The sequence below is a fragment of the Desulfovibrio sp. An276 genome (genome assembly GCF_002159665.1).
GTDB classification, from domain to species: Bacteria; Desulfobacterota; Desulfovibrionia; order Desulfovibrionales; family Desulfovibrionaceae; genus Desulfovibrio; species Desulfovibrio faecigallinarum.
In genome coordinates this window covers 1-57671 of the sequence record NZ_NFJC01000007.1, presented here as the reverse complement: position 1 = coordinate 57671, position 57671 = coordinate 1, and the positions used below count along the sequence as shown (strand labels likewise).

General features: G+C 58.8%; 47 protein-coding genes (1 of these 47 running past the window's edge). 25 read left to right on the top strand and 22 right to left on the bottom strand.

Annotated features, from left to right (window positions below; genetic code table 11):
• Positions 1-426 carry the 3' portion of an XRE family transcriptional regulator gene (locus B5F76_RS05060; protein ID WP_087351934.1) on the top strand. 288 nt of this gene lie to the left of the window's left edge, so 426 of the gene's 714 nt are visible here — the last part of the coding sequence; its start codon lies beyond the left edge, outside the window; its stop codon occupies positions 424-426.
• A gap of 92 nt (positions 427-518) precedes the next feature.
• Here B5F76_RS05060 and B5F76_RS05055 read toward each other — a convergent pair whose 3' ends face one another.
• Positions 519-2414, bottom strand: coding sequence for a hypothetical protein (locus B5F76_RS05055; RefSeq protein WP_204218329.1), 1896 nt, complete (start codon positions 2412-2414; stop codon positions 519-521).
• A gap of 378 nt (positions 2415-2792) precedes the next feature.
• Here B5F76_RS05055 and B5F76_RS05050 point away from each other — a divergent pair, with 378 nt between their 5' ends.
• The 5 genes from B5F76_RS05050 (at position 2793) to secG (ending at position 6770) form a co-directional block, all read left to right on the top strand.
• Positions 2793-3869 (top strand): GAF domain-containing protein, encoded by a 1077-nt coding sequence (locus B5F76_RS05050; RefSeq protein WP_087351932.1) that lies wholly within the window; start codon positions 2793-2795, stop codon positions 3867-3869.
• Between the two features lie 3 nt (positions 3870-3872).
• A complete protein-coding gene (mreB, locus tag B5F76_RS05045) occupies positions 3873-4901 on the top strand; it encodes a rod shape-determining protein (protein WP_087351930.1) in 1029 nt (342 codons plus the stop codon).
• Positions 4885-5394, top strand: coding sequence for a ribosomal protein S18-alanine N-acetyltransferase (gene rimI, locus B5F76_RS05040; protein WP_162608690.1), 510 nt, complete (start codon positions 4885-4887; stop codon positions 5392-5394). Before mreB ends, rimI begins: the two co-directional genes overlap by 17 nt.
• Before the next feature lie 64 nt (positions 5395-5458).
• Positions 5459-6208, top strand: coding sequence for a triose-phosphate isomerase (gene tpiA, locus B5F76_RS05035; RefSeq protein ID WP_087351926.1), 750 nt, complete (start codon positions 5459-5461; stop codon positions 6206-6208).
• Between the two features lie 97 nt (positions 6209-6305).
• On the top strand, positions 6306-6770 hold the full coding sequence (secG, locus tag B5F76_RS05030; protein ID WP_087351924.1) for a preprotein translocase subunit SecG: 465 nt from the start codon (positions 6306-6308) through the stop codon (positions 6768-6770).
• Positions 6771-6827: 57 nt separating this feature from the next.
• On the opposite strand, the gene B5F76_RS05025 is transcribed toward secG, so the two are convergent.
• On the bottom strand, positions 6828-7787 hold the full coding sequence (locus B5F76_RS05025; RefSeq protein ID WP_087351922.1) for a GGDEF domain-containing protein: 960 nt from the start codon (positions 7785-7787) through the stop codon (positions 6828-6830).
• Positions 7788-8126: 339 nt separating this feature from the next.
• On the opposite strand from B5F76_RS05025, the gene B5F76_RS05020 reads away from it, so the two are divergent.
• Positions 8127-9218 (top strand): Smr/MutS family protein, encoded by a 1092-nt coding sequence (locus B5F76_RS05020; protein ID WP_087351921.1) that lies wholly within the window; start codon positions 8127-8129, stop codon positions 9216-9218.
• A 137-nt stretch (positions 9219-9355) separates the two neighbouring features.
• On the opposite strand, the gene B5F76_RS05015 is transcribed toward B5F76_RS05020, so the two are convergent.
• The gene (locus B5F76_RS05015; protein WP_087351919.1) at positions 9356-9937 is read right to left on the bottom strand and encodes a nitroreductase family protein; all 582 of its coding nucleotides are present in this window, start codon (positions 9935-9937) and stop codon (positions 9356-9358) included.
• 350 nt (positions 9938-10287) lie between these two features.
• Here B5F76_RS05015 and trpS point away from each other — a divergent pair, with 350 nt between their 5' ends.
• Positions 10288-11343 (top strand): tryptophan--tRNA ligase, encoded by a 1056-nt coding sequence (gene trpS, locus B5F76_RS05010; protein ID WP_087351918.1) that lies wholly within the window; start codon positions 10288-10290, stop codon positions 11341-11343.
• A gap of 12 nt (positions 11344-11355) precedes the next feature.
• A complete protein-coding gene (locus B5F76_RS05005; RefSeq protein ID WP_087351916.1) occupies positions 11356-11868 on the top strand; it encodes a YbaK/EbsC family protein in 513 nt (170 codons plus the stop codon).
• Positions 11869-11953: 85 nt separating this feature from the next.
• On the opposite strand, the gene B5F76_RS05000 is transcribed toward B5F76_RS05005, so the two are convergent.
• Positions 11954-12376: a DnaJ family domain-containing protein gene (locus B5F76_RS05000; protein WP_087351914.1), complete on the bottom strand. Its 423-nt coding sequence runs from the start codon at positions 12374-12376 to the stop codon at positions 11954-11956.
• Between the two features lie 336 nt (positions 12377-12712).
• Between B5F76_RS05000 and B5F76_RS04995 the strand changes: the two genes are divergently transcribed.
• Positions 12713-13750 carry an alpha/beta hydrolase gene (locus tag B5F76_RS04995; RefSeq protein WP_204218327.1) on the top strand — a complete coding sequence of 346 codons (1038 nt, stop codon included), beginning with the start codon at positions 12713-12715 and terminating at the stop codon, positions 13748-13750.
• Positions 13751-13858: 108 nt separating this feature from the next.
• On the opposite strand, the gene B5F76_RS04990 is transcribed toward B5F76_RS04995, so the two are convergent.
• From B5F76_RS04990 to B5F76_RS04950, 9 genes are all read right to left on the bottom strand, one after another.
• A complete protein-coding gene (locus B5F76_RS04990; RefSeq protein WP_087351910.1) occupies positions 13859-14311 on the bottom strand; it encodes a Spy/CpxP family protein refolding chaperone in 453 nt (150 codons plus the stop codon).
• A gap of 291 nt (positions 14312-14602) precedes the next feature.
• Complete coding sequence (mutS, locus tag B5F76_RS04985; protein ID WP_087351979.1) at positions 14603-17326, bottom strand: DNA mismatch repair protein MutS; 2724 nt, start codon at positions 17324-17326, stop codon at positions 14603-14605.
• Between the two features lie 236 nt (positions 17327-17562).
• Positions 17563-18099, bottom strand: coding sequence for a lipopolysaccharide assembly protein LapA domain-containing protein (locus tag B5F76_RS04980; protein WP_087351907.1), 537 nt, complete (start codon positions 18097-18099; stop codon positions 17563-17565).
• 13 nt (positions 18100-18112) lie between these two features.
• Positions 18113-18607: an HIT family protein gene (locus B5F76_RS04975; RefSeq protein WP_087351905.1), complete on the bottom strand. Its 495-nt coding sequence runs from the start codon at positions 18605-18607 to the stop codon at positions 18113-18115.
• A 363-nt stretch (positions 18608-18970) separates the two neighbouring features.
• Entirely contained in the window at positions 18971-21733 is a 2763-nt protein-coding gene (locus B5F76_RS04970) for a CBS domain-containing protein (protein WP_087351903.1), read from the bottom strand.
• On the bottom strand, positions 21730-22764 hold the full coding sequence (locus B5F76_RS04965) for a tyrosine recombinase (protein ID WP_087351977.1): 1035 nt from the start codon (positions 22762-22764) through the stop codon (positions 21730-21732). The genes B5F76_RS04970 and B5F76_RS04965 overlap by 4 nt, the downstream gene beginning before the upstream one ends.
• A gap of 186 nt (positions 22765-22950) precedes the next feature.
• Positions 22951-23262: a YHS domain-containing protein gene (locus tag B5F76_RS04960; protein ID WP_087351901.1), complete on the bottom strand. Its 312-nt coding sequence runs from the start codon at positions 23260-23262 to the stop codon at positions 22951-22953.
• Positions 23263-23352: 90 nt separating this feature from the next.
• Positions 23353-23916: a 2-amino-4-hydroxy-6-hydroxymethyldihydropteridine diphosphokinase gene (folK, locus tag B5F76_RS04955; RefSeq protein ID WP_239406966.1), complete on the bottom strand. Its 564-nt coding sequence runs from the start codon at positions 23914-23916 to the stop codon at positions 23353-23355.
• Positions 23917-23977: 61 nt separating this feature from the next.
• On the bottom strand, positions 23978-25297 hold the full coding sequence (locus tag B5F76_RS04950) for a M23 family metallopeptidase (protein ID WP_087351897.1): 1320 nt from the start codon (positions 25295-25297) through the stop codon (positions 23978-23980).
• Between the two features lie 387 nt (positions 25298-25684).
• On the opposite strand from B5F76_RS04950, the gene B5F76_RS04945 reads away from it, so the two are divergent.
• The 12 genes from B5F76_RS04945 to B5F76_RS04890 all read left to right on the top strand — a co-directional run bounded on the left by B5F76_RS04945 (position 25685) and on the right by B5F76_RS04890 (position 37288).
• Positions 25685-26296, top strand: a complete 612-nt coding sequence (locus tag B5F76_RS04945; RefSeq protein ID WP_275074534.1) for a protein-L-isoaspartate(D-aspartate) O-methyltransferase — start codon at positions 25685-25687, stop codon at positions 26294-26296.
• Positions 26297-26336: 40 nt separating this feature from the next.
• A complete protein-coding gene (locus tag B5F76_RS04940) occupies positions 26337-27221 on the top strand; it encodes an Mrp/NBP35 family ATP-binding protein (protein WP_087351895.1) in 885 nt (294 codons plus the stop codon).
• A gap of 240 nt (positions 27222-27461) precedes the next feature.
• On the top strand, positions 27462-28016 hold the full coding sequence (gene pgsA / locus B5F76_RS04935; protein ID WP_087351893.1) for a CDP-diacylglycerol--glycerol-3-phosphate 3-phosphatidyltransferase: 555 nt from the start codon (positions 27462-27464) through the stop codon (positions 28014-28016).
• 55 nt (positions 28017-28071) lie between these two features.
• Entirely contained in the window at positions 28072-28377 is a 306-nt protein-coding gene (locus B5F76_RS04930) for an FtsB family cell division protein (RefSeq protein WP_087351891.1), read from the top strand.
• Positions 28374-29498: a tetratricopeptide repeat protein gene (locus tag B5F76_RS04925; RefSeq protein WP_087351889.1), complete on the top strand. Its 1125-nt coding sequence runs from the start codon at positions 28374-28376 to the stop codon at positions 29496-29498. Before B5F76_RS04930 ends, B5F76_RS04925 begins: the two co-directional genes overlap by 4 nt.
• An 80-nt stretch (positions 29499-29578) precedes the next feature.
• Entirely contained in the window at positions 29579-31177 is a 1599-nt protein-coding gene (locus tag B5F76_RS04920) for a hypothetical protein (RefSeq protein ID WP_239406965.1), read from the top strand.
• A 105-nt stretch (positions 31178-31282) separates the two neighbouring features.
• Complete coding sequence (gene fbp, locus B5F76_RS04915) at positions 31283-32284, top strand: class 1 fructose-bisphosphatase (protein WP_087351887.1); 1002 nt, start codon at positions 31283-31285, stop codon at positions 32282-32284.
• Positions 32285-32320: 36 nt separating this feature from the next.
• Positions 32321-33391, top strand: a complete 1071-nt coding sequence (tsaD, locus tag B5F76_RS04910; protein ID WP_087351885.1) for a tRNA (adenosine(37)-N6)-threonylcarbamoyltransferase complex transferase subunit TsaD — start codon at positions 32321-32323, stop codon at positions 33389-33391.
• Positions 33392-33587: 196 nt separating this feature from the next.
• Positions 33588-33905 carry a thioredoxin gene (gene trxA, locus B5F76_RS04905; RefSeq protein ID WP_087351883.1) on the top strand — a complete coding sequence of 106 codons (318 nt, stop codon included), beginning with the start codon at positions 33588-33590 and terminating at the stop codon, positions 33903-33905.
• An 11-nt stretch (positions 33906-33916) separates the two neighbouring features.
• Positions 33917-34837 (top strand): thioredoxin-disulfide reductase, encoded by a 921-nt coding sequence (gene trxB / locus B5F76_RS04900; RefSeq protein WP_087351880.1) that lies wholly within the window; start codon positions 33917-33919, stop codon positions 34835-34837.
• Complete coding sequence (locus tag B5F76_RS04895; RefSeq protein ID WP_087351878.1) at positions 34830-35561, top strand: outer membrane protein assembly factor BamD; 732 nt, start codon at positions 34830-34832, stop codon at positions 35559-35561. The genes trxB and B5F76_RS04895 overlap by 8 nt, the downstream gene beginning before the upstream one ends.
• A 251-nt stretch (positions 35562-35812) precedes the next feature.
• The gene (locus B5F76_RS04890) at positions 35813-37288 is read left to right on the top strand and encodes a cation-efflux pump (RefSeq protein ID WP_087351877.1); all 1476 of its coding nucleotides are present in this window, start codon (positions 35813-35815) and stop codon (positions 37286-37288) included.
• 80 nt (positions 37289-37368) lie between these two features.
• Here B5F76_RS04890 and yihA read toward each other — a convergent pair whose 3' ends face one another.
• Positions 37369-38067, bottom strand: coding sequence for a ribosome biogenesis GTP-binding protein YihA/YsxC (yihA, locus tag B5F76_RS04885; RefSeq protein ID WP_087351875.1), 699 nt, complete (start codon positions 38065-38067; stop codon positions 37369-37371).
• Between the two features lie 298 nt (positions 38068-38365).
• Here yihA and efp point away from each other — a divergent pair, with 298 nt between their 5' ends.
• Genes efp through B5F76_RS04870 form a run of 3 tightly spaced genes read left to right on the top strand, consistent with a single transcriptional unit; the run spans position 38366 to position 42894 of the window.
• The gene (gene efp, locus B5F76_RS04880; RefSeq protein WP_087351873.1) at positions 38366-38923 is read left to right on the top strand and encodes an elongation factor P; all 558 of its coding nucleotides are present in this window, start codon (positions 38366-38368) and stop codon (positions 38921-38923) included.
• The gene (locus B5F76_RS04875) at positions 38924-42169 is read left to right on the top strand and encodes a DNA translocase FtsK (protein WP_087351871.1); all 3246 of its coding nucleotides are present in this window, start codon (positions 38924-38926) and stop codon (positions 42167-42169) included.
• A gap of 35 nt (positions 42170-42204) precedes the next feature.
• Complete coding sequence (locus tag B5F76_RS04870) at positions 42205-42894, top strand: LolA family protein (protein WP_239406964.1); 690 nt, start codon at positions 42205-42207, stop codon at positions 42892-42894.
• 516 nt (positions 42895-43410) lie between these two features.
• Here B5F76_RS04870 and B5F76_RS04865 read toward each other — a convergent pair.
• From B5F76_RS04865 to B5F76_RS04830, 8 genes are all read right to left on the bottom strand, one after another.
• A complete protein-coding gene (locus tag B5F76_RS04865) occupies positions 43411-44511 on the bottom strand; it encodes an NAD(P)H-dependent flavin oxidoreductase (RefSeq protein ID WP_087351869.1) in 1101 nt (366 codons plus the stop codon).
• A gap of 265 nt (positions 44512-44776) precedes the next feature.
• Positions 44777-45751: an HD domain-containing protein gene (locus B5F76_RS04860; RefSeq protein WP_087351867.1), complete on the bottom strand. Its 975-nt coding sequence runs from the start codon at positions 45749-45751 to the stop codon at positions 44777-44779.
• 93 nt (positions 45752-45844) lie between these two features.
• Entirely contained in the window at positions 45845-48895 is a 3051-nt protein-coding gene (locus B5F76_RS04855; protein ID WP_087351865.1) for a PD-(D/E)XK nuclease family protein, read from the bottom strand.
• Positions 48896-48899: 4 nt separating this feature from the next.
• Positions 48900-52661, bottom strand: coding sequence for a UvrD-helicase domain-containing protein (locus B5F76_RS04850; protein WP_162608689.1), 3762 nt, complete (start codon positions 52659-52661; stop codon positions 48900-48902).
• Between the two features lie 260 nt (positions 52662-52921).
• Positions 52922-54229, bottom strand: a complete 1308-nt coding sequence (locus tag B5F76_RS04845; RefSeq protein WP_087351862.1) for an ATP-dependent 6-phosphofructokinase — start codon at positions 54227-54229, stop codon at positions 52922-52924.
• A gap of 173 nt (positions 54230-54402) precedes the next feature.
• Positions 54403-55728 carry a DVU_1553 family AMP-dependent CoA ligase gene (locus tag B5F76_RS04840; protein ID WP_087351860.1) on the bottom strand — a complete coding sequence of 442 codons (1326 nt, stop codon included), beginning with the start codon at positions 55726-55728 and terminating at the stop codon, positions 54403-54405.
• Entirely contained in the window at positions 55725-57119 is a 1395-nt protein-coding gene (trsS, locus tag B5F76_RS04835) for a radical SAM (seleno)protein TrsS (protein WP_087351857.1), read from the bottom strand. Before trsS ends, B5F76_RS04840 begins: the two co-directional genes overlap by 4 nt.
• Positions 57119-57433 (bottom strand): hypothetical protein, encoded by a 315-nt coding sequence (locus B5F76_RS04830; protein WP_087351854.1) that lies wholly within the window; start codon positions 57431-57433, stop codon positions 57119-57121. Before B5F76_RS04830 ends, trsS begins: the two co-directional genes overlap by 1 nt.
• Positions 57434-57671: the final 238 nt, after the last annotated feature.

Genomic DNA, 57671 nt, shown 5'->3' with positions numbered 1-57671 from the left:
ATTCCTCAGCTTGAGGAGTTCTGCAAGCGGGACAGGAACCATGTCTACGGCGACGTGAAGGACTGGTTCTATCTGCGTTGCGACCATCCTGTTGTGCGCACACGCAAGAATCTTGTTGCTGTGCGTATCACAAGGGATGAGCTTGAGCCCGAGTACAACGCAGGCGACATTCTCGTCGTCGATTTGGACGACAGGCAACCAGACAACGCATGCTACATGCTTGTGGCTTCCCCGGATGGCGTGTGCAGTATTCGCCGTGTTTCCCTGCAGGTGACCAGGGACGATACGCGCATAGCCTTCAGCGAAAACGTGGGCAAGCGCTTTCCCGAGAGCTTCAGTCTCAGGAAGAACTACGGGAACGTCTGGGAGCGAGCCGTTGTGGGGAAGGTCGTGGCAGCCTTCGCCTGCGGGCAAAGGTCTCTTTAGGCCTGACAGGATCTTAGGTGCGTAAGCTCTGACGATCCCTTGCGAAAAGGGCGGGATTCTCAGGTTTTTCCTGGAATCCCGCCCGAAAGTGTCTATGTGGCCGACTGTCCCGCCTGGGCCTTTGGGGGAGTGGCTTGCGCTCCTGCCGGTATGGCCTGCACCACAGGCTGTCCCAGGTTGTCCCACAAGAGGGGCTTCACCACAGTGTCCGTTGCGCTGCTTGGCAGGGGGGCTTCCTGTGGGCGTTCCTTGACCTGTTTGGGACTCGGTGTCGCCTTTGGGGGCTGCCAGTTCTTGCGGTTGCGCAGCATCTTCTTGAGATCGTCCGTGGCGGAGACCAGGGCGCCGTAGCCCTTGCGGATCTCAAGGGCGTTTTTCGAGGGTGTTCTGCCATCCTGATGCTGGATGTAGCGGCGGATAAGGTATCTGTCGCTCGTGATGCGCTCGAGACAGGCGATGACGTTTTCCACTATGTCCGGGAAGAAGTGCACGAGCTCGAACTTCAGATTTGTCACTGCCTCCAGGGCCAGCTGTATCATCTGCCTGTAGGTGATGCGATCTCCGTGGAAGGTGCGCGTCCTCAGTTCCTCGAGAAGGCGCACACGCCTTGCCTGCTGGATGTAGCCAAGGCGCGAGCAGACCTCGATGTGCAGTTCGCGCAGATTCCCGAACTCCTCGTCCTTCTCCGGGGAGAAGAGGTAGCCCGTGAGCACGCGGTTGATCTTGGCAAAAAACTCCTCGCTGTAGTCTATCATGCGGCGCTGGTTCTTGGTGAGCCAGTAGTAGAGCACCTTGAGGCGCTTTTCGTCCGATTCCGTGGATTCGATAATCTCGGTTCTCTTGTAGACCACATGGCCCGTGTACTCGCCGTGCACGATGTCGTTCAGGCGCAGGTACATGTTGGTGGCGTCGCGGATGATGTTGAGCCCCTTGAGCACCTGTCCTGTGAGGGGATGGATGATCTCCTGGGATGCCACGGAGAGAGCCCTGTCCTGGCGGATGTTGGCCTGATCGTAGCGATGCTGCCTGTAGGTCACGCGCAGGATGATGACGCGGTTTTCCTGATCCAGGAAAAAGCCCTTGCTGGCAATGGCCTGGATGGCATCTTCCTGATCTGCGTCCACGGCTATGAGGGCAATCTTTTCCACCTTTGGGAAATGGTGAGAGCCCTCCTGGCTTGTGTAGGTGGTGATGGTCCTGTCCGTTTGTCCGAGCACACGCAGCATGAATCGCTCGTTTGTAAGCGTGAGCTTGCGTGCGAACATGGCAGCCGAGGTCCTGCGTTCGCTCACAATGGGAAAGCCGTAGAGTTCCATGAGGAACTGGTAGACAAACTGCCTGTTGCGCGCGTAGCGCTCGTCGTCGTTGCGGGTAAACTTTCCTATGCTCAGTCCAAAGCGCTTCAGGACAGAGTCTATGTCATTGGGGAAGGAGGCGAAGATGCCGGCCAGGACAAAGTTGTCTGCCGGATCGCGGGACAAAACGTGGGCCCTGTCCATATTGAGCAGATAGGGCATGAGCGCAGGGTAGTTGCGAATGTCCGTCAGATCCTTTTTTGCAAACTGCTGTCTGAACACGTCCTGATGCACACGTGGCAGGCGCGAGAGAAAGGTTTGCATGTTGCGGGCAAGGACCTGCTTTTCCAGAAGACAGGCGTTGGGCGAGACAGCTGTGGAGTGCAGGATATCGTACTGGAAGCGTTCCCTGAAAAAGGAAAGCTTCCTGTCGATGGCGAGCATCGAGAATCCCGGCAGCTCCTTGTATTCGAACATGGCGTTATCGAAGGAGGGCAGAAGCTCGCGTGGCTCGACCAGGGGATAGTTGGCAAGGTTCTGGTAGGGACGCACAAGACACATGCGAATGTGCACGGCGTCAAGAAAGGCCTTGAGGTCTTCAAGGCTTTCCATGCCGTAGCCATCGGCAAGGCCGAATCCCCCGGCCTCCCAGGGCATGCCGTTTTGCGAAAGTGTATCCTGCCAGCGTATCATTTCCCTGCCCCAATCCTTCTCCTGTTGTTGATGTGAATGCCAATGTGAAAAAATTGCCCTGCGGATCGTGTCACAAAACGTTTTCGGGAAAAAATCCTGTCCGTCCCGGACCCGTATGGAAATAGTCCAAATTATATAGGTCCGCAGGTGAAAAAGGCAAGGGTTGTGGTTCAGATTTTTGTACGTGCCGCGACATGTCTGGTATGGGAATTGCTGCTTTTTTTCGGGCGAATTGTGCTTGCAGGGCGCCCATGGCTCTGCTAGACTCGCACGAGCAGGTTGGTACGCGTGTGTCCGCGATTTCTTTCGGCTCCGGGAACCTTGTATTTCCGCGATCCGCTCCTGTTTTCCCCGCCACACAAACTGGAAACTTGCCGCATGAACATACAGATTTCCACTTCCGAACAGCAGATGCTGTCGCTCATTTGCAACGTCTTTGACGCCTATACGGTCACGCTCTTTCTGCCTGCCGGGGCAGACGGGACAGGCGGGGACGCGTCCGAGGAGGAAGGCTACGTCCTTGCCGCCTGGTTCAGCCTGGGCGACAACGTTGTCGCAGAGACACGCATCCGCAACGGACAGGGCCTGGTCGGCTGGATAGTGGACAAGAAGAAGTTCATAGAGATCCCTGCCTTCGATCAGCACGAAGGCGGCCTGCTCTACTACGGCCCAGAGGGCGATCAGTCCATCAAGGCCTTCATGGGCTGTCCCCTGCCGTCAGGCGGTGCCCTGTGCGTGGACACAAAGCGCCAGTACGGCTTTACGGAAAAGGAGCACAGGCATTTGCAGATGTTCGCCACCATTCTGGACGGCGTGCACACCCAGAGCTCCTTTGACAGATCCATAAGCGAAATCCCCCTCTATTTTTCCAAGCTTCGCGCCATAACCGAACTTGTGAGCGGCTACAAGCGCTGGGATGTCTTCATTTCCGGATTTCTGAACTGCGTTGCTGCCGCGACAGGCTTCGACTACTGCGCCTTTGCCAGCGTGGAGGTTCCGGGCGAGTCCTACTGCATAGCTGCCGAAAACCAGCCTGTGCTTGTGCACAACGGCGAGCCCTTCTTCCAGTCCATTTCCTACGGCCTTGCCGGCTGGGTCTTCCGCAACGGCCAGGACGTGGTCCAGGACGGCGAGGAGGGCAGGACAGTAGCACTGTTCGGCACAAGCGAGAACCTGCCTGCCTTTACTTCCGTGGCCTGCCTGCCTGTCTTCATAAACCGTTCCCCCAGGGCCTGCCTCTGCCTTGGCCATACCCAGCCCCATGTGGTGAGCACAAGCATGCGCGCCTTCCTGCGCGAGGCCGTGACCCTTCTTTCCATGCACGCGGAGATTCTCTATCTGCGCAACAGGCTGCGCTCCTTCATGCAAAGCGCCACTGTCTACCACAGCGGACCGCGCAGCCACGACCCGGACAGGGATCCCTACCAGCCTGTGAACACCAGCGCGGACGAATAGACAATGCGTTTGCTGCAGCGTCTTCTCCAGTACTTTTCCCGGGACATTGCCATGGATCTCGGGACTGCCAACACTCTTCTCTACACAAGGCGCGACGGCATAGTGGTCAACGAACCATCGGTGGTGGACATCGACACCCGCACGGGCGCTGTCATCTCGGTGGGTGCCAGGGCCAAGATATCCCGCGGTCGTACACCGGATCGCATACGCAATGTGCGCCCCCTGCGCGACGGCGTCATTGCCGACTTCGACGTGACCTCGCAGATGATAGTGTACTTCATCCGCAAGGCCATTGGTGTCTCGCGCCTTTTCAGACCGTCCATGGTCATTGGCGTGCCTGCCTGTATCACCCAGGTGGAGAAGAAGGCGGTCATTGACGCAGCCCATCTGGCAGGCGCAGGCCAGGTTTTGCTCGTTGACGAACCCATGGCTGCGGCCATAGGGGCGGATCTTCCCATAGCCGAACCCAGGGGCACAATGCTTCTCGACGTGGGCGGAGGCACGAGCGAGGTGGTGGTTATCACAATGTCTGCCATTGCCGTTTCCCAGTCCCTGCGCATGGCAGGCGACGCCATGAACGAGGCCATACAGGCTGCCCTGCGCCACGAGTACCGCCTTGAGGTTGGGGAAAACACGGCCGAGAGCCTCAAGATAGGCACAGGATCCGCCTGCGAGGTGCCCAATCTTTCTCCCATGCATGTTTCCGGCAAGGATCTTGCCATGGGCCGCCCCCTCACGGTGGAGGTCAGTCCCGAATTCGTGCGCCAGGCCCTGAGGCCCACGGTCGAGGCCATAGGGCTTGCAGTCATGAAGACCCTGGAGCGCACGCCACCGGCCCTGGCTGCGGACATTTACGACACAGGGATAACCCTTGCCGGCGGTGGCTCGCTTCTGCGCGGCCTGGACAGGTATCTGGCAGACTGCACGGGCCTTGAGGTGCGTCTCGACAGCGATCCCCTGACAACCATACTGCGCGGGGCAGCCAGGGCCATGCTCGACAGGAAGGCCTATGCCGATGTGTTCATCAACTAGCGAAGGATGCACGGGCATTGTCCTGCGCCGCTTGCTGCCCGCAGACGCAGGCCTTGTGTCTGCACTCGAGAAAAGGACCTTTCCCACGTTCTGGACAGAGGAACAGTATGCGCGAAAGCTGGGCCTTGGCCTTGAAGGCCTGGGTGGCACTGTCGGTTTCGGGGCCTTTGCGGGCAGTGAGGAAGAGTGCTTTTTGGTGGGCTATGTTGCGCTTGGCTGCGCTGCAGGCGAATGCGAGGTGGAGAACATAGCAGTGGATAAGGCCTTCAGGGGCAGGGGAATAGCCACAGCCCTTCTTCGGCATGCCTTGCAAGAGGTCCGCAAAATGCATACCATGGTTTGCTATCTGGAGGTTGCTGTAGGCAATGCTCCGGCCCGCGCCCTGTATGCCGGGGCCGGCTTCAGACAGACAGGCCTGCGCAGGAAGTACTACCGGGAAACCGGCGAGGACGCCCTGGTCATGATGCTGGAATTCCAACACTGGAACTCTTGATGAAAGGAGTCCGGTTCACCGCAATTGGCAAGGCATGTGCCTTTCGCCAAGGAGTAATGAACGTATGAAAACCATTATCGCTGCCAACTGGAAAATGAACAAGACGCGTCCTCAGGCTGAGGCAGTTGCCGGCGACGTGGCCGCTTCCCTGAAGGAAAGCCCGGCTGCGGGAAGGGACGTCATCATCTTCCCCCCGGCAACCTGCCTTGATTGCGTGTCCGCTGTTGCCCAGGGTGCCTTCGAGACCGGCATCCAGAACCTCTATCCCGCGGAGGAGGGGGCATTCACAGGCGAGATTGCTCCTGCCATGGTCCACGACGCAGGCGGCACATGGGCGCTTGTGGGGCATTCCGAGCGCCGTCACATCTTCAAGGAAGCAGACGATTTCATCTCCACCAAGGTAAACTTTGCCCTGGCTCATGACCTCAAGGTCATGCTCTGCGTGGGCGAGACCCTGGAAGAGCGCGAGGCGGACCAGCTGCGCACTGTGCTCTTGCGCCAGATCACAAGCGGCCTTTCCGGCCAGGCTGCGGGAACCGTTGATCGCATAGCCATTGCCTACGAGCCCGTGTGGGCCATTGGCACAGGCAAGACGGCAGGACCAAGGGAAATACTCGAGGCCCATGAAATCATCCGCGACATCCTGCGCATTGTCTTCACGAGCGGCGATGAGGTGCCGATTCTCTACGGTGGTTCCGTCAAGCCTGCCAACGCCGCAGACATCCTGGCCCTTGACAATGTCAATGGTCTTTTGGTAGGAGGCGCTTCCTTGGAGGCCAAGTCTTTCCTCGACATCGTGCGTGCGGGCCTCTAGCAGGACAGGAACAAAATCTTTCTGTCTTTTTTTCTGTTTTCCCCTTCAACTGACTTCCCCTGGAAGAGCAAATAGATACGCCGGAGGCTTTGGTACCGTGGAGTCGCTCATCTTGGTTCTGCATATTGTTGTCTGTGTCCTGTTGGTCATACTTGTCCTGTTGCAGTCGGGCAAGGAGGGCATGGGCGTCATCTTCGGCGGAGGCAATACCTCCGTGTTCGGCAGCACTGGTGCTGGCGGTCTTTTGGCCAAGCTGACGGCCTTCGTGGCAGTCATTTTCGTGGGCACATCCCTGGCCTACACCTACACCACGAGCGAACACGTGACGGATGAATCCGCTGTCCTGAACGTGCGCATCGAGGAGCCCGCTCCGGCCATGCCCGCAAGCCCGGTTCCCGCAACCAACGAGCTCATCCCCACGGCTCCCGTGCCGCAGACAGAAGTGACCGAGCCCAAGGCTTCCGCTTCCGAGAGTGCTGCGGCTGCCACAGAGCCCAAGGCGGCTTCCGAAGCCCAAAAGCCTGCAGCTCCGGCCACAGACAAGCCCGCAGCAGCCCATTAGACAATACCCCGCAGGGGACAATATACAGTGCCGCAGTTTACGCTGTGGCACTTTTTTTTACCCCCGGCGTTTTCTGCGATCGTGTTCCCTTTGCGTGTAGAAGTTGCGCTTGTTCTCGTACATGTCGTTGTCCGCTTCGTTGAGCTGAGCATCAAAGTCGGGCACATCGCGCCAGGAAATGCCTATGGAAATGCTGTCGCCAGACTCCTCGATACCTGTGCGCAAAAGTTCGAGGGCAGCGCGAAAGCCTTCCTCGCTGCCATATTTTTCCACAACCACAAACTCGTCTCCGCCAACGCGGAAGCACTTGTTCTCGAAACGCTCCCTGATGCGAGAGGATACGCGGACAATGAGCTTGTCTCCAGTCTCGTGGCCAAACCTGTCGTTCACTTCCTTCAGGCCGTTGATATCCAGAACAGCCAGGCCAAGGGGCCCCGGATATTCGTCCTTTCGGATCCTGTTGAACTTGTTCCTGTTGTACATGCCAGTCAGAAGATCCTCATACCCAAGCTTCTCCAGCTGCACGGCCTGGCGATTGAGCTGTTCCAGCATGTATTTGCGGGTCTCGTTGGAGACAGCAGTGGGAAAGCCCACGTCCTCTACCGTCATTTCCGTGTAGGGATTGGAAATGTGCAGGTGGCAGCATTTCGGCACGCCTTCTTCCCAGCGCACAACGGTCGTGATGCGCTGATGCACGCGAAGGTAGATATTGGTGCTCGGATCCGTGAAGATGTAGAGCATGCCTGTGCACACATAGACGTCTTCGGCAACCCTGATGACGTCATAATGCTCGTCCGTGATGTGACAGAGCGGCACCTTGCCGGCAAATTGCCTGAACATGTCCACGATCTTCTCGTAGCCGACAAGGTATTCCTGCTCGGCAGCGCCAAACCAGCTCATGGTGCGCGAAAAGCAGGGGATTATGGCCTCCACGTTGTTTTCGCAATAGTGGCGGTGCAAGATGTTGCTTGTGAGGTCCTTGACCGCCTGTATTCTCTGTTCTTCCTTGTTCGGCATGCAAAACCTGATTGAACCGGAAAAGTGAAAAATTCAAGGAGGATGGTCGCGCACAGGGGCTGTTTTTCTGCCTGCCCACACAGCGTGAAGTCCGGGTATATGTTGCCACGAGACAGGATAGGGGATTCCATTGATCAGAGTACCTTTTGCACAAAATCGTGTAAAGGAAAAAATTCTTTTTGCAGGAAGGACACTGCCATGCCTTGATGGCAGGATCAATGTGCCTCTTCCCGTCCCTGCAAGCCATGCCCCCATTCCACTGCTTGCAGGCGCCCGGCTTTGGACGTACCCTTTTGCCGGAATGAAAAAACGCCACTGGCGCGTGCAGGAGATATGGTCATGTCCGACACAAAATTCGACGATCACCTTTTTGCCAACAATCCCTTCAGGGACAATCTGCGCTCCCTGAAGAAATCCGGGCTTGCCCAGCAGGGAAGCAGCGGCAGGGACGCCATGCTGAAGGCAAAGGAGCTGAAACGGCGCAAAAAGCACGGGGATCCGGCCTTTGATGCGGAGTGCGACATCTTTTTGCAGGCCATGGAAGGCATGACTGTGGTACACAAGGACAAGGCTGAGGACGATGCCTTCTTTGTAGAGCAGATGAGCCAGGGCCTTGCGGAAGGCAGAAGAAAGGCTGCCACAAGGGACGACAGGGCAGTGACGAAGGCTCAGGCCAAACCTGCGCCCCAAAAGTCCAGGGAACAGAATCGGGCCCAGGTCAGCGCAGGGAAGAGCGGGGGCGAAACCCGGAAGCAGGTTGTGCGCGACAGCAGGGCTGCCAGCCTGTCTGCCGGCACGCCCGCTTCTCCAAAGGCGGACATGAGTGCGGATATGAGCATGGAGGAACTCCTGCAGCAGGGCATGCATGCGGACGAGTTTGCAAAGGCCATGGCAGGCGTCACCCCCCTGACCAAGGCCGGCAGGGACGTTGTGCCCCCTGTCGAACCCAAGCCCTTTGCCGGAACGTCGGGCAATGCCCTGCAGGACTTCATGGATGGCAAGCTCGAATTTGCCATCTCCTTCACGGACGAATACATGGAGGGCTTTGTGGTGGGGCTTGATCCTGTCATGATGCAGAAGCTGCGCCAGGGAAGCTTCAGCCCCGAGGCCCACGTAGACCTGCACGGTCTGAACACGCAGCAGGCCTTCGAGACCCTGCGGGGATTTTTCAAGGGCTCGTGGTACAGGGGCCTGCGCTGCGTCATCGTGGTCTGCGGCAGGGGCAAGAATTCGCCGGACGGCATAGGTATCTTGCGGGAAAAGCTGCAGCTGTGGTTTACCCAGGAGCCCTTCAAGAGGGTTATCCTCGCCTTTTGTACTGCAAAGTCCCATGACGGTGGAGCCGGCGCAGTCTACGTCTTGATGCGCAAGTACAAGAAAAAGGGGCACATAGCCTGGGAGCGCATGCCTGCAGACGAGGATTTGCTCTAGGGGCATCCCTGTTTGGGACAGGAAAAATGGCAGTGTCTGCGGGACGGACACTGCCATTTTTCTGAAGGTGGAAGCCCAGCGGGCCTTTGCCTGAACATGCGGGAAAAGTGCTTGTCCCCGCACACGCTCAATGCCGATTACTTTTTGATCAGGACAAGGGTTTCCAGGGGGAGCTTTGGCACATGATGCACGCCCTTGTCGTCGCGCCAGTAGGCAAGATCCTCGGGACCCTTGGCAGTGTCTGCCACGCGCACTTCCTTTTGCAGACCAAGGGCAACCACAAGCAGGGGCTCCATGGTATCCGGGATGTCCAGAGCCTTCGCCACAGCGTCGTGGTTGAAGGAAAGCAGGATGCAGGAGCCAATATCCCTGGTCTGGGCTGCGAGCTGCATGGTCTGGGCTGCTATGCCGGCATCAATGCCGTTCAGCTGCGCGCGCTTGCCCCTTTCCCCCACGATCACGATGTAGCCCGTGGGGCGCTCGCCCTCTGCGGGGCCGTCCCAGTCCTTGAACAGGGCTGCCCACTTGAGAGCCGGATACACGGCCTTGCAGGCCTCGGCGGATTCGGCCAGCGCAAAGCGTAAAGCCTGGGCATTGCCTGCGCAGGAGGCAAGCCTCGCGCATTCCACAAGCCAGGTCAGGGTGCCTTCGGGAAGCCCTTCGGCCTGCCTGAATTTGCGGCAGGTACGGGTGGCACGCACAAGTTCAAGAAAATCCATGGCAATTCTCCTGTATGTTCGCTTGGGGTTTGGGACGGGATGCCCCAAACCATTGAACCCCAATTTCGGACCTTCGTCAAAGATTTTCGCAAAAAGAACTGTCCCTGTGTTGTCATGTGCCGGACAGAACAAAAAGAATCTTTGATTTCAGTAAGTTGCGCAACGAACATCTTGACAGTGCAAACACACTCATGTATTCAATTCAATTGCGTTTTTTTAGGGGGAGACCTTTTCCAGTGTGGAAACAGGGACATGCCCCCAAGGGACGCCAACCTTACAACACTGTAACAAGAAAACTGCAAGGCGGATGCCGGTCATTCGGATAGTCCGACCAACGCAAGGGGCATGACATGTCAAAGATTATACTGACTGGAGACAGACCCACAGGACGACTGCATGTGGGCCATTACGTGGGCTCGCTCAAGGAACGCGTTGCCCTGCAAAACAGCGGCGAGTTCGACAAGGTCTTCATCATGATTGCCGATGCCCAGGCGCTGACGGACAATGCGGAGCATCCGGAGAAGGTCAAGAACAACCTCTTGCAGGTGGCCATGGACTACCTTTCCGTGGGCATTGATCCGGCCAAAACCACCATTTTCATCCAGTCCTGCATCCCTCAGCTGCACGAGCTCACAATGTACTACATGAACCTCGTGACAGTGGCCCGCGTGCAGCGCAACCCCACGGTCAAGTCCGAGATCGCCATGCGCGGCTTTGACGCCAGCGTGCCCGTTGGTTTCTTCTGCTATCCCATCAGCCAGGCTGCGGACATCACGGCCTTCAGGGCAACGGCAGTGCCCGCTGGCGAAGATCAGGCGCCCATGATCGAACAGTGCCGCGAGATCGTGCAGAAATTCAACGCCACCTATGGCGAGACCCTGACCATGCCGGAAATCGTCCTGCCCAGCAACGCGGCCTGCCTGCGCCTGCCCGGAACGGACGGCAAGGCCAAGATGAGCAAATCCCTCGGCAACTGCATCTATCTCTCAGAGGAACCCAAGGACATCCAGACCAAGGTCATGTCCATGTATACGGACCCCAACCATCTGCGTGTGTCCGACCCCGGCCAGATCGAGGGCAACACTGTCTTCCTCTATCTCGACGCCTTCTCCAGACCCGAGCATTTTGCGGAATTCCTCCCGGACTACGAAAATTTGGATGCCCTGAAGGATCACTACCGCAGGGGCGGCCTTGGCGACGTCAAGGTCAAGAAGTTCCTGAACAACGTCCTGCAGGCAGAGCTTGCGCCCATTCGCGAGAAGAGAAAGTACTGGGAGGCAAGGCCCGCGGACGTGCTCGATATCCTGAAGGCAGGCACGGCAGTGGCAGAAGAGGCCGCAGCCTCCACCCTGCACGATGTGCGCAGGGCCATGCAGATAGACTACTTCGAGAGCCTTTTGAAGTAGCAAGTGCCCGCTATGAATCTCGAGGAGCGCATATCAGGCCTTTTGCACGAGCTTGGCATACACTACGATATGCTGGAGCACAGGGCTGTGTACACCGTGGCAGAGGCAAGGGCCTGCGGCATTCACGAATTTGCGGGCAAAAGCTGCAAGAACCTCTTTTTGCGCAGCGGAAGCCCTGCCAGGAAGGAGTACTACCTTGTGCTCGTCCCGGACACGAAGAGGGTGGATCTGAAGGCCCTGACCCATGTGCTTGGTGCGAGCGCTAGGCTCAATTTCGCAAAGGAAGACGAGCTCATGGAAAGACTCTCGCTGCACCCGGGAGCAGTCACTCCGCTTGCCATCGTCGCGGACGGGGAGGGCTGTGTGGAACTTGTGGTGGACAGTGAACTTTCCGGAGAGATTGTTCAGGCTCACCCGGGGGTGAACACCAGGACCCTGGCCCTTGCCCTGGACGACGTTCTCCTCATGGCAAGGCACACGGGACACAGGGCGCGCCTTGTGGATATTCCGGGAACGGAAGAATAGAAAATCACGAGGCCCCTTCAGGGGCTGAAAGGCACAAACGGGACAGATTCCATATGGAGCCTGTCCCGTTTTGCAAATCTGTGGACTATTTCGTACCCATGCCTTTCCTGAACTGCGCGATCTTGTCCAGGATTTTGTCCAGATAGGCGTCTTCGTCCGCGTGCAGGGCTATGTTTCTTCCAGTGCGCAGCCTGGCATGCAGGATCAATGCCTCAAGCCTGCGCATGCCTGTGACCTTCGTGTGCTCGTCGCAGTCCTTTTCAAGCATGTCCGCGAGGTTTGAAATTTCCTTGCGCTCCTGTACTTCCCTGGGAACCATGCCCGCATTCTTGAGGACATGGTAGGCCATGCGCAGTTCCTCGGGAATGCCGCTCTCGTCCTCAAGGTGCAATGGCCCCCCCTTGCCGGGCAGATCGTCAAAGACTCCGTCGCGCTGGGCTTCGCGAATGCGTTCCTCGGCAATGCTTTGCAGAACCGAAAAGGCGTTGGCGCTGTATTCTGTTGGCATGGACTTCCCGTGTTTGGGATTTTGGGACAGTGACAGTCTGTTTTGGCCTTGCAGGCACCCTGGGCACAGTCTGTCCGGACAGTGTGTAGTTCACGAAAAACTCCCGCAAGCGACGTCAGGGCCATGCAGGAGCAATCCTCAAAAAGGCAGTCTATCATGCAGACCCTGGCCTACGCAAACGGGATTTTTGCTCCATGCCTGCGCGATCTGCCCGGAAAACAAGGAATTTTTTGGCTGTAGCCTTTTGAGCGCAGTTGTGAAAATATGTCCCGCAAGGCGAGGGTGCCGGGCAGGATCTGTCTTGGGGCAGACCCGGGCCCTCCTTGTGGAGAGCGTATGAAAGCAAGAAAAATGGCCGCAGGCCTTGTCCTGGCAGGCCTTGCCCTATTGGCCTCAAACCCATCCCTGGCGCTTACCCTGCACGAGAGGGAAATCCCGGTTCCTTCCACTGTAAGCGACAGGATGCGGGAGAATGTCGCAAGACCGTACCCTGCGGACTGGCTTGTGAAGCCCATGTCCCTGGAAGAGTACGCAAGGGCACTGAGCGAGGCGAACAGTGGAAGTGACGAGAAGATTCTTGCGCTTGCCAAAAGCGCTGACGTCACCATGGAGGAAAGAACCATGGCAGGTGTCAGGGTCTACATGGTCACCCCAAAAAACATTCTTCCCCAAAACCGCGACCGTCTGCTCATCCATGTGCACGGAGGGGGCTATGTCTTCTTTCCCGGCCTGATAGGGGCAGGGGAGGCCATCTATATGGCGCACTACGGGGGGATACGCTGTCTTTCCGTGGACTACCGTCTGGCACCCCAATATCCCTATCCTGCTGCCCTGGACGACTGCATGGCCGTATACAGGGAGGTTTTGAAAAGCACACCTCCAGAGAAGGTGGGCCTTTTCGGGACATCTGCGGGCGGAAGCCTTGTGCTCTCCATGGTGCTGCGGGCGAAGATGGAGAAGTTGCCAATGCCTGGTGCCATTTGCCCTGCGACGCCCTGGGCGGACCTTGACAAGATTGGCGACAGCTACTTTGCCAACGAAGGTGTGGACAACGCGCTTGTGCGCTACGAGGGCTGGGTCGGGGATGCGGTGAAGGTCTACGCCCCGGGCATGGATTTGAAGGATCCCCTGCTTTCACCTGTCTACGGCGACTTTGCTGGCTTTCCCCCGACATTGCTTGTGGCAGGCACGCGAGACCTCTTTTTGAGCAATACCGTGCGCGTGCACGCAAGGATGCTGGAAGCCAATGTGGATGCGAGGCTCATTGTCCACGAAGCCCTGTCCCATGCCCAGTATCTCGAATCCTTTTCCGCTCCGGAAACAGTCTTCCATTTCAGGGAGCTTGGGAAGTTTTTCGAACAAAACCTGCGCTAAAGGCGTGTCACACATGCCACAGGTCCTTGTGTGGCAACAAAAAGGGAAGATCGTCGGATCTTCCCTTTTTGTTGCCGCCCCGTTTTTGGGGATCTTGCGGCAATGGCCCTACCGTATGCCTTCTTTTTTCATGTCGCGCTCAAGCTGCTCTTCGAGAGCTCGCAACTTGTTGTCAAGATCCCTGTATTCCCTGGAGAGCTTCTCCACTTCGGCCCTGCTGGCCCTGGGGGAATTTTCCAGGGCGCGCAGCTGGGATCTTTTCACGAACATCTGGTCACGCAAGGGTTCTGCCTTGGCATTGAACTTGTCCATGAGCCTCGTGTAGGCCTTGCGCTGCTTTGGGGTGAGATTCGTCGGCTCCCCGGCGCGGTAGTTTCCCCTCTCGTCCTGGTAGCTATCGGGAGCATTGTAGCCTTGCTGGTAGCCGCGATGGTGTCCGTATCCGCCTCCCGGACCGTCGCAGTAGCCGTGGGCATGCGCGCTTGTGACTGTGCCAAACGTGCCAGCTCCGAGAAGAGCTGCAGCGAGTGCGGGAACAAGAAGGTATTTTTTGCTGGGCATGGTTTGTCTCCTGTTCTGTATCCGATCCATGATGGTCTGATTCGTATGATCTGATTCGAGTGCAGTCCTGATATCCGGGCATTGGGCCCGCATGATGAGCACAGGTCACCCAAGCACAAACCGTGCCATTTTTGCAAAAACAGAACATCCACAGGATTGCGGAGGATTTTCGGGAGAACGTTTGCCGACCTGTACTGTTCAATAGCTGAACTATTGCTGAACAGAAGCTGAGCAACCAGACGGGCATGTGGCCGAAAACTGAACACCGCAAGCCCCGTCTTCTCTCCTGTCCTACGGGAGATTCTGTTCTTCGGAAGAGTCCGGGGTTTGATCCGGTTCCTGCCGGACCGGCATGCCCCAGATCTTCTTCCACTCGCTCAAAAGCTTGAGGGCAGCCAGGGGCGAGAGGCTGTCGGGATCGAGATCCCTCAATATGCTCACAAGAGGATGTGTTTCCGTCTGCTGCTGGCCCTGAACAGCCGGATCCGCCTGTTTCTTGCCACTGGGCTCTGCGCTGCCCTTCTGTTCCTGACCGGCCTGCACGCCGGGAAGGCATCCTGGCAGGAGCCCCGGGCCAAGAGCCTGGGAGACAGCCTTCTGGCCTGCCTCGCGCAAGGTCTCCAGACGTTCGAGCAGATCCCTGGCCCTGCTGACAACGGAATGTGGCACGCCTGCGAGCCGTGCCACCTCGACGCCATAGCTCTTGTCCGTGGGGCCAGGCAAAAGCTTGTGCAGGAAGACGATGTTCCTGTTGAATTCGCGTATGGCAACGTTCATGGTGAACACGCCGGGAATCTGGCCTTCCAGGCGGGTGAGCTCGTGGTAGTGGGTGGCAAAGAGGGTGCGCAGGGAGCCGCCGAAGCGCTGGGCCAGATCCTCGGCCACGGCCCAGGCGAGTGCAAGGCCGTCAAAGGTGCTGGTGCCCCTGCCGATCTCGTCGAGGATGATAAGGCTGTGGCGCGTTGCCTGGCGCAGGATGCGGGAAGTCTCCATCATTTCCACCATGAAGGTGCTCTGCCCCTGGGCCAGGTTGTCGGAAGCGCCCACGCGGGAAAAGAGCCTGTCCACAATCCCTATGGTGGCAGACTGGGCAGGCACAAAGGAGCCCATCTGGGCCATGAGGCAGATGAGGGCCACCTGACGCAGGATGGTGGACTTGCCGGCCATGTTCGGGCCTGTGAGAAGACAAAGCCTGCGCTTTTCGTCCAGGACAAGGCTGTTGGGCACGAAGTTTGCCTGGCCTACCATCTCCTCGATAACGGGATGGCGCCCTTCCTGGATGCGCAGGACAGGGTCTTCGCACAAAACGGGGCGGACCCAGGCGCGCTCGCGGGCACTTGTCGCAAGGCTTTGCCAGTAGTCCACCCGGGCCAGGGTAGACGATACGGCAAAGAGCCTTGGGCGAAGTTCGGCCACATGGGCGCGCAGCTTTTGGAAAAGCCTGTATTCGAGGGAGCTGCGCCGCTCAGCGGCCTGCACGATATTGTCTTCCAGGGTCTTGAGTTTTTCTGTCGTGAAGCGTTCTGCGTTGGCAAGGGTCTGCCTGCGCTCGAAGTCCGGTGGCAGCTCCCCACGCGCCTGGAGCCTTGAAATCTCGTAGTAGTAGCCAAAGACGCGGTTGTTGCCGAGTTTCAGGCGGATCTGGCCCACACGCGCCTGATCCTCTTCCAGCTGTCTTTGCAAAAGCTGCTCGCCGTGCTCGCAAAACTCAAGGATCTCGTCCAGTTCGCTGTCATACCCCTTGCGAAAGATGCCGCCCTCGGTGATGGCTGTGGGCATGATGTCCGCAAGGGCCCTTTCCAGAATACTGGCGCAGTCCGCAAGGTCGTCGAAGGAGGAAAGAAGGCTTGCAAGAAGGCGGGGTGTGTTTGTATTGTCCCCCTGAATGGCAAGCAGGGCCGTGTGCACTGCCGGCAGGCAGAGCAGGGTGTTTTTGAGGCTTGCAAAATCCCTGGGGAGTGCGCGGTTCAGGCAGATGCGGGTTGTGAGGCGTTCGAGATCGTGGACCTCGTCGAGAGCCTTTCGCAGATCCTGCAGGGCCTTGGGGGAGCGCATGAAGGCCTCGACGCAGTCCTGAATGTCGCTGATGCGTGACCTGTCGCGCAGGGGGGCCTTGAGCATGTCCTCCAGCATACGGCCGCCCATGGGGGTAATGGTCGCATCCATGGCATGGCGCAGGGTGCCCTTGCCTCGAGTGCCGTTCAGGCAGGAGAAGATCTCGAGATTGCGCTCCGTGACCTCGTCCACGATGAGGTATTTGCCCATGTCCATGGGGCGGAAGGGCAAGAGGTGATCGGGATCGCGCTTTTGCGTCTGCTCAAGGTAGGCCAGCAGGGCCCCCGCAGCCCTGGGCATGGGGGATCCCTCGTGCATGCCAAGGCTTGCCAGATCACTGACCTTCTGGCTGCGCAAGACCCTTTGCGTACACTGTCTTGCATCAAAGGCATTCTTGCCCCTGCGCACAAGGCGCATGGAGTCTGTCACAGCCTCCGGGGGAAGCTCCAGGGTGTCCTGCACGATGAGCTCGCGCGGGGCGTATTTTCCCACGTACTGCCAGATGCCGGCGAGGTTTTGCTCAAGCCCGCTCCACTGGCCGGTGGAGATGTCGGCCCACACGAAGGCAGCCCTGTCCTTGTCCACAACAAGGCAGCCGAGGTAGTTGTGCAGCTTTGCGTTGAGCTGCTCGTCCTCGATGACTGTACCAGGGGTGAGGATGCGGGTCACCTCGCGCCGGACAAGGCCCCTGGCAGTCTTGGGATCCTCGACCTGGTCGCAGATGACAATGTTGTAGCCCTTGTCGAGAAGCTGGCTTGTATAGGCATCTACTGCGTGCCAGGGCACGCCGCACATGGGAACGGAGTTGGGGGAATTCTTGTTGCGGCAGGTAAGGGCAAGCTGCAGCTCGCGGGCTGCAATGGGCGCGTCCTCGAAGAAGAGTTCGTAGAAGTCGCCCATGCGGTAGAAGAGGAGGGCGTCCGGATAGTCCTTTTTGATGGCAAGGTACTGTTCGAACATGGGGGTGATACGGTAGCCGTCTCCCCTCTCGATTTTTTTGTCCCTGCCTTGATTGCAGTCGCAGTCGGGGCTTTGGTGCTGGGTTTCCGTGCTTTCGGGCATGGGGTCTTCCTGTTTATGTGGATGTGCACAGCTTTCGGGGGCAAAGAAAACAAGCATGGCGGCGGAGAATTCTCCGCCGCCACAAAATTTGCCGGATGTGGGGTCAGCTTGCCCTTGCCGCCCCGAAGACTAGGCTAGGCGTTGGCCTTCTGGGCAGGGCTGGTTGCCTGCGCAGCGTCCATATCGTCCGGAGTCGTTTCGGTGAAAAACTCGTTGACCTCGGCCTTGTCCTTGGGTGTCGCGGCTTCCTTTTCGGCCTGCTTCTCTGCCTTGGGGGCTTCGGCTGCGGGCTTTTCTTCCTCGGCCTTCTTCTCGCGCTTGAAGAAGAGCTTCAGACGGCCTTCCTTTGGCTGTTCGGCGAGCTTTTCCATCTGGGCCACAAGCTTGCGCTCCTCGTTTTGCATGGCCTGAACGCGGAAATTGGCGCGCACGATTCTGGCGGAAAGACGCATCCTGTCCCAGAGCAGGGTGAGCAGGCAAAGAATTGCGCCAAGCAGGAAGGCTGCCAGAAGAACAAAGTAGAAGGGCAGTTCAATGCTTGTCATGGCAGGCATGAACAGAAGGTCCAGCCTGAAGGACAGGGTTTGTGAGAGCGAGGCCTGGTTCTGAAAAAGAAAGATCATCGCGACAAAGAAGATGAGAACCAGCACAAGCGCCTTGATATACCGCATGAATTATCCCTCCTCAGCAGTGTGTTGGCGCGGACGCAAAATAGGGTTTGAGGGCTTTGTAGGTGGAAGCGAGGCTTTCCGGCATGGTCCGCACCTCGTCCATGACTGCCATGAAGGAGGAGTCGCCGTTCCAGCGCGGAACCAGATGGAAGTGCAGGTGTTCGCGTATGCCCGCTCCAGCCGCCTGCCCAAGATTGAGACCGATGTTGATGCCCTCGCAGTGGAAATGCTCCTTGAGGACAGAAGAACAGAACTGGAGATAGTCCATGATTTCGTGGGCTGTCTCCGGGGGGAGGGCTGTAAGCTGCATGACGTGCTCGTAGGGACAGACCATGATATGCCCGTTGTTGTAGGGAAACTTGTTCATGATCACGAAGCAGTGCTTCGCCCTGTGCAGAACAAGGCGCGCCTCGTCCTCGTTCGTGTCCTTAGGCAGGCAAAAGACACATTCGTCCGGCTTGGGACCGAGAATGTAGTCAATGCGCCATGGTGCCCACAAGTGTTTCATAAAACCTCCCGCTGCCCAAAACCGCATGCATGGCATCCGGTACAGGCAACTTTCGAGAACATACTAAGTTTGCACCTGAACGGCAAGCACGTTTTTTCGCCATGGGCACGCATTTTTGGGCAATTTCCGGGAGACTAGGGGCCTTAAGGATCCTGCCCCGGGCATGGGCTGCGCAAAAGTGAGCAAAAGGGGACAGGGCAGGGAAAGAGGGCATACGGAAAGAGCAGATTTGCACCCGAGATGCGATGTTGTCCTGCAGGGCCGTTTGCAAGGGGAAATACTTTATGAAGAGCTTTAGGAATATTGAAGCAGTGCTTCAAATATAGTCTCTCTGGTACGGCTCTTTTCCCAGGAAGTGCCCAGTCAGGCTTGTGCCTGTGCCTGCGCCTTTCCCTGATCCTGTTCGGGTCTTGTCGCAGCTTTCTCTTCCTGCCTTGCAAGCTCTTCCTGCACCAGTCTTTTGGCCAGTTCGTACTGCTTTGAGGGGGAGTCCGCCTCGTGATCGAGCTTGGCCTGCAAAAGCCTGCGCAAAATTGCCGCAAAGGCAGGTCCGGGAGGAAGGCCCATTTTTCTCAGATCGCTTCCGCCTATGTCCGGCGTCATGCTGCGCCAGGTGGTGATGTAGCGGGAGAGAGTGCGCCTGATTTCGGACCTGTTGTCCACGGCCATGATATAGAGCACGCATTCGAGCGGCAGCTTTGCCAAAAGGGCGCAGACCTCGCTTGGCCTTGGCTCGCGCGAGGCAAAGAGCTTCTTCAATGGGCTCTTCAGGGAGCGCATGTATTCGCGGCCCTGCATGACAGTGTTCTTGGCAGTGGCAGGAAGTCCCAGGCGCCTGAAGCAGGTCAGGGTGTCGTTGTAGCTCATGGAACTTGTGAGTACGAGGAAGTAGACAAACCAGGGGCGTATCTCCACGTCGAGATAGAGCAGTCTGAACCAGCCGAGTACCCTGGCCATTTTGGGCAGATCCCTGGTCCTTGCCGGATTGAGGGCAAGCTGCGGGTGCAGGCTTTGCAGAATGCCGAGTTCCTGCAGGCGATTGATGGCAGACAGGGCCCGCTCCTCACTGCAGATATGCTCGAATTCGTGGAAGACGCGCGCAGGGGAGAGCTTGTCCAAAAGGCCCATGGCAAGAGCGTTGCGCACAAGCTTTTCCGTGGCAGGCCCGAGGCGGAAGTGGTAGCGCTGCTCGAAGCGCACGGCCCTCAGGATACGGGTCGGATCCTCCACGAAGCTCAGGGCGTGGAGCACGCGTATGACCCTGTCCTTCAGATCGCGCTGGCCGCCAAAAAAGTCCACCACCTGGCCCATGGGCTCGCAGTCCAGCCGTATGGCCAGGGCGTTGATGGTAAAGTCCCTGCGGTAGAGGTCCATCTTGATGCTGCTGTGCTCGACAGTGGGCATGGCAGCCGGGGACTCGTAGTATTCGAGCCTGGCCGTAGCCACGTCCACGCGCTGTTCCCTGCCCTTTTCGTCAGGGTAGAGCACAACACTCGTGAGAAACTTCCTGTGTTCGCGCACCCTGCCGTTCAGACGCTTGGCAAGGGCAGCCGCAAAGCCAAGGCCGTCGCCCTCGACAACAAGGTCTATGTCCTGGTTCGGGGTCTTGAGCATGAGGTCGCGAACAAAGCCCCCCACCACATACACAGGTGTGGCAAGCTCGCGCCCGAGCTCGGAAGCAAGGGTCAGAAGATGCAGGATATTGGCTGGCAGCTGGTCGCGCAGGGTCTTGCCCATATTCCGACTCTTGGGCTCGCCCTTCTTGTTCTTGTCCATGCGGCCAGGCTCTGCAGCGAAGATGCTGATGAGATCCGTACGGGTGACAACGCCAAGGACGATGTTTTCCTCCCTGTCCAGGATGGGCACAAGGCGCTGGTGCGAGCCCACGATGACCGTGGTGAGATCCTTCAGGGTGGCGTCCACGGTAAGGGTCTGCACGGGTTTCATCATGTAGTCGTCGATCTTTTCCTCGCTCAGGCCATGGGCCATGGCGCGCTGCGTCGTGACACTGTCTATGAGCCCCACGCACTTCCGTGTTCCCCGTGCAAAGATGGGGATGCTTTTGAGCGAGAAGTGGAACATGAGCTCGTCCGCCTCGGCTATGGTACGTCCTTCCTCCATGCCCACTGCAGGCGAGGTCATGTAGTCGCTGGCCTTGTTCTCGCCTGTCTGCTGCAGATAGAGGGCGTTCAGGATGGCGTCGTGCACCTCGGCAAGGCTCTTGTCGCGTATGCTGGCAGAGGCCGCGTTGATATGGCCGCCGCCGCCAAGGCTGGAGCACACGGCTCCCACGTTGATGGACGGCGCACGGGACCTTGCCACCACCTGGATGCGGTCGTCCATGCGGCCTATGGCAAAGAGCACAGTGAACTTTTCCATCTCCATGAGCTTGTGCGCAAGATAGGCAAAGTCCCCGAGATAGTGCTCGAGCGTCGTGTGCGCCAGCACCACCTCCTCGTCGTTGATCTTGTAGGATTCCAGGGACTCTATCATGCTGTTGAGCGCCTGCACGTGGGTGCGGGTCATCTCGAAGGCCAGGGTGTCGTTGATGATATTTACGTCCATGCCCTGGCGCATGAGCCAGGCTGCAGCCTCGTAGTCCTCGGCCGTAGTGGAGGAATAGGCAAAGGAACCGGTGTCGGAGTAGAGGCCCATGCCGAGCACGGAGGCTGTCCAGGGCGTTATCTGCACCATCTTGTCCTTCATGCGGGTGATGAGCAGGGTGACAGAGGCACCGGTGTTTGCAAAGTGTGTGAGGTGCGGGTGAATGTCGTCGCTTGTGTCCGGATGGTGGTCCCAGACCTCCACGCGGATGCCGGGATTGTCCAGAAGGGACCAGACGTGGTGCAGGCGCGAGCGCTGCCTTGTGTCCACCACTATGAGGAAGCCGTAACGGGAGAAGTCCGTGTCGCTGTCCACAAAGCGGCAGCCCTCGAGCAGATCGGGGTTCTTGCCTATCTCCTCGTAGAGCTTGTTGAGATTCTTTTCCTGGCTTCCCGGGTAGAGCAGATCGCAGGGCGCGTAGAGCCTGCCTGCAGCCAGCATGGCCGCGAAGGCATCAAAGTCCGCGTTGGAGTGGCAGGTTACCAGGGTCTCGGTGCGAAATTCTGGGTGTGGCAAGCTCATGTCCTGGTCCTCGGGTGGTAGAGTCTGTGCAGGCCCATGAGACGCGAGGTCTGCACGTGGGTGTAGATTTCCGTTGCCGCTATGTCCGCGTGTCCCAAAAGTGTCTGTACGCTGCGCAAATCCGCGCCGCCTTCCAGAAGATGGGTCGCAAAGCTGTGGCGCAGGGTGTGGGGGGAAACGGGGCGGGTGATGCCGCAGGCCCTTGCACAGTCGCGCACAAGGGTGAAGACGTACTGCCTTGTGAGCTCCTTGCCAAAACGGTTCACAAAGACATGGGGCGTTTGGGGCGCAAACAATGGCCTTGTGTGTTCGAGATAGTCGAGAAGTACCCCCTGAGCCCTTCCGTGTATGGGAACAAGGCGTTCCTTTGCTCCCTTGCCAAAAATGCGCAGCATGCCTGTCTGCAGATCGCAGGCATGCAGGGTAAGCTCCACAAGCTCGCTAACACGCAGGCCGGCAGCGTAGAGAAGCTCAAGCATGCAGGCGTCACGCCTGCCCCTGGGGCCTGAAGTGTCCGGAAAGGCTAGCATGGCCTGCACCTCGCTGACGCTCAAAAAGGTGGGAAGGTGCCTTGGGAGCTTGGGGTTCCTGTTCTTTTCTGTGGGATTTTCTCCTGCAAGCCCCTGCTCCACGAGATAGCCAAAGAAGGAACGCAGGGCAGCAAGGCGCCTTGCCTGTGTCCTGGCCTCGAGGCCCCTGCTGTAGCCCCAGGAAAGATAGAGCAATATGGTCTCCTCGCCAACGTTCATGGCTGCCGGGAGAGTTTCGGTGCCGGTACCTGCCATGTCCGGACGATTAGTGTGATTTTCCGAAGGGCAGGCCAGTTCCTGCACAAACGAGCAAAAGTCCCGCATGTCTTCGTCGTAGGCCGTCACTGTGGCAAGGGAGAGGCCGCGCACGGCAAGCAGATAGTCGAGCCAGGGGCGTATGTGCGAGAAGACAAGTGCAGGGGAAAGCCCGCCAGGACTCTCCCTCTCAGGGTCCAGGGAAGGCTTTCCTGCCAACCCCGGACGATTTTCCCCATCCTCCATGTGTCCGCGTGTCCCGCGTCTGGCAAACATCCTCAGAAATACCCCCAAAAGAATGCGTGTTCCCTCTTCTTGTAGCCTGTCACTGTGATGCGGGCAAGGTGCCTTTTTGCAAGCAAAAGGGGGACCCCGATGGCGGGATCCCCCAAAAAAAGTCGGCAAGGTTCGGGAATGGCGAAGGACTATGGACTAGTCCTTCTTCTCCTCTGCGGGAGCCTCTTCGATGACTCTGCTGCCGTCGGTCAGGCTCTTGATGAACTTGTCGCGACATTCGTAGCTGCAGAAGTGGTAGCGGCGCTCGCCGTCGCGCACTGTGATGCTGTCGTCAAGGGAGACATAGGCACCGCACACGGGATCCTTTACCATTTCCCCGGAGGCAACCTTCTTCTCCATTTCCTTCTTGTCAACCTTCTCCTCCTTTTGCCTTTTTTTGAGGATGTCGTTGGCAAAAAGCCTGTACAGTACATAGGCAGCCAGGGCCAGTATGAGCCATTTGATCATGTATAAGGTCCTCCAGGAAGATGTGGCGGAAAAATGTCCGGATCGGGTGTGCTGAAAATGGGGGACAGGTGTTTTCTGTCAGCCCGACCTCTATTGGTAGATCTTATTGCTTTCTGCATGCCAGTCAAGCCTGCCAAGCAGGGTTTGCACGTTTTCGCCCAAGATCTCAAGGTCCGGGTCAAGGTCTCTCAGAGGTACAAGCCAGAATGCGCGAAGAATGAGTCTTGGGTGGGGCAGGGTGCAGAAGGGATCGTTTGATGCGATTTTACCGAAGAGCAGGATGTCCAGATCTATCTTGCGCGGCCCGAAGCGCAGGGCAGGATCCGGGCTTCGCACCCTGCCAAGGGCTGCCTCAAGATTGAGCATGGCCGCCATGAGGCTTTTGGCATTCTCGATGCTTTCTTCCCCCGCAAGATTGAGCTCAAGCACCTGGTTGTGGAACCAGGGCTGGTCTGCGTAGCCCTGGGGCTCTGTCACGTAGATGGGTGAGGCTGCGCGGATCAATACCCCGGGAAGATCGGCCAGACCCTCGCGCGCCCTTTCAAGCATGAGGCATGCGTCCGTGCTGTTGGAGCCAAGGCCGACAAAGACCCTGATCCCGTTTGTGTCCTTTGCCTGTGTCGTGTCGTTCATGGTCTTTTGGGTGAGAGTCAAAAAAAGAGAGTCAGAAAAAGGGCCCCATGGCAGGGGCCCGAAATGCGGATGACAGGGGCGGCTAGTCCTTCTGGCTTATGCGGTTGACAAGGTTGGCAAGCCACTTCGGATCTATCCACTCCACGGGATTGACCTCAAGGCCGCCTACAACCACGCCGAAATGCAGATGATCGCCGAAGGCAAGGCCAGTGGTGCCGGTGCGGCCCACTATGGTGCCCTTGGTGACTGCCTGGCCCTGGCTGACGCTTATGGCGCTCAGGTGGGAGTAGAGGGTCTGCACGCCAAGGCCGTGGTCTATGACTACCACATTGCCGTAGATGCCCAGTTCCGCTGCATAGATGACAGTGCCGTTGTTGGCTGCAGGCACCTCGGCGTTGCGCACAGAGGCAAGATCAAGGCCCAAATGATAGGCCTCGGCAGCTGGCTGGCCGTTGTAGGTGAGCGTGCGGTGATCCGCAAAGTTTGCCCTGGCAGCGGATCTTGGCAGGGGCAGGAAGTTGCCTTCCCAGAGCTTGCCCTGTGCTGTCAGGGTGGAGAGCTCGCGCAGCTTCTCGATGTTCTGGCCGCGTATCTGGGTGTTGATGTAGATGTAGCACTGCAGGGGATCCGCGATCTGTGGGGCAAGGTGCCTGAGCTTTGCCTGTGCTTCCTGCAGGAAGGAGTCGGAAAGGGTCAGCTTGTCGTGACGGAAGTTGCGCTGGTAGGCAAGCACAGTGAAGCGGGTTGTGGTCTCGTTGCCGGCAAGGTCCGTTGCTGTCAGATAGATGTTGTTCTTGAATTCCTGGGGCGTGAGCTGGAAGGGGAAGGGGAAGATGCACACGTAGGAGCCGTCGGCCTGCCTGCAGGCAGGCACAAAGTAGCCGGCAATGACAACGCCCGTACGGGTCACGTCCTCGTCAACAGTGTAGCACACGGCAGAGGATCCGCCCTGCCAGACATTGGCAGGCCTTGTGCGCACGGCAATGCGCGGGGCAATGGGGTCGTAGCGCATCTCGCGTATGTCCGTCTTCGTGTTGCCCTGGCCAAAGCCGGCCATGGATGCGTCCGTGGCCCTGATTTCCAGTTCGAAGATGCCCTCGCTGAGCTTGGCACCCCTGATGGAGATGTTTTCGGTGATGCTGGTCCTGTCCCCGTCGTAATGCTTGCGGAAGAAGGAGGTGAAGACATTGTTTTTGCGTATGCCGACGTTGAGCTCGCGTATGCCCGAGGGATCGCTGACCTGGACGCTGAGAGCCGTGTTCTGGGACATGCGGCCATTGTCCGGGCTGATTGTGACAGTGGGACCGTCCATGTCCTTTAGAAAGGTGTAGGCAACTGCGGCTATGACGCCAAGAACAAGGACAACAAGGATATTGGGCAGCAGACGACGACGTGAAGCCATGGGCACTCCGGGTATGGGAACAGGTGAAATGGGGGGTGTGTGCAAGCAAGCCTGTCTTTTTCAGTCTGTATACCGGGAGAGCCCAAAAGGCAATGAGACGAGAGGAGAGTGGAAACCCGGCACCAGGGGGAGGTCCTGCAAGGGCAGGGCTCTTTCCGGCCTTTTCCAAAAGGTTTTCGGGCTGCAGGGGAAAGGATATGTGTCCATGGACAGAAGGGGCAATTTGTCGTACTTCAGGCTTGCCCGTGGCGCATCGGGCAATTTTTCAACGGCTATTTGTATCCTGCAGGAGCACACGTGCACGACCATGATCAGCAGAACCGGCCCGCCTGGAGCCCGGATCCCCCAAGGCCCGACTTTCCGAGGGTGGATCCGCGCAGGCTCAGGATGCGCATGGTGGAGCGCCTTGCAAGAGAGGGTATTTCCAACACGGCTGTGCTGCGGGCCATGGGGGCGGTTCCCCGCCATCTTTTCGTGGACGAGGCGCTCACAGGCAGGGCCTACGATGCGGCAACACTTCCCATAGGCCGTGGCCAGACCATCTCGAGTCCCTTTACAGTGGCCAGGATGACTTCGCTTCTCGATGTGCGCGAAGGCATGCGTGTTCTGGAAATCGGTACAGGATCGGGCTACCAGGCAGCAGTCCTGGCCTTTTTGGGCTGTATCGTGCACAGTGTGGAAAGGCTCCCCGAGCTGCACGAAAAGTCCACTGCGCTTTTGAAGCGTCTGGGCTGCACGGGGGTGCACACCTGGCTTGCGGACGGGACATTGGGGCTTCCGAAGCTCGCTCCCTTCGAGCGCATCATTGTCACCGCCGGAGGGCCAGCCGTACCCCATCCCCTGCTTGAACAGCTTGACGACAACGGAATCATGCTTATTCCTGTAGGCAACAGCAAAAACCAGCGACTCAAGCGCGTGTTCAGGCGCGCCGGCAGCTATTACGAGCAGGACTGCGGCCCTGCCGTGTTTGTGGATCTGGTGGGCAGCCACGGCTGGTAGGCCCCACGTCTCTAACCTCTAGCAACGAAGGAAGGTCTCAATGGCAGATTGTTCCCATTGCGGGTCGGCCTCTTCCTGCTCCTCAGCTGGCACCAAGGGCGCCTGTCCCGGCGACATGATGGCCAGACAGGACAGGCAAATCGAGGATCGCCTTTCCCATATCAAGCACAAGCTCTTCATCATGAGCGGCAAGGGCGGTGTGGGCAAGAGCTCGGTTGCGGTCAACGTGGCCTGTGCCCTGGTCAAGCTCGGCTACAGGGTCGGCATCCTTGATGTCGATCTGCACGGGCCGAGCGTTCCCAACCTGCTCGGCATTGGCAGCGCCCAGCTCATGGTCAACGAACAGAGCCAGATTGTGCCGGCCATGTGGAAGGACAGCCTCGAAGTTCTTTCCATGGACTCGCTTCTTGGCGAGGACAAGGACCAGGCAGTCATCTGGCGCGGCCCCAAGAAGACAGGCGCCATCCGTCAGTTCATCAGCGACGTGGCCTGGGGCGATCTCGATTTTCTCGTCATCGACTCCCCGCCAGGAACAGGCGACGAGCACATGACCATTCTGCAGTCCATCCCGGACGCCAAATGCGTGGTCGTGACAACGCCGCAGGAAATCTCCCTGGCTGACGTGCGCAAATGCATCAACTTCATCCAAATCACCAATGCCAAGTGCATCGGCCTTGTGGAGAACATGAGCGGCCTTGTCTGCCCCCATTGCGGCGGCCGCATCGATCTCTTCAAGCACGGCGGCGGCGAGGAGCTGGCGAAAAAGGACAGCATTCCCTTCCTGGGCGCCATTCCCCTTGACCTGCAGGCTGTGGTGAGCGCAGACAACGGCGTTCCCGTTGTCACCGTGGAAGGTGACAGCCCCGCAAAGGCGGCCTTCATGGAAGTGACAAAGAATATCGTGGCCCAGGCTGAAAAGGCCTAGGCTCGGCACATATCGGGGAGATCCCCAGAAGACAAAAGCTCCGGTTCATACCGGAGCTTTTGTCGTAGACGGGGCAAAGTGTCCGTCACGCGCCTGCAATACATCCGTGACCCTGCAGGCACGGCGGCAAAGTTTTGTCTTTTCTCCCTTCGGCTTTTGTGCTAAAGCCTTGAGGAGTATCTGCGTAGTATCCTTCTTTTTCATTTTTCCCATTCCCTTCATTCCCGGCAGGGACTTCCCATGCTCACGCTCGCCACCAAAATCACCCTCTTGCGCATTCTGCTCGTTCCCCTGGTCGTTGTTCTGCTCTACTTCGAGAGCAGGACCAACTGCATCCTGGCAGCCATAGCCTTCGCCGCGGCCGGCATTACCGACTGGATGGACGGCTACGTTGCCCGCCACCACCACATGGTCACCAACATGGGCAAATTCCTGGACCCCCTGGCAGACAAGCTCCTTATCTGCGCGGTCCTCATTATGCTGGTGGACCTCGGCTGGGCTCCTGCCTGGGTGGTGATAATCATAGTGAGCCGCGAGCTTGTCATCACCGGCCTGCGCACCATTGCCATAGACGAGGGCATAGTCATGGCCGCCGATCGCTACGGCAAGCTCAAGACAGTGCTGCAGATTGCCGCCATCCTCCCCCTGCTCATCCACTATCCCCTCCTGGGAATAGACATGCACTTCTGGGGTACAATCATCCTCTACCTCTCCATGATCATGGCAATAGTCTCCTGTATCAACTATTTCCGCCAGTTCTGGGTGGAATTCCAGAAGCTGCACGCAGCAAAGTAGGATCATGGGCAAGCCCTTCTCCCTGTTTTTGCCGATTGTACGGGCGAGGTAGATCATGGGTGTCCGTCTTTGCGTGCTCTGCCTTCTGATTCTTCTCAACTGCATGCTCTGCTACAAGGCAGTGTGGGGAGAAAACGGCCTTATCGACCACGGAGCGCTAAAGGAACAGCAGCTCGCTGCCGAAGAGGAGTGCAGAAAGCTCGATGAAGCCAACAGGACGCTGAGCAGAGAAATCAGGCTCTTGCAGACAGACGATTCCTATATGGAAAAGATGGTCCGCGAGCGCCTGCACTATTTGCGCGACAACGAAATTCTCTATCTGTTTGACGATGCGGACACTGCCTCTGGAGGCGCACAATGAACATGAAGATCGGCTGGTACAGGGAAGTTCTGGAGCTCGAACCCGACTCCAGGCTCTTTTTGCCCCTGGCAAGGCTCCTTGCCGAGGAGGGCGAGGTCGAGGAAGCCTGCAGGGTCCTTGGCGAGGGTCTTGTCAGACACCCCACCTTTCTTGAGGCCCGGCTCACCTATGTGGATCTTCTGCGCAGGGCGCGTCTGGACGACGAGGGCAAAAGGCAGCTGGAAAGCCTTGTCTCCTCGCTTGCCGCGCACGACGGGTTCTGGCAGACATGGGCTTCGGGCACTGCAGACAAGGGAGAGCTGGACGCATCCCTTGCCATCAGACTGCTGGCCCTTGTGGTGCGCGGAGTGAAGCTGGATCTCGCGGACATCTTGCGCCGCGGCATAGAAAGCCTCGAGGCAGAGTGCAGGGCATTTGACTTGCAGGACAAAATGGGCGATCAAGCGGAGATCCTTCCCGTGGCCCGGGAAAAGTCCGCAAGGCCCGGCCCAGCAGACGAGCCCTTGGCCCGTCCCATGGCTACGCCCCTGAAACCGGCTCACGCCAATGCCCACGCGGATGCCAGTGCAGCGCCCCAGGCTGCAGGCCCAGCTTTAGCCAAGGCTGCTCCCGCAGGAGAAGATCTTGTCGCTTCTCCCGGGGAGGCTCAGGATGTTTCGGACATTTTCGAACTGACCGAACCCGCGGCAGTTGCGGCGCAAGACAGGGCTGCTTCTGTCATGGAACAGGGCGAACAGGACGTGCCCCAAATTGCGGATGCGTCTTTTGTCGAAGGGGCAGACGACGAGGCCAGCGAAGCCGGGGACGACGAAGGCCCTTGGCCGCCGCGTACGCGCACCATGGCCGAGGTTTTGGCCGAGCAGGGCGACATCGACGCTGCCTGCGACATCTATTCCGAACTTGAGGCAAGGGCCGCAAATTCCGCCGAGGCCATGGAGTACGGAGCAAGGCGCGAGGAACTTCTTGCCCGCAGAAGGGATATGGAAGCCCAGCGCATCCTCGACGCGGCGGATGCGGTCGAGGACCGGGACGACCCGGCCCCCATTCCGGCACGGCTTGGCCCCGAGAGTCTCGGCATGCTCAATGCCCTTGTGAACAGCCTGCAAAGCAGGGTTCACTAGGCCCCACATATTTCACCTTCCCCAAACGCACCAGGAATCCCTGCCCATTGGGCAGGACGGACGATCAAAAGGAGTGCAATGTGCAAACTCCGCTGAAAAGGAGCCTTTCTCTGGCATTGCTTGCCGCCATGCTGACCTCCGGGGCAGCGTGCTCCAGCTATCAGCCGACCAAGAATGTCTGGAAGGGCACCAAGGACCTGTGGTACGAATACGTGAGCCCTCCGGCCTCCATCGACTACAGCGAGACCGGAAAGTTGACTGCCCAGGGCCAGGCCCTTGTGGACGGCATGATGGGCGTCGACATCGAGCTGGCCAAGCTTGAGCGCCTCATGACCAATGCCGACAGACCCCCGACCCGCGGCTGGCTGAACGGCTTCTTCAACGAGGTCCCATGGGTGGACGGCTTCACCGGTCTGAGGGCCGACGGCACTGTGCTTGGCACCGAGGTGCCTGCAGGCAAGCCCCAGGTTACGGTGGACTACGTGCCGCTGCTCTACGAGCCCGCAAAGCAGAGCACCAGGGCCCTGCGCGGAGACATGCAGCAAACCACCATTGGCCCTGTGGTCGTCCTTGCCGCACCATTGTACGACGGCATCGACTTCCTTGGCGTAGTGGCCACCTATTTCCGCATCTCCTCCATCATCGACAGGGTGAAAAAGCCCGACAGTGTGGTGGTCTTCACTCCCCACGGCCTTTTGTGGAGCCCGTACGAGTACGGCGCAACGCCCATGGCCGGCATAGACTGGAACCAGTCCGTGACCAAGGCCAGCTCCGGTGTGGTAAGCAACGAGCGCGGCTCCTTTGTCTATCAGGTGCGCTGGCTGGGCAACCTGCCTCTCATCTTCGCAGTTGCCGACAAGGGCGATTTCCCGAAGAGCACGGGATCCCTTGCAGGCAGCGAAAAGTATTTCCCGAAGCGCGAGAAGCTTCCGGTTCCGCCTCTCAAGGAACGCACGCGTCCTGCCCAGAGCTCGGGCGCGGAATTCCTGCCTCCGCAGCCGGGCCAGGAAGCCAAGGCGCACCAGGGAGGAACCTCTGCCCACGACATCGAGGCAGGAAGCTCCGACTCCATGCTTTTGCAGGAACCCGCGGCACCGGTACGCAAGAGCAGGGTCGCAGAGCGCGACCTCGAGGGCGAGAACACGACCTACAAGCCCAGGCCCAGGCCGCGTGCACAGCAGCGCAGGCTGCCTCCCATCATCATTCCCGACATGCCCGAAGAGGCACCGGCACCGGCTCCGGAGTTCGAGCGCCCGAGCCCCTTCGGTCCCAGGAAGGCCCAGCCGGAGGCAACAGAGCCGGCTGCAGCAACACCCGAGGCAGCACAGACAGCTCCCGAGGCAGCACCCGGGACTACTGCAGCACCTCAGGTTTCGGCACCAGCTGCCCAGACACCGGCAGCCACCCTGTCTGGCGGAAGGCCCTCGCCCTTTGGCCCGCGCCCGACCCAGGCTCCGGCGGCCGAGACCCCGGCTCCTTCGGCCCAGCCGCAGACTGCACCAGAAGCCCCGGCGACATCTGCCGCGCCTGCAGCCCAGCCCGCTGCGCCAGCGCAGCCTGAAGTCGAGGCTGCTCCGAGCCAGGCTCCTGCCATGCTTCCAGGCGGCAGGCCCTCGCCCTTCGGGCCCAGGCCCGCACCGGCAGCTCCCGACGCGCCTGCCGAAACTCCTGCCCAGTAAAAAGAACGTCTTGCCCCCTTGTCCCGGACGGGACAGGGGGGTATTTGTCAGGATATTCCCAATCCCTGGTTTTCGGGACAACCCTCAAGCCAAAGGAAGAAGCTTATGGCCGATGTTACCGTTACCGAACACATACTCTTGCACCAAAAGCGCATGCCCCATGCCACAGGCAAGTTCACGGGTCTGCTCTATGACCTCATCCTTTCCGGTAAGTCCATTTCCCGGCGCATCAATCAGGCAGGCCTGCTCGATATCCTCGGCGGCACGGGCGTGATCAACGTGCAGGGCGAGGCAGTGCAGAAAATCGACGACATTGCGAACCGCCTGCTCATCTACCGCATGGAGCGCTGCGGCGCCATGTGCGCCATGTCGAGCGAGGAAAACCCGGATCTCATCCGCATCGGGCCCGAATTCCCCCGCGGTGACTACATCATGATCTTCGACCCCCTGGACGGATCGTCCAACATGGATGTGGATGTCAACATCGGCACCATCTTCTCCATCTACAGGCGCCCAGAGGGCTGCACTGGCGAGGTGAAACTGGAAGAAGTGCTGCGTCCAGGCACAGAACAGGTGGCAGCCGGCTACTTCCTCTACGGCCCCTCCACCATGCTTGTGCTTTCCACAGGCGACGGCGTGCACGGCTTCACCCTTGACCCCGGTGTTGGCGAATTTCTGCTCTCCCACCCCAACATGCGCATTCCCGAACAGGGCTGGATCTACTCCTGCAACGAGGGCTATCGCGAAAAGTGGTCCAAGGCAGCCTTCGAGTCCGTCGAATACTTCCACAAGGCTCCCTCCTCTAAGGGCGGCGCCTATTCCTCGCGCTATGTGGGCTCCCTGGTTGCGGACTTCCACCGCACCCTCATCTACGGCGGCATCTATCTCTACCCCGAGTACGAGGGACGCCCCAACGGCAAGCTGCGCCTCATGTGCGAGGCCAATCCCCTGGCCTTCCTCTGCGAACAGGCAGGCGGAGCAGCCTCGGACGGACGCATGCGCATTCTGGAAAAGCAGCCCGACGCCCTGCACTGCAGAACGCCTCTCTTCATAGGTTCGAAGAAGGACGTGGCCGCAGTCGAGGAAATCTACAGGCGCAATGCCTAGCGCAAGGCCTTTTGGCACACGCAAGAAAAGAGCGATATGCTTGTTCTGGGAATAGAATCTTCCTGCGACGAAACGGGCCTTGCCCTTGTGCGCGACGGAAGGCTGGTGGATCACGTGCTGGCAAGCCAGGCGGACATTCACGCCCTGTTCGGGGGTGTGGTGCCAGAGCTTGCGAGCCGCGAGCATCTGCGCTTCATTGGCGGTCTCTACGACATCCTTATGGAGCGTCAGGGGCTCGGGGCCGAGGATCTCGATGCCGTGGCCGTGGCCAGGGGGCCTGGCCTTCTGGGCTGCCTGCTTGTGGGCATGGCCTTTGCCAAGGGGCTGTGCCTGGGCTGCAAGGCTCGTCTTGTCGGCGTCAACCACCTGCACGCACACCTTCTGGCTGCGGGCATAGGACACGAGCTGGAATTTCCGGCCCTGGGTCTTCTTGTTTCCGGCGGGCACACCAATATCTACCATCTGGCATCAGAGGTGGAGATAAGGCAGCTTGGAAGGACACTGGACGACGCGGCAGGAGAGGCTTTCGACAAATGCGGCAAGGTCCTGGGCCTTGCCTATCCGGGCGGCCGACTGCTCGATGCCCTGGCACGCAGGGGAAAGGCTCATCCTTCCATGTTCCCACGGCCCTATCTGGACAACGACAACCTCGACTTCAGCTTCAGCGGTCTCAAGACAGCAGCTGCCCTGTATGCGTCTGCAAACTTTGCCCCCGACGCCTGGCCAAGGCCCCTGGAAAGGGTGGACGATGCGCCGCAGGAATTGTGCGACATGTGTGCGTCCTTCAATCTTGCCGTGGTGGAAACGCTTGTGGCCAAGGTGGAGCGCGCGCTTTTGCGCCATCCTTCTGTCCACAACCTTGTTGTGGCAGGCGGAGTTGCCGCAAATACCCTCTTGCGCAGCCGCATGGAAAGGCTCATGGAGGAGCGGGGAGGGCGCATAGCCATGCCGGATCCGGCTCTTTGCACGGACAATGCAGCCATGATAGCCCACGCAGGCTATCTTTTGCATGCCAGGGGCCTTTCAAGCCTGCTCGATCTCGAGGCCATTCCCAGGGGGCGTGTTATCCCGGACGACCTTGTCTGCACAGGCAATGCCTGTGTCTGAGCCGACAGGAAAAGGCTGCGCGGATTTTCGCTCCGGGGCATGCAGGCCCTGCCCAAAAGGCCGATCTTCCCTTGACAATACGGGAAGGCGTCTCTATGTCTAGACAGTCCTCAGGACTGTCCCTTGCGGACTTTCGAAAGACATCCCAACAACTGCAAACAGCCCGAAGCCTGCTTCGGGATCAAGGAGTATACCAATGGCTGATCAGATCACCGATGCCGCATTTGACGAATCCGTTCTCAAATCCGATCTTCCCGTCCTGGTGGATTTCTGGGCACCCTGGTGCGGTCCCTGCCGCGCAGTGGGCCCCATTGTGGATGAAATCAGCAAGGACTACGCAGATCGCCTGCGCGTGTTCAAGATGAACGTGGACGAGAACTCCATCACTCCCGCCAAGTACGGCATCCGCGCCATCCCCACCCTGATCATCTTCAAGAACGGCCAGGTAGCCGCTCAGCACACCGGCTCCATGCCCAAGGAAGAAATCTGCAAGATCCTCGAGACCGTTCTCTAGGAGTCTGCGCGATGGGCACCTTTGACACAGCTGTCATAGGCGGCGGGCCTGCGGGCATCACTGCCGCCATGTATCTTGTCCGCTCCGGCTGCAGTGTTGTGCAGTTCGAGTCTCTGACCCTGGGCGGGCAGGTGCTGACAACAGACAGCCTCGAGAACTATCCCGGCTATCCCAAGGGAATCAAGGGCTGGGAGCTTGCGGACCTCTTCGCTGCCCATCTGGACGGGCTCGAAATCGAGCGCAGGACCAGCGCGGTCCTGGGTATCGAGGGCGAGGCAGGCAAATTTGTCCTGCAGACCTCCGAGGGACCGGTGAACGCGAGGACTGTGGTCATAGCCTCCGGCGCCTCCCACAGGCCCCTGGGCATCGAGGGCGAGGTGCGTCTCAGAGGCAGGGGCGTGTCCTATTGCGCCATCTGCGACGGCAACTTCTTCCGCGGACGTCCCGTGGCTGTGGTAGGCGGTGGCAATTCGGCGCTTGAAGAAGCCCTGTACCTTTCGAAGATCGTCTCGAAGCTTTACCTCATACACAGGCGCGACGAGTTCCGTGCAGCGGAAATCTACCAGAAGCGCGTGCGCGAGGCCGGCAACATAGAGCTTGTTCTTTCTTCCGTTGTGGACAGCCTGCACGGGGAGTCGGATCTCGAGGGGATCACCGTGAAGGATGTGAAGACCGGGGCCTTGCGCGATCTTGCCGTGGACGGTCTCTTTGTCTTCGTGGGCATGCAGCCGAACACCGGTTTTGTGCCTGCCGGCATGCATCTCGAGAAGGGCTTCATAGTCACTGACAATGAAATGCGCACCTCCATTCCCGGCATCTTTGCTGCCGGAGACGTGCGCGAGAAACTCTGTCGGCAGGTTGTCACTGCAGCAGGTGACGGCGCCACAGCGGCGCAGGCTGCCTTTGTTTTCCTGGAACAGCTCAATGCTTAACAATCTGCTACGCTCACTGCTCCTCTGCATGTCCCTGACCCTTGCCACAGGCTGCGGCATCATAGACATGATCTATCTGCCGCCTGCCGAAGACACGGCCCAGGAAATCTTTGAAGCAGGCAACGACGCCATGGCCGAGAAGAACTATGTGCGTGCCGTGGAGCTCTACAACAAGCTGCGCGACGCCTATCCCTTCTCGCCCTACACGACGGATGCCGAACTCTCCCTTGCCGACGCCTACTATCTGGATGGCGAGTATGTGCTTGCTGCCGAAAGCTACAAGGACTTCGAATCCCTGCACCCAAGGCACAAGGCCATAGAATACGTCATCTACCAGATAGGCATGTCCCTGCAGCGTCAGTTCCGCTCCATAGACAGGCCTACCACGGAACTGCAGGAAGCTGTGGCCTACTACCAGAGGCTTCTGCAGCAGTATCCCTCCTCGCAGTACGCCAAGGCCGCGCAGGAGCGCATACTCGAATGCCGCAAGGCCATGGCAGAGCATGAACTCTACATTGCGGACATGTTCTGGCACATGAACAAGTTCGGTCCTGCCTGGCACCGCTACACCTATGTGTCCGAGAACTTCAAGGACGTTCCCGAGGTTGCCAACCACGCTGCCTCAAAGTCCGTGGTCGCCTACCACGAGTACACGAAGCAGCGCAACGAGGAGCGGCGCGAAAGCCGCGAGGGAACCTGGAAGGACTGGTTCCGCTGGCTCTAGAAAGACAAGACAGAAAATACAAGGAAGGGGACTTTCGGGTCCCCTTTTTTTTGTCCCCAAAAAAATTGTTTCCGGCCCTGAGAGGGAATGCCGCCACACCCTGCGTGATGTGCTGAAAAGGACCTTGGTTTTCTTTTCGGTAGTTTGCAGGATTTTGCCCGAGGGAGTAACGTGTCTCACCCCTGGTGCGGGAAGGCGCGTGCTTTCCCGGAACCAATATTCCACGGGCCTGTGCCCAAATCGAGGTTCTCATGAGCGACACGCAAACACATTCCGGCCACGAACAGATGAAGAAGAAGGCAGCGCTGCTGTCCCTGGCGGCTGCGGTCTTTCTCACGAGCGTGAAGCTTGTGGTGGGCTGGTACACCAACTCCCTGGCCATCCTGTCCGAGGCCCTGCACTCCGGCCTGGATCTTGTGGCAGCTCTCATGACCTTCTACGCCATACGCGTGGCTTCGAAGCCGGCAGACAGGCGCCATCCCTACGGGCACGGCAAGATGGAGAACCTCTCCGCCCTGGCGGAAACGGTCCTGCTCTTTGTGGTCTGCGCCTATGTGGGCTACGAGGGCGTGCACAGGCTCATGGAGGGAGGATCTCCGGTTGTGCCCTCGCTTTGGGGTGTTGGCATCATGCTTTTGTCCATGGCCATAGACATCGGGCGCGTGCGCAATCTGCGCAAGGTGGCTAAGGAGACCAACAGCCAGGCCCTGGAAGCGGATGCTCTGCACTTTTCCACGGACATCCTGTCGAGCGCTGTGGTCTTTCTGGGTGTCCTTGCAGTCTGGCTTGCAGACTGGCTGGCCCTTCCGCCAGACGTGGCTGCCATTGTCCACCAGGCCGATACGGTGGCTGCCCTTGTTGTCGCTGTCATCATCTTCAAGGTGAGTCTGACCATGGCCCGCTCGGCCCTGGACTTTCTCATGGACGCGGCCCCGGAGGACATGGAGACAAGGATAGAGGAGGCCGTTTCCGGGATAGAGGCAGTGCGCTCCTTGAGCAGGCTGCGCATGCGCTCCTCGGGCTCCGAGTATTTTGTGGATCTTACTGTGAGCGTGGATCAGCGCCTGAGTGTCAGCGAGGGACACAGGGTGACCTCCCAGGTGGAGGAACGGGTTCTGGAAATCCTGCCCGGAGCAGACGTTCTCGTGCATGTGGAACCCTACAGGGAGGACACGAAAAACAGCCTTCTTGGCAGCATACAGATGGCAGCCCACAGTCTTGAACTCGACATCCACGACATTCGCATTCTGCGCCAGCACGACGGCGGGATAGCCGTCATGGCCCATGTGGAATTCGACGGCGCAGGAAATTTTGCGGCAGCCTATGCGAAGTGCAAGGAGTTCGAATCCAGGGTGATGGCCGAGCATGAAGGTGTGACGCTCCTCACCCACATCGAGCCGGACAAGAACGAGCAGACTTCGAGCGAGCTTGTGCCCGGACGCGACAGCGAGGCGGACCTTGTGCAGGCAAGAATCGAAGAATGCGCGAAGCGGGAGCCCTTGATCTCCAATGTGCACGGCCTTTCCTGCTTTCGCACGCCCCTGGGGCTTGAGATTGTCTTCCACTGCGGGGTGTGCTCGTGCCTGAGCGTCTTGCAGGCACACGACATTGCGGATCGCATGGAAAAGGCCCTGCGAGCCCAGCCTGGCGTCGAGAGTGTCCTCATCCACATGGAGCCGGGAGACGAGGAACCGGTCTGTCGCCTGCTCGGAAAGAATCAGGGGTAGGGGAGAGGATCACAGGAAATGAAGCAGGGGCCAGCAAAATCTCCGGATTTTGCCGGCCCCTTGCTCATGGAAGTCCCAGCTTATGCGTCTTTTTTTCCTGCCGCAGCCTCGGCTGCGTCCGAAGGCTTGTCAGCCGGCCCTGTCGCTTTTTGCGCAGGGCGTCTGTCCGCAACTTCGCCCTCGGCAAGGCCGACCCTGTCACTGATACCCATGTGTTCGAGCAGGGCGTTCCACAGATTGGCCATGCCCCTGCGCTGGGCTGCAGAGGTGACGACAGGGCGCCTTTTGGCAAGGCCAGTCCATTCGGCTATGCGCGCGTTGAGCTCGCGCTGGCGACACTTGTCTGATTTGGTGAGAACAGGGATGATGGCAAGACCCAGGCCCTGCGCGTACTCGACCAGATTGATGTCCAGGGCCTGAGGGGGAAGACGCGAGTCCACAAGGAGGACAAGGGCCTTCAGGGAGGAGCATTCCTTCAGATAGCGTTCGAGAAGCTTCCCCCATTTCTCCCGTTCCGCGTGATTGGCCTTTGCGTAGCCGTAGCCTGGCAGATCTACCAGAAAGAAGTTCCATGGGGAAACGCGGTAGTAGTTGATGGAACGTGTCTTGCCTGGAGTTGCGCTTACCTTGGCGAGCTTGCGCCTCTGTGCCAGGGCGTTGACAAGCGAGGACTTGCCCACATTGGAGCGTCCTGCCAGTGCCAGCTGGGGGGCGTCGTTGTGCATGAGCTGATCGAAGGTATAGGCTGTGGTTTCAAGCTCGAGTTTTGGAGTGGGCATGTCTCCTCCGTGTAGCAGTATTGGAAATTCTGTCCGATCCTACTGTCAGCAAAAGGCCCTGACAAGGGCAAAAAACAGCCGGATCCAGGGAAAATCGGCAAAAATTTCCCCGCAGCGCCCCGGGGCAGTCTTTGCGGGGAGATTTTTCAAGATCCTTGGAATCAGGGAACAATTTTTGCATCCATGCAGGAATTTGCCGCAACGAGGATCTTGACAGGAAAGGGCAATAGGGTATCTTGAGGAACTCAGATTTTGCCAATATCCTGCATTGACAGGAAAATTTTTTCAAGGAGCCCCTATGTATTCCACCACTGACTTTCGCAAAGGCCTGAAGATTGAGGTAGACGGCATTCCCTACGAAATTGTTGACTTCCAGCACTTCAAGCCCGGCAAGGGTGGCGCCATGGTGCGCACCAAGCTGCGCAACATCCTCACCGGCCGCATGCAGGACATCACCTTCCGCAGCGGCGACAAGGTGGGCCGTCCCGACCTCGAGACCCGCGACATGCAGTTCCTCTACAAGGAAGGCACGGATCTCATCTTCATGGACATGACCAGCTACGAGCAGATCCAGATGCCCGCTGACGCCACTTCCGGCAAGTCCGACTTCTTGAAGGACGGCCAGCAGTGCCGCGTGCTGCTCTACAAGGGCAATCCCCTGGACATCGATATCCCCATGTCCCTGGTGCTTGAGGTCGTGGAGACCGAACCCGGCGCCAAGGGCGACACCGTGAGCAACGTGACCAAGGCTGCCAAGCTCGAGTCCGGCGCAGTGGTGCAGGTTCCCCTGTTCGTGAACGAGGGCGACAAGATCAAGGTCAACACCGAAACCAGGGAATATCTCGGACGCGAATAAATGCCCTTCGAGGACGAGTTCAGGGAGAGACCGCGCGGTTTCTGGCTGAGGGAGATGTTCGGCGTCTTCCTCTTGTTCTGGATGGTGCTTTTGCTCATGAGTCTTCTGAGCTACAGCCCGTCGGATCCGAGCCTCAATCACGCGATGAGCCGTGGCAAGGTGACCAATCTCGGTGGTCTTCTGGGCGCCTATACGGCAGGATTCCTCAACGACCTCTTCGGTTCCGGTTCCCTTTTGCTGCCCCTTCTTCTGGGCGGCATAGGGCTTGGCTTTCTGTCCCAGCGCCTTGCCCTTACGTGGTGGCGCTGGCTTGGCTGCGCCCTCACGTCCTTCAGCGTGCTGGTCTTTCTGGCAGCCCTTGACGTTCATATCGGCGATCTGCAGGCCGGAGGCATGCTTGGTGCCATCATCTACCATGCCTCCAAAAGCCTGCTCTCGCCCTTTGGCGCAGCCCTTTTGTGGCTCTTTCTCCTTTTTGTGGGTGTTCAGCTCTTCGTCGATCTGCCCTGGCGCAGAATCGTGGACAGGCTGGGCACCTTTTTTTCGCGCTTTGTTGTCCGCGACGAGGACGAAGAGGAGGACGGGGAAAGGGATCGGGGAGACTTTATCCTCATGGAGGATGAAAACCGACCCCGTGCCGCACGCCTGCGCAAGATGAGGGACAATCCCGACGCAGAGGAAGAAGAGGACGAGCCGAAGGACAGGGAGAGGACAGGGGGGATAGGCCTTCGCGTGCTCAAGGGCCTCAAAACTGTTGCGGGCAGGAAGGGTCGCAGTGGCGAGAGGGACGAGGACGGCTTTTTGCCGGTTCCGGTCAGAAACTGTTTCAGACCTTTGCGCCTTGCCGAGGAGGACATACCCTTTGCCAGCTGCGAGAGCTCCGATGTTCCCATGGATCACAGCTACGCGGAGCAGTATGCGCCAAAGCCTGCCTTTTCGCGTGTCGATGCGGAGCGCAAGGCCCAGGCGAACAGGGGCCGCGTCAGGGTAGGCAAGGAAAAGGGCGCACCCCTTCTGGAACTCCTCGAAATGGAGGAGGGAACCAGGGACGAAAAGTCCGCAATGCCCGCTTTTGCGGCTCTCGACCAGACAGAGAAGGATGTCCTCTTTGCCGAGGATGAGGCCGATATTGGCATGCCCGATACCAGGGATGGGGGGCGTGAAGGATTTGTTCCTGCGGGAGCCGTTCCTGCAGGCTCTGCTCCTGAAGAAGACGGCCCGGATACTGGCAAAGCGGATACCGATGAACCGGTCGCAGAGACAGGCAGAGCCGCCGTATCCGCTCCTGCATCGGCAACACCTGCCGAGGCCGGTGGCATGGGCCAGGGGAAGACTGGCAAGACTGTGAGTGCCTCGGGCCTTCCGGCCTCTGCCAGGGAGATTGAGCCGGACGACGATTTCAGGCTCTTTGGCCGCGGCGTTTCGGGTTCTGGGGCATTTGCCGAAGAAAAGCCCCTGAACGCCTCTTCGCGCGCAAGGGAAATGACTGCACTCTTCGGAGGCGAGGACGATGGCCCCCTGGATATGGCGGACGACGCCCTGCCCTGGGGAGGAACGGACAGGCAGGCCGCAAAGGCAGGGCCTGCCAAAAGGGCCCAGGCAAGGGATGTCCGGTCCATCGATTTGGGCAGCGCCCGTGTCCTTGATCCTGTTGTGAACATTCCCGAACCCCTTGCCCCGGATCTGGACGAGCCGGACATGGAGGACGAGGAGGACGACATCCCGCAAAGGCCCGCAAGGCCCGAGATTGTGCGCAGCAAGGCGCCCGAGCCCGCTGTGACAAGCTCGCGCAGCGTCAGTCGAGACGGTCTTTTTCTGCCTCCCCTGGAGCTTTTGCAAAAGCCCGAGGGAGACCAGGAAGACCTTGAGGTCCAGGACGAGGAACTCGAAGAGTGCGAGGACAGCCTCATGGGCTGTCTTGGGGACTTTGGCATCCAGGCAGAGCTTGTCAGGGCAACACCAGGGCCTGTGGTCACCACCTACATGCTGCGCCCGGCCCCCGGCGTTTCGGTGCGCGCCTTTGTACGCCACACCGAGGACATTGCCCGTGCGCTCATGGCGGTTTCCGTTTTCATCCAGGCTCCTGTGCCGGGCACGGACACCGTGGGCATAGTCATCCCCAACCGCACCCGTGCCATGGTGAATTTCCGCGAGATAGCGGAAAACGCAGTCTTTGCGGAATCCGGCGCGGCACTCCCGCTCATTGTGGGCAAGGACACGACAGGCCAGCCTTTTGTGAGCGATCTTGCAAAGATGCCACATCTGCTTGTGGCAGGCGCCACAGGCCAGGGCAAGAGTGTGTGCCTCAATGCCATGCTCACAAGCCTGCTTTTGCGCAAGACGCCCGCGGAGCTCAAGCTCCTCCTTGTGGATCCGAAGCGCGTGGAAATGGGCATCTACGAGGACGAGTCCCACCTTGTCCACCCAGTGGTCAAGGAAGTGGAGGACGCCAAGAACGCGCTTTTGTGGGCAGTGCGGGAGATGGACCAGCGCTACAGCCAGATGTCCAGGCTCTACACGAAGAACATTCAGGGCTATAACGCCAAACTCGCCTCCTACAAGGGAAACCTTCCCCCGGAACTGGCGGATCTTGCGCCCATGCCCTATATTGTCATTGTCATAGACGAGCTGGCAGACCTCATGCTTCAGGCCCGCAAGGACGTGGAGCCCTGCATCATACGCCTGGCCCAGCTGGCCAGGGCCTGTGGCATCCACATGATCATCGCTACCCAGCGCCCCAGTGTGGATGTGGTGACAGGCCTTATCAAGGCCAACTTCCCGAGCCGCATATGCTTCCGCGTCTCCTCGCGCCAGGACAGCATCACGACCCTGGGGCAGGCAGGGGCCGAAAAGCTCCTTGGCAACGGCGACATGTTCTTCAACCCCAACGGAGGCCATCTCATCCGTCTGCACGGCCCCTTCCTTCGCGACGAGGAAGTGCAGTCCGTGGTGGATTTCTGGAAAAAGCAGGTGAAGCCCAACTACCAGGTGGACTTTGCCACCTTTGGCCAGGAAGAGGAGGAGAGCGCTCCTTCCGGCAAGGGTTCCGTGTCGAGCCAGGACGCCATGTACCAGGATGTCATTGAATTCTGCAGGGAAAAGGGGCATGTCTCCATCTCCCTTCTGCAGCGCCGCTTCAACATAGGCTTCAACAAGGCTGCCCGCTATATGGATCAGCTGGATCGCGACGGCCTTGTGGGGCCCTCTCCGGGAGCCGGCAAACCAAGGCCTGTGCTCATACGCTAAGGCCAGGATACATCAAAATGCCACAGAGGATGGATATGAACAGGATTGTATGCGCGCCCATGCGCATTCTCATGTGTCTTTGCATGTGCTTGTCTTGTTTCGCGCAAGGCGCCCTTGCAGCTGACGAAATAGCCACGACCATACGCGACCGCTACGCTTCCCTCAAATCCTTCCAGGCCAACTTCACCCAATATTTGACTCATCAGGAAAGCGGGCAGACGGAAAAGCGCGAGGGAGAACTTCTTTTCAGACGCCCCTTCCTGGTTTCCTGGGAAACAAAGCCCCCGGTCGCGGAAAGGCTCATCATCACCGACAAGGAGATCTGGGACTATATCGCGGACGAGAACATTGCCTACCGCTACCCAAGGGAGCTTGTGGAGGACTCGCGCTCCCTCATCCAGGTGGTGACAGGCCAGGCCCTGCTCTCCAAGGACTTTGACGTGAAGGACGCTGGAACAGAGGGCAAGCTGCGTATTCTTCAGCTCTACCCCAAGGAACCCGTGCCCCAGCTTGTGGAGGCGCGCCTCTATGTGGATCCCGAAAAGGGCTATATCCAGCGCGCTGTCATCACCGACTTCTACGGCAACGCCAACGACGTGCGCTTCACGTCCTTTATTCCGGACGCAGACATTCCTTCCCGCGCCTTCCGCTTCACTGCCCCCAAGGGCGTGGAAGTGGAGGACCGCATAGAAAAGCCCGCCATAGAGTCCAGGGACCTTTTCTAGACCCGTACACAATGCACGCACAAGGCTCCGGTGTTCCCGGGGCCTTTTTTTGCAGTGCGCCCGGCATGGCGCAGGACTAGGAGGTGCAAGCTCTCTGAGGGCCCGGCAGCGGGAACCTCGAAAAGACAAGGGGCTTGTCGCGAGGCAAGTTCTGAAGGAAGTCTATGGCAAACCACTGACCTAACGGACAGAAACCGTATATGAGGCCGGCGTGTCGGATGAGAGGGTCGCGAAACTCAAAGTCCAATAGCTGCACGGAAGGCGGCAGGCAATGGCAGGGAGCATGGTGGAATAGCCATCAATCCCACATGCATGGGGCCTTTCCAAATGCGTGGCTAAGGAAACACGGACTCTTGTCGCTTTTCGAAATAACGGAGTGCCTCAGAGCCAAGCAAGCCTTGTTTAGTTGAACCGCCGTGATACGTGACCCGTACTCCGGTGGTGTGGAAGGTACCCGATCCCACAAAAAAACGGGGCCCCTAAGGTACCCCGTTTCCTTGAGAATTTGTTCCCTGCCTATTTGGGCGCGGATTCCTCGTATTCCCTGCGCAGGCTTTCCATGACCTCGTGCACTGTGCTTATGCGGTCGATGCGGCCCACGTTGGTGCCGCAGAAGGCAAAGCCGGTTTTCAGATTGCCGCGCATGGCGCTGAGCAGCGCCAGGGCAATGCAGTAGGGGGTCTTTTCCCTGTTACAGGTCTTCACGCAGTGGTAGATGCAGCGGAAGGGCTTCTTGAGACCCTTGCGCGAGGCTTCGATGAACTCGTTGTCAATGGCGCGGCCGGGCATGCCCACTGGGGAGTGGATGATGGTCACGTCCTCGGGCTTTGCCTTTACATAGGCTTCCTTGAAGCGGATGTTGGCGTCGCACTCTTCCGTTGCCACGAAACGCGTGGCCATCTGCACGCCGGAGGCTCCGAGCTCAAGCATGCGGCGGATGTCGGCACCAGTGAAGATACCACCGCCTGCAATGACAGGCACTGCGCGCCCGCACTTGTCCTCAAGCTCTTTTGCGACATCCACGATGGGGGGCACGATCTGCTCAAGGGAGAAGGAGGGATTGGTGATTTCCTCTTCCTTGAAGCCCAGGTGGCCGCCGGCCTTGGGGCCTTCCACCACAAAGGCGTCAGGGGTGTAGTTGAAATTGCGCATCCATTTCCTGGCCAGGATGGAAGCGGCCCTGGCGGAGGAGACAATGGGCACAAGCTTTGTCTTGAAGTCTTCCTTTTTCTGCTCGCAGGCCTCGAGAAGGTGCTTGGGAAGATCCGTGGGAAGTCCTGCGCCGGAGAAGATGAAGTCCGCACGGGATTCGATGGCAGTGCGCACAAGCTGGCTGAAGTGGGTGAGCGCCACCATGATGTTGACGCCGATAAGCCCTTGGGTCTTTTCCCTGGCCTTCAATATTTCCCTGTTCAGGGCACGCAGGTTGGCAGCAAGGGGATCCTTGGTCACATCCTTGTCGAGCAGGCCAATCATGGCTGCAGCTATGACTCCTATGCCGCCTTCATTGGCAACTGCCGAGGCTAGACCCGACAGGGAAATACCCACGCCCATGCCGCCCTGCACGACGGGCATGGTGGCTGTCAGATCGCCGATCTTGAGGGAAGGAAGCGTCATAGGTCCTCCGGGAAGCTGAATGAACACGAGGTGTCTTGCCAGGGTTCAGGATGTTCTTGCCAGGGTTTTGGCCATGGCAAAAGGGTTGAAAAGATAGAGGTTCCAGTCAGTCCGTGAACCCTTTTTCTACACAAGGAAGGGAAAAAAGGCAAATATGGCTTTTGTTGCGCAATCACGTGACAAATGGCCGAAAAGTCCCGTGGCAGGGGCCCGAAAGGGAGCTTGTGGCACACATTTGCCAAAATTGCGGAAAATTTCGTGTGCCTCAGACCCGATACCTTGAGACGGTTTCAAGGACAGCCTTTTTTGCGCTGCCGTAGATGTTTTCCGGCAAGGGGGAAAGCAGGCGCTCCACGTGTCCCTGCGCTGCCAGCACCCTGCGTGCGGCCTCGAAGTTCAGGCTGTTGATCCAGCTGCCAAGCAGCAGGCGAAAGTCGTTGACGGAACGCAAGTCCTCGTAGGAGGCAGTGCTCCCCTCAAGGGCGCAGTCGATGACCTTCTGCGAAAAAAGTTCCGGATCGTCCGGAAGGCTCAGAATGGCTGTGGGCTCGTAGGGACCAGGTCCCGAGAGGTGCCCGTCTATGACGCGCAGGATGTCTATCTTGTCCGCATCGCGAACGACCTTGAGTGCCACACTCTCCTGCATGCCTTCGGGGATTTCGGCCGCGTTGTGCCAGCGCACAGCCTTTGTGACCTCGGCTTTCACCTCGTTCGGCTCGTTGCCAAGGATGTGACAGAATTTGAGGATGCTCTCGCCGATGAGGCCGTGGTTTGCGGATTTCTTGTCCCTGAAGCTTTGCCACAGCCTGTACTGCAAAAAACGTCCCACATCGTGGTAGAGGGCGGAAAGAAGAGAGATGTATGTCTCCTGCTTCTCCAGCCCCTCGCTGTGGCATATGCTGCGAGCAAGGTCCACGACCTTCATGGTGTGGACTATCTTGAGCTCCATGGGTCCCTTGTCGTGGGGACAGGCCTTCATTTCCCTGGCTGTGTATTTGCGAAACCAGACAAGGTGATTCTCGAAGCCTGCCTTCGGCCTGTTGGGAAGAGCGAAGGGAAAGGGAGGCAGGGGAAACCAGTCCGTAAATTGCCTGTTTTCCCCAGTGGCAATCTTCAGCTGGATTGTGAAGGGCCATTTCCGTACCACGACGGCCTTGCCTGCCTTCAAAAGCTTGCGGGCCTTGGTTGGCGCACAGGGCATAAGCGGCTGCCCGCGCATGTTCAACACAATGACGTTCAAGTTGTGCCTCCTGTGCAACAGGGGCGTTGCCCCTGGCAGGGACGAAAGCGGGATATGGGCCCACTATAGGCAGGTATGCCCGGGGACTCAAGGCTAGGCAAGGCAGAGCTGGGCAAAGCTGCAGCGCCCGCAGCGTACGGGATCGCGCATCTGTACCAGTTCTTCCGTGTGCTGCATGTGCAGGACAACAAGCTCTACCAGCTTTGGACACAGGGAAAGGATGCGCCTGTGGCGCTCGTCCATCTCGTCGCTTGCCCTGCCTTTCCTTTTCAGAGCGTCGATGGGGATTTCCTCGCCTTTTGAGGCAAGGGCCACAAAGGCAGCGTCCCCGAACTTCCCCTCTGGCCAGATGTCCGGCCGCATGCTTTCCCTCTTCAGCTGCCTTGTTTCGTGTGTGCAGATGGTCACATAGCAGGGCAACTGTATGCTCTTGGCGTTTTCACGCAGGGTCAGGAAAAGCTCATGCAGGGTCCTTTTGTCCGTGGCGTCCAGGGTGGAGGCCACGGTCAGAGCCTGCACCTTTTCGAAGAAAGCGTCCATGGTCCACAGTCTCGGGTGCACATTGTTGATGCGCGTTCCTGTCTTGTAGTCCAAAACCACCAGACCCCGTTTGCGCCTGTCCATCCTGTCTATGCGGCCGAAGAGGGAAATGTCTCTGCCGGAGACACTGACATGGGCGCTGATGTCCCGCTCAAGCAGGATGGGTCTGCTGTCTTCGGGCTGGTTCAGGATATAGGTCTCCAGCTTGCGGGAGCCCTGGGCCTCCAGCATGGCAAGACTTGCAGGAGGGAGCGTCATGCTCAAAAGACAGCTGTCGGAGTGGAGGGTGTCCCTGAAGATTTCCACAAGCTCTTTCGCGCAGGCCTCCCTGTCTTCGAGAAGCTCGTTCAGATGGCGGCCATGGAAGGTTTCGAGCACCTCGTGGATAAGGGTGCCAAGGCCTGTGGGATCGTCCGTCTCGTTGACCATCTCAAGGGCCTTGAGGCCTGCGAGGCGGGCAAAGCCGAATTGCAGGGGGCAGGAGAGATACTGGTCCATGGCAGAGGGCGAGAGCGGGCTTGCAAGCCTGTCCTGCAAAATCTCGAAGATCCTGTCCTGTACTGGCAGGGTCCGATCCTGGGGCTGCATGGGGGTGAGCACGCAGCGGGCAACCTCAAGGGGTGCCTCGCCGCTGGCAAGCACCCTGCCAAGCTTTTGCTCCAGCTCCCAGATGTACTCTTCCACAAAGCGGCTTCTGCTCTTCTTGCCATCGAAAAGCCAGGTGCGGGTGATGCCCTCCTGCCAGTAGAAGAACTTTTCGCCGGAGCTTTTGCAAAGCCTTAAGATCCCGTAGCCTGTCTCGGTCTCCTCAAGGCGCAGATCCGGAAGCCCAAGGACTGCGCGCAAGGAATCCGGGAGCAGGGGATCGTGCTTCTTTGGGCCCGGGAGGCTGTCGTCCGTTGCGTCCAGCACATAGACCCTGTCGAAGGAGAGCAGGGTGCTTTCCAGCACGTTCACGATCTGCAGGCTTGCCTCGCAGGGATTGTGCCTCTTCTGGGGGGAGTCTGGAACAACGCTTGCGCCCGGTTCGAAAAACATGTGCTCCTTGCCGCAGAAGTCGTCCAGGATGCGCACAAGGACCTTCAGGCCGAGCTCGCTTTCGTGCAGCAGGGTGTTTCTCAGCATGGGGATGAGCCTGTGCTCGATGTGGAAGAGAGCCTCCATGTCCACCGGAGATGTCGAGCGCAGGGTTGTGCCCCTGGTGTTGAAGTGATCGCACAGGCCCTGCAGGGCCTGTGCAAGATCCTCCGTAGTCGAGATTTCTGCAAAGCCCGTGACAAGGACCAGGAGAAGCTCGCGCATGGCAGCGCTTTCGGCAGGAGCGTCGTCGAAGATCTCGGCCCGAAGAACGTCCTCGAAGGGGTCAACAAAGCGCAGGCCGCGGCACAGCTGGGTGCGGTATCTGCGAATGGCAGGCAGGATGCCTTCGCCAAAGGGTCCCTCAAGGCCTGCCAAAAGCGGGGAATCCGCGCAGGCAAGCAGGCGCTTCCAGTGGTAGCGGCCCTCGTTGTCCCTGTTGTCCTGCAATAGAAGGAGATCGTGCACAAGCTGGAAGATGGGAGTGTCTGCGACACACAGGCCCATGGCAATGTTGAGGTGCGGGCGCAGGCTCTCCGGCACATGGTGCAGGGTGGGCATGAGAAGGCCAGCCGTAGGCAAAAGGACGCAGGCCTTCTGCTCCGTATCCAAGCCTTGAAGGTCGTCCCTGAGCCTTGAGAGCTGGGAGTGGAGATCGTAGCCGGAGAAAAAGTGTACGGAAGGCTGCGAGCCTTTTTCGCTCCCGCTCTTCTCGTCATTATGCAGCACGGCCTCTGCCTGCCATTCTTCGAGAAGCTGCACGTGGCGCTGGCAGATCCAGTGGGCCCTGTGGCGTCTTGCGGGATCTGCCACCAGGGGATCCGTGTGCAGGCAGATTGTTGCGCCATCCTCCCACAGGCGCTTCAAAATGAGCTCGCGGGTGGCGTTCAGATTGTAGAAGCCCATGATGTAGACAGGCCTGTGCCTTGTGGGGCGCACAAGGGAGGGCAGGGGATGTTCAAGGGAGGCTGCCACCTCGTACTGGGCAAGCCCTGTTGTGGTCAGATTGTGTTCGTTCAAAAGCGCAAGGTAGTTTTTCCCTATCTGCCCCAGGGACTGCAAAAGCTTTGCAGCCTCGGGCAAGACCTCGTCGTCGCAGGCAAGCACGTCCTCTGGCAGGATGTTGCAGCCAAGCATCTCGTCCACAAGGCTTGCGATCTTCTCGCCCCAGGGAAAGAAGCTGTTCAGATCCATGGAGGCGAGCATGTCCTTCGCCTCGCCCTCGTCGAGCATGTGTATGGCCTGCCAGACAAGGTGCACGCTATCGAGGATCGAGGCTTGAGTCGGGGAGGAGCGCTTCACTTCCTTGTGCCAGAGCTCGACAAGCTCCGTTAAGGTGAGAAGACGCGGCAAAATCCTGGTCTCGCCCGGCCTTGAAAGAAGTCCCTGCAAATACTGCCAGGGGCGGTAGGTGGGCGACACAAGCAGGGGGACATCGAGTGTCCCTAGATTCTCACTGTCGAGAAAGCGTGCGAAGGAAGGCAAAAAGGGCCTGTTCCAGGAAAAGATGTGTATGGGCTTTTGCATGGGGCTACTCTCCGCCTTCTTCGTCTTGCTCGTTGTTCCCGTCTGCTGGATCCAGCATGCTGCGGCCTGCAGGGCCCTTGTACAGCCTTGCAAACTCTTCTTCGGCAAGGAGGATCACAGACGCAAGATTGCCGCGCACAGGGCCGTCGGGTGCCAGGCTTGTGCCGTCCGCAAACACAAGGTGCAAACGCCTTGGCTTCAGGTAGACGATGACGCCCAGGGGGTTGCAGGAGGGATCGGCTGCCTTCAGGGTATTGAGGTAGGCGCGAACCTGGGCGTGGTAGCTCACCATGAAGGATTCTTCTGTCTGGCCGTGCTTGTATTCGATGACCATGGGGCCTTCGGGGTGGAGCACAAGCAAATCCGTGCGCAAAATCTTGCCGTTCTTTGTTGCTATGGACTGTTCGGGAAGCCCGTAGCGCATCCAGCCGCAGCGCTCGTCCAGGGCAGCGTACCAGGAAAGCTCGGCAGCTGTTCTCTCCCGGAAGTTTGTGCCGTCCCCAAGCCAGGGGAATTTGGCAAGAAGGTCTGTCACGATGCGCTCCCTGGCCCTTGCGTAGTCACCCGCATTGTCGCGCACACCCTCAGGGAGGCGCGCCATCTCCTCAAGGCAGGCGTGTACAAAGACACCTTCCTCCCTGGCCCTGTCCCTGGGGTGGCTCTCGTCCAGAAAGTCGAAATGCAGCCGAAGATTGGGCATCCAGGCCATGGGGCTCCAGGCGGAATCTGCGGCATAGCCCTCGCGCTCTCCCATGTCCCAGGCTTTTGCACGTGCTGCCGTGTTCCCTGTTTTGCCTGGTTCAAGGGGATCGGAGTGCGCACTCTCTATGCATCCTTCTGCCCTGTCCCCTGCGGGTTCATGTACATCCCTGTACTCGGACCAGGGTAGGGCCTCGGGGATTGCCGGGCCAGCCAGTTCCAGAAGCCTTTCCAGCTGCTTGCCATCGCCCTGGGGCTTTTCGGAAAGAAAGACGTACAGGCGCCGCTCGGCTCTTGTGAAGGCCACGTAGAAGCGGTTGATGGCCTCGAAGGCGTCCTTGAGGTCCATGGCAGTGCGCATGGGAAAGAAGCTCTTGCAGGTGGCAAGAGCACGCAGGGGTTGGGGATGCAGGGGTGTTATGTATTCGACCACCATGGTCTCTGCGCTGGTTCTGGTCCTTTGCGATGTCCAGGGGGTGATGACCACGGGTGCCTGCAGGCCCTTGGCCTTGTGGGTGGTCATGATGCGCACGGCGTCCATGCCCTCGGGCATGGGCACCTTTTCCTCCTGGCCGTGCTCGTTCCAGTAGTCGAGAAAGTCTCCCAGGGAGCGGATGCCGCGCCCCTGCGAGGTGTACAATATCTCCAAAAAGCGCTGCAGGAAGGGACCTGCTTCGGGAAAGCGCTCAAGGACATTTTCCCTTGCGTACCATTCACTCACCATATCGTAGGGAGTGATGCTGCCGCTTGCGTCCAGAAGAGGTGCGAAGATGGTCTCCCAGGCCTCGGGGTGAAGCCTTTGCCAAAGCAGGGCCAGGCTCGGCCGCCCCTTGCCCTGCAAAATGCTGTCGCCAAGAAGGGCTTCGGGCATGTCCTGTGAAATTTCCTCGAACGCATCGTCATCGTCCACGTCGCGGCCGGTATCCTTCCCGTTCAGATCGCGCCTTTTCTTGCGCAGGCGCGAGAGCAGGGAAAGCTCTGTGTCGAGAAGGGGCCTTGAGACGTCGCGCTCGCCATCCCGCGCAACAATGCTTCCGCTGGCAACTGTCCAGAAGGCAACGTCGTCTTCCGGAGCGCGCAAAAAGGAGAGCAGGGCTATGGTCTGCACGATGAGCGGGTGATCGCTCAAAAGAAGGCTGTTTTCGGTGATGACCGGGATGCCCTCGGAGCTCAAGTGGCGCGCAAGTTCCATGGCCTTTCTGTTTGTGCGCACAAGGACCAGAAGGTCTGCCCAGGGTGTTCCTTCGGCGTGCTCCCTTTGTGCCACAAGACTCACTGCCAAAAGCTGCTCGTCCACGACCTCGTCCATGCCCGAGGTCACCTTGCCTTCGTCTCCATCGCTGCCTTCGCCCCCTTCTCCGAAGCGGATGAGTGTCACGCGTCCGCCATCAAGGGTCCTGGGAGAGGGCTTTTGCGCGCCCTTTTGGTAGGCCTGTGCCATCTTGGCCGCCACGTGTTCGAGGATGGGTGTCTCGGGATCCTCCGCGTCCTGAATGAGGGAGGGCACCTCTCCCACAAGGCCCTGGTAGCTGGCGACTTTCTCATCGTCCGGCACAAGCACAAGCTCGCAGTTTTTCGCGTATTCCAGGGGAGCAAAGAGGGCGTTGTTGAAGGCAATGATTTCCTTGCGCGAGCGCCAGTTGTTTTCGAGCGTCTGACGGTCTACGCCAGAATCGAGCATGCACGTCAGGTCTGCGTCCTGCGCTATGTCGTCGAAAAGCTCGCTGTCGCCCCCGCGAAAGCCGTAGATGGCCTGCTTGACGTCGCCGACCCAGGACAGGGAGCCACCGGAGGAGAGCGCCTCTGCCACAAGGGGTTTCAAAGCCTCCCAGTGATCCCTGCTCGTGTCCTGGAACTCGTCTACCAGAAAATGGCTTATGCGCGTGCCCATGCGGCACAAGGCGTCCGCGACCCCGAAGTCCCCGGAGAGGATGTCCCTGACCATGATGGGGATGCGGTCGTTGGGCACAAGACCCTCGTGCTGGAGATTGGCAGCGTACCTTTTGTGTATGAGGCGCGCCATTGTGATGAGGGGCTCGTGTATGCGGCTTTGGGTATGGAGGTGATCAATGGGCAAAAGATCGTTGCAGGTCAGAACAAGCTCGTCGTAGCTCTTTGCCAAATCGTCCGGAACAGGGCCGCTCGCCTTGACTGTCTTGATGGCACTTTTCTTGAAGGAGGCGCTGTCGAGGGCCTTTAGAAGATCCGTGTCCAGGCGCAGCCTTGCAAGTTCCGCAAGGGAGGCGGAAAGAGTTTTTTTGCCGAGCTTTCCTTCTGCAACGATCAGGACTTTTTGCAGACCCTTCTTGAAGGTCTTGTCCATGACAACGGGGCTGTCGCAGCCGTCTGCGCACTTTCCGTCCGCGCGAACAATCGTGTCTATGAGGGAGAAAAGGCGCTTTTTTATCCTGGGCAAAAGCCCCTTGCCGTCCCATGTCTGAAAGACTTCCGCAGGGGTGAGATCCTCAAGCTTGTCCCTGAAGATAAGCTCCAGGATGTTGGCAAGGCGATTTCTTATGATATCGCCTGCCTTGAAGTCGTTGCGGTCGCTGTAGCGTACGGTGCTCTCGCAGATGCTGGCTATGAGCTTGCGCAAATCCTCGTTGTCCTGCCAGGCCTCGTTGCTCACTGCCTGCCAGTAGGGATCGAGGATGTCAGAACTCGCAAAGACAGGATCGAAGTCCGGGGGAAGCTTTTGCGCAAGCGCGGACATGCGCACAATGAGATTCAAAAGACTGTCGATGGTGGAAATGTTGAGGCTCGACCTGTCGTGCATGATGCGCTCAAGCCAGACTCTGGCGTCCCTTGGGGTGAGGCCCGGGGCCGATTCTGTGTCGAGATTAAGGGCACGCTCCTTCAAAACCTTCAGAACGCGCTCCTGCATTTCCGTAGCTGCCGCGTTGGTGAAGGTTATGGCCATGACCGAGCGCCAGTCTTCCTCCGGCCCGTGCAGGGTGCAGGCGCCGCTGCGGGCTGCACCGGGGCTTAACGATGCCAGATGGGCGAGAAACTTTTGTGTCAGGGTCCAGGTCTTGCCTGAACCGGCCGAGGCCTTGATTTGGGTCATGGAAGGCATGGGGACCTCGTTTTTGCTGTCCGGCTCGTGCCGACAAAGGATGCGAAATATGTGGAGGGGAATTGCGAGGGGCAGGGACTTTTGGGGATACGAAAAGCGCTTTTTGTCCGAAACCCTATGCTGGCCCTTTGGCCCAGGCCCGGGGCTTCATGGGCATGAGGGGATGGACGGGAAGGATATGAAAAGGGGGCAGGGCAAAAAATGCCTTGCCCCCGAAATTGTTGCGGATACTGCGACTGTCGGGATTGGGGCTAGAACTGCATGCCCCAGAGATCTCCCTGGCCCGTGGATTCGAGCACTGCCCGCCACAGGTCGGAGTTGATGCTGAGTCTCCTGCGCTCCATGGTAACAAGGTCCAGGGGCATGTGGATGTAGCGGCTCTGCACCTTGGCAATGACAACGCCTGTCCTGCCTGCCATGGCTGCGTGCACTGCGTACTGGCCCAGGAAGCCGCAGTAGACCTTGTCGTTGGCTGCTGCAGGCACAGAGCGGATGATGTAGCTCGGGTCAATGTACTTGACCGAGGGCTTGATGTCGCTTTCGGCAAAGTGCACCTTGATCTTGTCGCAGAGGAATTTGCCTATGTCGTTCAGGATGCGGTTTCCGGACGGATCCGTGCCTTCTTCGCCCTTGATGAGATGCTGGCCTGCGCCCTCGGCAACCACGATGACTGCGTGCCCGCGATCCTTCAGGCGCTGCTCGAGAGCCTGGAGGAGGCCTCCCGGGCCGTCAAGGGTGAAGGGTGCTTCGGGGATGAGCACGTAGTTCACTTCCTTCATGGCAAGGGTAGCCCTGGCCGCGATGAAGCCGGATTCCCTGCCCATGAGCTTCACTATGCCAACACCGTAGGGGGCGCCAAGGGCCTCTGTGTGGGCGCATTCGATGGCCTCTGTTGCCTTGGAGACGGCTGTCTCGAAGCCGAAGGACTGGGGAATGAAGCTTATGTCGTTGTCGATGGTCTTGGGGATGCCGACAACCGCTATCTTGAGATTTCTGGCAGTGATTTCGTTGTAGATGGCCTTGGCTGCACGCATGGTGCCGTCGCCGCCAATGATGAAGAGCATGCTCACGTTGCTGCGCTCGAGCGTGTCCACAATGGCTGCCGGATCCTGGGGACCGCGGGAGGAGCCGAGGGTTGTTCCGCCAAAGAGGTGTATGTCGCGCACCTTGTCAGGGGTCAGTTCCACGTTGCGGTAATGGTATTTGGGGATGAATCCCTCGAGGCCAAAGGGAATGCCCAGAACACCGGCCATCTTGTAGCCGTGATAACCTTCCATGACTATGGCGCGGATGACGTCGTTCAGGCCCGGACACAGGCCGCCACAGGTGACCACAGCTGCCTTGGCCTTGAACGGATCAAAATAGATCTCCCTGCGCGGACCTGCTGTTTCGAAGTCCAGCATGAAGGGTTCGGTGACAAGAGTGCACATCTCGTCGTCCACAATGATGGGTGTCTTTCTGTCTGTGGCCCAGACACTGTAGGACAGGGGAGAGGGGAGCTTGCAGGGTCCGAGGGTCGGGATGGAGGGATCTATATCGAGAAGATTCTTGCGAGTCATGCGGCATACCTTGAACAGGAAAATTGGTCTCAAGAGCATTGAGGCAAAGCATTTTGCGTCAAAGTGCCGAAGAATGCAAACGCAATGCGATCAAAAACAAAAATTGTCACATTGTCGCGACGTGTGTGGAAGCGTGGAGTGGGGAGTGTAGGGCTGCTCTCAAGAAATATTTGTCACCTTGTGACTACGCGGATCGTTCTCTTGGCTGCCGAGGGGCTGATAGTCTCCCCCATGGCCTCGAACGCCACCCTGACCCGCAAGACAGCCGCATCCAGGGCCTTGTAAATCTCGGAGATGGAGCAAAGTGCTGCGTGCACCTCTTCTTGCATCGCACTCAAATCTCTGTTTCCGAAATACCCCAAGCTTAGTTCCAGCGTCGCGCCCTGGCCGTCCTGCACAAGCTCTGCCCCAAATTTTCCAAGCCAGGGCAGGGGGATGAGGGCCTCGTCAAGATCCGCCATGGAAAGAGAGAGTTCCCTCTCGCCAAGAAACAGGAGGCAGTGTTTGCGCCTGCGTATCTTCTCCAACCGTATCAGTACGGACCCGCAGGGACAGGGCTCGGGGAGAATGCGCGAGATGTCGCCTGTGCGGTAGCGGATGAGTGGCATGCCTCGGCGCAAGAGCGAGGTTATGACCACTTCTCCTTCTTCACCATCCGGCAAAACCCTGCCGCTTTCGGGATCCACTATCTCCACCAGAAGGTCCGTTTCATGCATGTGGCAGCCGTCGTGGGCAGCACACTCCATGCCGCCTGCGTAGCAGGCCTCGGTCATGCCGTAGTACTCAAATACCGGGCAGTTCCAGATGTCGTACAGGGTACTGGCAACAGCCCTTGAGACATAGTCCGTGCACAAGAGGGCGCTGCGCACGTGAACATCTATCCCCTTTGCCTTGCAATAGCGTGCAAGGGCCAGCACCTGGGCCGGGATGCCCACAAGGGTGCAGGACTCTTCTTCGGCCATGCAAAGGGCAGTTTCCTTCAGGTTCGCAATTGCCCCGTGGGCTGTGGGGCGCGCACCAAGCTTCCGTATGGCAGTGCACAAAAGATCGCCAACCCCGCCCGATGTCGAGCAGGGAAGGAGCACAAAGCAGGCCTCTCCGGAACGTGCCACCTGTTCCATGGAGCTTTGGAAGATGCCAAGGGTCAGATCCTGATCGTCCCCGGTAAATTGCAGCTGTTTGGGCTCGCCAGTGGTGCCCGAGGTGGAGAGGGTGACAACGCGACTGATCTCCCCCTGGCCCACGCAGAGCATGGAAAGCCCCCTTTCGCGCACGTCTTGCGGTGTTGTGAAGGGAAGGTCCGCCACTTCCTCAAGGCTTTGCAGGGGAAAGCGCGTGATATTTGCAAGATGGCGGCTGTAGAAGGGGCTTAGAGCCTTCGCGCGCACAAGGGTGCGGTTCAGACGCTCGAGCTGATGCGCTTCAAGATCAGCACGGGTGAGTTTTTCAAGGCCAAGGCGGCCTGCCATCCAGGTATCGTAGGGTATGCGGGGGATCATGGCTTGTGTATGGTATCGATGTTACCACGGTACAGGGTCTGCCCATTTGCGGAGCTCAAGTTGTAGGCACAAAAGGGAATGATGCGCGCGTCGGGGCTCAAAATGCCTATGTGGCAGTCTTTCAGCCTTTCAAGGTCCAGGTTCCAGACATCCTGGAAGGCCATGGCGGAAACGCTTAAGGTGTGGGTCGCCATGCGGGCAAGCCTTTGGGCAAGCTCGTCTTCCTGAGTCTGAGTCTGAGCCTGATCCTGCTTCTGCCCCTGTTCCTCTCCCCTGATTGGGGCAGCACTCCACTGCCGCGCCATGAAGTTGCGGGCGTGTTCGGAGCCACCCTGGGGACGCTCTGTCCGTTCCCTGTACAATGCGTCCCTGTCCTCGACCCAGGGCACAATTTTGCCGTTTTCCAGCACTGTCAGGTTCGCGTGGAAGGAGCAGTGGGCGTTTTCCCCTGCAGGCGGAAGGAAGAAGGAGGTCTGCAAAAGGCCTTCTGTCTGTTCCTCAAGGGCGCGCATGATTTCCGGCAAGGTTATGCGATCCTCATTTTGGGGTGTTGCGGGATAGCGGCCAATGTAGCCTATGGGCTGAATATGCAAGGCCCTCACGTGGGGGACATGGGAGAGGGCAAGGCGAAAAAGCGCTCCCAAATCGTCCATGTTCACGCCTGGCACAAGGGTGACGGCAAGGACTACGCCAATGCCTGCCCTGGCGCAGTTCGAGATTGCGGAAAGCTTGATGTCCAGCAGCTCTTTCCCTCGTATGGCACAGTAGATTTCGTCTCTTGTCCCGTCGAACTGCAAAAAGGCGCAGTCAAGACCTGCGTCCTTCAGAGTAGCAGCGTAGCCTGGCTCCTTTCCCAGGCGCAGACCGTTGGTGTTTATCTGCACAAAGGGAAAGCCAGTCCTGTGCCCCAGGGCTATGATGTCCGCAAGATCCTCGCGCACGGTGGGCTCTCCGCCGGAGAGCTGTATGTTGACCGGCCCTGCCTGGTCCATGAGGGCCTTGTACCAGGAGCCGATGGCAGCGAGATCCGGGTCAGGCGTTGTCGCCTGCCCTGCATCGGCAAAGCAGACAGGGCAGCGCAGGTTGCAGCGCTGCGTTACTTCGAGAAGGATGGCGCAGGCCTCGTGATGGTGTTCCGGGCACAGGCCGCAGTCAAAGGGACAGCCCCGAACAGAGGCTCTGGCACACGTTTTGGCTCCGGTACGCTTCTTGGGATAGCCCCAGCTCTCGTAGTCCGGGGCGCCGCGCCAGATGATGGTGGAAAAGCGCCCGTGCCTTGGGCACTCCTTTACAAGATACACATCACTGCCCCTTTGCACGTTCCAGGCGGGAATGCGGGCAAGGCAGTGCGGGCAGAGACTCAAGGTGGACGAGAGGATTTTCTCGGGCATCAGGACTTGTCCTGCGCTGCCAGATGCTCAACCAGATGGGCTTCAAGGGCCTTCTCGAAGCTTGCCTTTGTACCCTCGGGGTCGTTGTTCGGGAAGGTGACCTTGAAGGCCACATCCCCAATGACTCCCTGGACCTGGGTGCCATCGGGCAGGGTGCCCTTGAAAAAGGGCCTTGGCAGATCGCGCCTGCAGGTAAGGCCAGGGCAGATCGAGCCTATCCAGGCGACGATGTCGTCCCCGATCTTTTCACCTGTCCTGTACATGAAGGCGTACTTGCTGTTGAAGCAGTTCTGTGCCTTTTTGACCTCGAACATCGTCCACCTGTCCCCTTGTTGCCAGTCTGCAAAATGCCCTCTAGTATATCGTTCGACAAATTCGTTTAGCACTAAACTGCCTTCTCACTCTTGGGCAGGAAGGCATTTTCAATGTCCTCAAGCTTCCACTTCCAACGAAAAATGACTCGTTCACTGTTTATCTCCTTTAACCAGTCTTCGATTCGATTAATCAAATCTTGTTTGGAATTGACTCGTAAATGCCTCAGCATTTGACGTG

Excerpts from the sequence above, each read along its gene's own strand:
- B5F76_RS05055 (WP_204218329.1), bottom strand. The coding sequence starts at position 2,414 with ATGATACGCTGGCAGGATACACTTTCGCAAAACGGCATGCCCTGGGAG.
- B5F76_RS05050 (WP_087351932.1), top strand. The coding sequence starts at position 2,793 with ATGAACATACAGATTTCCACTTCCGAACAGCAGATGCTGTCGCTCATT.
- mreB (WP_087351930.1), top strand. The coding sequence starts at position 3,873 with ATGCGTTTGCTGCAGCGTCTTCTCCAGTACTTTTCCCGGGACATTGCC.
- rimI (WP_162608690.1), top strand. The coding sequence starts at position 4,885 with ATGTGTTCATCAACTAGCGAAGGATGCACGGGCATTGTCCTGCGCCGC.
- tpiA (WP_087351926.1), top strand. The coding sequence starts at position 5,459 with ATGAAAACCATTATCGCTGCCAACTGGAAAATGAACAAGACGCGTCCT.
- B5F76_RS05025 (WP_087351922.1), bottom strand. The coding sequence starts at position 7,787 with ATGCCGAACAAGGAAGAACAGAGAATACAGGCGGTCAAGGACCTCACA.
- B5F76_RS05020 (WP_087351921.1), top strand. The coding sequence starts at position 8,127 with ATGTCCGACACAAAATTCGACGATCACCTTTTTGCCAACAATCCCTTC.
- B5F76_RS05015 (WP_087351919.1), bottom strand. The coding sequence starts at position 9,937 with ATGGATTTTCTTGAACTTGTGCGTGCCACCCGTACCTGCCGCAAATTC.
- trpS (WP_087351918.1), top strand. The coding sequence starts at position 10,288 with ATGTCAAAGATTATACTGACTGGAGACAGACCCACAGGACGACTGCAT.
- B5F76_RS05005 (WP_087351916.1), top strand. The coding sequence starts at position 11,356 with ATGAATCTCGAGGAGCGCATATCAGGCCTTTTGCACGAGCTTGGCATA.
- B5F76_RS05000 (WP_087351914.1), bottom strand. The coding sequence starts at position 12,376 with ATGCCAACAGAATACAGCGCCAACGCCTTTTCGGTTCTGCAAAGCATT.
- B5F76_RS04995 (WP_204218327.1), top strand. The coding sequence starts at position 12,713 with ATGAAAGCAAGAAAAATGGCCGCAGGCCTTGTCCTGGCAGGCCTTGCC.
- B5F76_RS04990 (WP_087351910.1), bottom strand. The coding sequence starts at position 14,311 with ATGCCCAGCAAAAAATACCTTCTTGTTCCCGCACTCGCTGCAGCTCTT.
- mutS (WP_087351979.1), bottom strand. The coding sequence starts at position 17,326 with ATGTTCGAACAGTACCTTGCCATCAAAAAGGACTATCCGGACGCCCTC.
- B5F76_RS04980 (WP_087351907.1), bottom strand. The coding sequence starts at position 18,099 with ATGCGGTATATCAAGGCGCTTGTGCTGGTTCTCATCTTCTTTGTCGCG.
- B5F76_RS04975 (WP_087351905.1), bottom strand. The coding sequence starts at position 18,607 with ATGAAACACTTGTGGGCACCATGGCGCATTGACTACATTCTCGGTCCC.
- B5F76_RS04970 (WP_087351903.1), bottom strand. The coding sequence starts at position 21,733 with ATGAGCTTGCCACACCCAGAATTTCGCACCGAGACCCTGGTAACCTGC.
- B5F76_RS04965 (WP_087351977.1), bottom strand. The coding sequence starts at position 22,764 with ATGGAGGATGGGGAAAATCGTCCGGGGTTGGCAGGAAAGCCTTCCCTG.
- B5F76_RS04960 (WP_087351901.1), bottom strand. The coding sequence starts at position 23,262 with ATGATCAAATGGCTCATACTGGCCCTGGCTGCCTATGTACTGTACAGG.
- B5F76_RS04950 (WP_087351897.1), bottom strand. The coding sequence starts at position 25,297 with ATGGCTTCACGTCGTCGTCTGCTGCCCAATATCCTTGTTGTCCTTGTT.
- B5F76_RS04945 (WP_275074534.1), top strand. The coding sequence starts at position 25,685 with ATGCGCATGGTGGAGCGCCTTGCAAGAGAGGGTATTTCCAACACGGCT.
- B5F76_RS04940 (WP_087351895.1), top strand. The coding sequence starts at position 26,337 with ATGGCAGATTGTTCCCATTGCGGGTCGGCCTCTTCCTGCTCCTCAGCT.
- pgsA (WP_087351893.1), top strand. The coding sequence starts at position 27,462 with ATGCTCACGCTCGCCACCAAAATCACCCTCTTGCGCATTCTGCTCGTT.
- B5F76_RS04930 (WP_087351891.1), top strand. The coding sequence starts at position 28,072 with ATGGGTGTCCGTCTTTGCGTGCTCTGCCTTCTGATTCTTCTCAACTGC.
- B5F76_RS04925 (WP_087351889.1), top strand. The coding sequence starts at position 28,374 with ATGAACATGAAGATCGGCTGGTACAGGGAAGTTCTGGAGCTCGAACCC.
- fbp (WP_087351887.1), top strand. The coding sequence starts at position 31,283 with ATGGCCGATGTTACCGTTACCGAACACATACTCTTGCACCAAAAGCGC.
- tsaD (WP_087351885.1), top strand. The coding sequence starts at position 32,321 with ATGCTTGTTCTGGGAATAGAATCTTCCTGCGACGAAACGGGCCTTGCC.
- trxA (WP_087351883.1), top strand. The coding sequence starts at position 33,588 with ATGGCTGATCAGATCACCGATGCCGCATTTGACGAATCCGTTCTCAAA.
- trxB (WP_087351880.1), top strand. The coding sequence starts at position 33,917 with ATGGGCACCTTTGACACAGCTGTCATAGGCGGCGGGCCTGCGGGCATC.
- B5F76_RS04895 (WP_087351878.1), top strand. The coding sequence starts at position 34,830 with ATGCTTAACAATCTGCTACGCTCACTGCTCCTCTGCATGTCCCTGACC.
- B5F76_RS04890 (WP_087351877.1), top strand. The coding sequence starts at position 35,813 with ATGAGCGACACGCAAACACATTCCGGCCACGAACAGATGAAGAAGAAG.
- yihA (WP_087351875.1), bottom strand. The coding sequence starts at position 38,067 with ATGCCCACTCCAAAACTCGAGCTTGAAACCACAGCCTATACCTTCGAT.
- efp (WP_087351873.1), top strand. The coding sequence starts at position 38,366 with ATGTATTCCACCACTGACTTTCGCAAAGGCCTGAAGATTGAGGTAGAC.
- B5F76_RS04875 (WP_087351871.1), top strand. The coding sequence starts at position 38,924 with ATGCCCTTCGAGGACGAGTTCAGGGAGAGACCGCGCGGTTTCTGGCTG.
- B5F76_RS04870 (WP_239406964.1), top strand. The coding sequence starts at position 42,205 with ATGAACAGGATTGTATGCGCGCCCATGCGCATTCTCATGTGTCTTTGC.
- B5F76_RS04865 (WP_087351869.1), bottom strand. The coding sequence starts at position 44,511 with ATGACGCTTCCTTCCCTCAAGATCGGCGATCTGACAGCCACCATGCCC.
- B5F76_RS04855 (WP_087351865.1), bottom strand. The coding sequence starts at position 48,895 with ATGCAAAAGCCCATACACATCTTTTCCTGGAACAGGCCCTTTTTGCCT.
- B5F76_RS04850 (WP_162608689.1), bottom strand. The coding sequence starts at position 52,661 with ATGACCCAAATCAAGGCCTCGGCCGGTTCAGGCAAGACCTGGACCCTG.
- B5F76_RS04845 (WP_087351862.1), bottom strand. The coding sequence starts at position 54,229 with ATGACTCGCAAGAATCTTCTCGATATAGATCCCTCCATCCCGACCCTC.
- B5F76_RS04840 (WP_087351860.1), bottom strand. The coding sequence starts at position 55,728 with ATGATCCCCCGCATACCCTACGATACCTGGATGGCAGGCCGCCTTGGC.
- trsS (WP_087351857.1), bottom strand. The coding sequence starts at position 57,119 with ATGCCCGAGAAAATCCTCTCGTCCACCTTGAGTCTCTGCCCGCACTGC.
- B5F76_RS04830 (WP_087351854.1), bottom strand. The coding sequence starts at position 57,433 with ATGTTCGAGGTCAAAAAGGCACAGAACTGCTTCAACAGCAAGTACGCC.